A 57671-nucleotide genomic window follows, 5' to 3' on the forward strand; every position below is an offset into this window, starting at 1 on the left:
GGGGGTCGAGCGGGGGGTCGAGCGGGGGGTCGTGCGGGGGGTCGAGCGGGGGAACGCCGGCGCGGGCCAGCTCGCGGGGCCCGGAGCCGTCGCCGGGGTCGACCTCCACGACGACGGCCGCAGCGTCGAGCAGGTCGCGCAGCCGCGCCGCCAGCTCCCGGGTGAGCTCGACGGCGTCGAGCCGGCGCGCCAGGGACGCCGGCACGTGCAGCAGCCAGCGGGCCTGCTCGGCCGCGGACCAGGTGCGCTCGTGGTCGGGTGCCGGGGCCGGCGCGGGCTCGGCGCCGGGTCCGGCTCGCCGGGCGAGGGCGAACCACACCGTGTGCCGCCCGTCGGTGTCGTGCCGGGTGCCCCAGGTCGTGGCCAGCCGCGCGACCAGGGACAGGCCGCGACCGTGGGTGGCGGCTCGCCCGTAGCGCTGCCGCGGCTCGGCGAGGTGCAGCTCCAGTGCTCCCGGGCCGCGGTCGGTCACGGCCACGGTGACCTCGTCGTCGCCGACCTCCACCGCCAGGTCGAACGCGGTGCCGGCGTGCAGCACGGCGTTCTCGCACAGCTCGCTGGCCAGCAGGACGACGTCGTCGACGAGGTCCGGCACGTCGGAGCCGTCCCCGGCCGGGCCACCGTTCGCCACCTCGGTCAGCGCGTCGCGGATCATCCGACGGGCGCGTCTGATCGACCGGACGTCGGGTGGGAAGCGCATTCGCCGCTCGAGCTGAACGGGCACGCGTGCAGTCTGCTGCAGACGGTCCGGTTGTGGGAACCGGCCTCCCGGCCGGGCGCCTGGGCTACGCTGCGGCCCCGTCGGCAGGGGGAGGCGGTCATGACGGCGACACGGCACACGCATCCGGTGATCCCCGCAGAGCCCGAGACGACCGTGGTGGGTCCCGGGGCCACCTCCGGCGAGGCCTCCCCCGGCCAGGACGGCGCGTTCCTGGTCGAGCTGGCCGAGGGCCTGGCCGAGCTGCGCCGCGGTCGCTTCGACGTCCGCCTGGCCCGCCGCGAGGGGCCGGCGAGCGAGGTCGTCGAGCAGTTCAACGAGCTGGTGGCGCTGCAGGAGCGGCACAGCCGCGACCTGCTGAGGATCAGCAGGGTCGTCGGCCGCGAGGGGCGGATGTCCGAGCGGCTCGACGAGGAGTCCTACGACGGCGCGTGGGCGGCGGGCGTGCAGGCCGTGAACGCCCTCATCGACGATCTGGCCGCCCCGACCGCCGAGATCGCCCGTGTGCTGGACGCGGTCGCGGAGGGCGACCTCTCCCAGCACATGGCCCTGGAGATCGAGGGGCGCAGGCTCCGCGGCGAGTTCCGCCGCATCGGCCGCACGGTGAACAGGATGGTCGACCAGCTGTCCTCCTTCGCCGACGAGGTCACCCGGGTGGCCCGCGAGGTCGGTACGGACGGCCGGCTCGGTGGCCAGGCCGACGTGCGCGGCGTCGCAGGAACCTGGCGCGCGCTCACCGACTCGGTCAACACGATGGCCAGCAACCTCACCAACCAGGTGCGTTCGATCTCCTCGGCGGCCACCGCCATCGCGGAGGGCGACCTGTCCCGCAAGATCACCGTGTCCGCCCGGGGCGAGGTCGCGGAGCTGGCCGAGACGATCAACTCGCTGACGGACACGCTGCGGCTGTTCGCCGACGAGGTCACCCGGGTGGCCCGCGAGGTCGGCACCGAGGGACGGCTGGGCGGGCAGGCCGCGGTCCCGGACGTCGCCGGCACCTGGAAGAACCTCACCGACGCGGTGAACCTGATGGCGGCCAACCTCACCGGACAGGTGCGCGGCATCGCGCAGGTCGCCACCGCGGTGGCCCGTGGGGACCTGAGCCAGAAGATCACCGTCGACGCACGCGGAGAGATCCTCGAGCTGAAATCCACGGTCAACACCATGGTCGACCAGCTCTCGTCCTTCGCCGACGAGGTCACCCGCGTCGCCCGCGAGGTCGGCACCGAGGGCAAGCTCGGCGGCCAGGCCCAGGTACCCAACGTCTCGGGCACCTGGCGGGACCTGACCGAGAACGTCAACCAGCTAGCCGACAACCTCACCGCCCAGGTGCGCAACATCGCCCAGGTCACCACCGCGGTCGCCCGCGGGGACCTGAGCCAGAAGATCACCGTCGACGCACGCGGAGAGATCCTCGAGCTCAAATCCACCGTCAACACCATGGTCGACCAACTCTCCTCGTTCGCCGACGAGGTCACCCGCGTCGCCCGCGAAGTCGGCACCGAGGGCAAGCTCGGCGGCCAGGCCCAGGTACCCAACGTCTCGGGCACCTGGCGCAACCTCACCGACAACGTCAACTACATGGCGTTCAACCTGACCGGGCAGGTGCGCAACATCGCCCAGGTGACCACCGCGGTGGCCCGCGGGGACCTGAGCCAGAAGATCACCGTCGACGCACGCGGAGAGATCCTCGAGCTCAAATCCACGGTCAACACCATGGTCGACCAGCTCTCCTCCTTCGCCGACGAGGTCACCCGCGTCGCCCGCGAGGTCGGCACCGACGGCAAGCTCGGCGGCCAGGCCCAGGTCCGCGGGGTGTCGGGCACCTGGCGGGACCTGACCGAGAGCGTCAACCAGCTCGCGTTCAACCTGACCGGGCAGGTGCGCAACATCGCCCAGGTCACCACCGCGGTCGCCCGCGGCGACCTGAGCCAGAAGATCACCGTCGACGCACGCGGAGAGATCCTCGAGCTCAAATCCACGGTCAACACCATGGTCGACCAGCTCTCCTCGTTCGCCGACGAGGTCACCCGCGTCGCCCGCGAGGTCGGCACCGAGGGCAAGCTGGGCGGGCAGGCCCAGGTCCGCGGGGTGTCGGGCACCTGGCGGGACCTGACCGAGAGCGTCAACCAGCTGGCCGGGACGCTCACCACGCAGCTGCGCGCGATCTCGGCGGTGTCGACCGCGGTCGCCCGTGGCGACCTCACCCAGCAGATCCAGGTTGCGGCACTCGGCGAGGTCGCCGAGCTCAAGGACAACATCAACCAGATGATCGCGGCACTGCGCGAGACCACCGCGGAGAACGCCGAGCAGGGCTGGCTCGACTCCAACCTCGCCCGCGTCGGCGGTCTGCTGCAGGGTCAGCGCGACCTCGGCGACGTCTGTCAGATGATCATGGACGAGGTGGCGCCGCTGGTCCGGGCCCAGGTCGGCACGTTCTTCCTGGCCGCCGAACCCGGTGACCCCGCGGAGGCGAGCGCCCCCGCCCGCTGGGTGATGTGCGGCGGGTACACGGTTCCGACCGAGGACCCGCCGCTGGAGTTCCGCTCCGGGGAGGGTCTGGTCGGCCAGGCCGCGATGAGCAAACAGAGCATCGTCGTCACCGACCTCCCTCCGGGCTACCTGGACGTGCGCTCGGGGACCGGTACCGCCGCGCCGGGGGCGGTCGTCGTCCTTCCCGTGCTGTTCGAGGGCGAGTCGCTGGGCGTGATCGAGCTCGGCGCGACCACACCCTTCTCGGCGCTGCACCTGACCTTCCTGGAGCGGCTGGTCACCACGATCGGCGTGGCCATCGCGACCATCCAGGCGGGCCGGCGCACCGAGCAGCTGCTCACGCAGTCCCAGCGGCTGACCACGGAGCTGCAGAACCAGTCCGCCGAGCTGCAGCGCACCAACGCCGAGCTGGAGGAGAAGGCCCTCCAGCTCTCGGAGCAGAACCGCAACGTCGAGATCAAGAACCTGGAGATCGACGCGGCCCGGCGCGGCGTCGAGGAGAAGGCGCAGCAGCTCGCGCTGGCCAGCCAGTACAAGTCGGAGTTCCTGGCGAACATGAGCCACGAGCTGCGCACCCCGCTCAACTCGCTGCTCTTGCTGTCGCGGCTGCTCGCCGACAACCAGGACTCGAACCTGACCCCGAAGCAGATCGAGTTCGCCAGCACGATCCACGCCTCCGCGTCGGAGCTGCTGCACCTGATCGAGGACATCCTGGACCTGTCCAAGATCGAGGCGGGTCGCGTGGACGTCGAGGCCGCCCCGGTGCAGCTCGCCGAACTGTGGGCCGACGTGGAACAGGCGTTCGGCGTGCAGGCCGAGGACAAGGGCCTCGAGCTGCGTGTCGAAGCGGCGGCGGAGCTGCCCCCGTCCATCACGACCGACGCCCAACGGCTCCAGCAGATCCTGCGCAACCTCCTGGCCAACGCCGTCAAGTTCACCGACGCCGGCGGCGTCACGCTGCGGGTCGGCCTGGCCCCGCCCGGCACGCTCTACGGGCTGCCCTCGCTCGACGGCGCCCGTTCGGTGTTCACCTTCGCGGTCTGCGACACCGGTATCGGGATCCCGGGCGACAAGCTGGCCATGATCTTCGAAGCGTTCCAGCAGGCCGACGGCACCACCAGCCGGAAGTACGGGGGCACCGGCCTGGGCCTGTCGATCTCCAAGGAGCTGGCCCGGCTGCTGGGCGGCAAGATCGAGGTGTCCTCCGAGCCCGGCGCGGGGTCCGTGTTCACCCTGCTGCTGCCCGACGAGTGTCCGACGATCACCCCGGCGGCGTCCGGTGTGGCCGCCCGACGCCCGGGCGAGGCGCCACCGCCGGACGGCGCCGACCGGGGCGCGCCCATCCTGCGGGCCGCACGACCGGCCACGGTGCATCCGGCGCCGGAGCTGTCCGGGACCACCGTGCTCATCGTCGACGACGACGTCCGCAACGTCTTCGCCCTCACCAGCGCGCTGGAGCTGCACGGTCTCGAGGTCCTCTACGCGGACAACGGTCTCGACGGCATCGCCCTGCTCAGCGAGCACCCCGAGGTCCGGATCGTGCTGATGGACGCGATGATGCCCGACCTCGACGGCAACGCGACCACCCGCCGGATCCGGGAACTCCCGCAGGGTGAGGACCTGCCGATCGTCTTCCTGACGGCGAAGGCGATGCCCGGCGACCGGGAGTCCAGCCTGGCCGCGGGCGCCACCGACTACGTCACCAAGCCCGTCGACCTCGACGAGCTGCTCGCGATCATGGCGTCGTGGGTGGCCGGCAACGGGGACGCGACGACCCGTGCGGGCGGCGAGCCGGCATGAGCGCACCGGTCCGGGTCCTCGCGGTCGACGACCGGCGGGAGAACCTGCTCGCGCTCCAGGCGATCCTGGAAGGACTCCCGGTCGAGATCGTGGCGGTCACCTGCGGTGAGGATGCGCTCAAGCAGCTGCTCGTCAAGGACTTCGCGGTGATACTCCTCGACGCCCACATGCCCGGGATGGACGGCTTCGAGACCGCCAAGCACGTCAAGCAGCGGGAGCGGACCCGGCACATCCCGATCCTGTTCCTCACCGCTGCGGACTACGACGCCCACCTCGCCTTCCGCGGCTACCAGGCAGGCGCGGTGGACTACCTCACCAAACCCTTCGACCCGTGGGTCCTGCGGTCGAAGGTGGCCGTGTTCGTCGATCTGTACCTGCTGCACGCCGAGCTCGCCGAACGCGCCGCCGAGCGGGACGCGCTGCGCAAGGGCGTGGACGAGGCACTGGAGCTGCTCGACGGCGCCGGGCCTGCCGACCCCGCCGCGTCCGCGCTCGTGGAACGCCTGCGGGGTGCCCTCGGCGCGCTGCGCGACGAGCAGCCCTGGTAGCGCGGCCTGTCCGCAGCGGCTGACGAGGGACGCCGACATCCCCCCGCGCCGCGCTCCTGCTCTCCGACGGCACCTCGGCGGCCGGCCTGACCTCGGCGACCACCTCCGGGACCTCCATCCCCCACCACCGCAAGGAGGCACCATGCCCAAGAAGATCTTCGTGTCCGTCGGCATCGACGTCGACGCCGTCGGCGGCTGGCTCGGCTCCTACGGCGGTGAGGACTCCCCGGGGGACATCTCCCGCGGCCTCTTCGCGGGCGAGGTCGGCGTGCCCCGCCTGCTCCAGCTCGCCCGACGGCGCGACATGCCGGTGACCTGGTTCTGGCCCGGCCACTCCGTGGAGACGTTCCCCGAGCAGTTCGACGAGGTCGTCGCCGCCGGACACGAGATCGGGGTGCACGGCTACAGCCACGAGAACCCGATTGCGATGACCCGCGAGCAGGAGACCGAGATCCTCGACTACTGCACCGACCTCATCGAGCGACGCTCCGGCAGGCGGCCGGTCGGCTACGTCGCGCCGTGGTGGGAGTTCTCCGCGGTCACCAACGAGATCCTGCTCGAGCGCGGGTTCCTCTACGACCACTCGCTGATGCACGACGACCACACCCCGTACTACGTGCGCGTCGGCGACACGTGGACGAAGATCGACTACGAGGCGGACTCCGCCGCCGAGTGGATGAAGCCGCTGATCCGAGGCCGGGCGACCGACCTCATCGAGATCCCGGCGTCGTGGTACCTCGACGACCTGCCGCCGATGATGTTCGTCAAGTCCAGCCCCAACAGCCACGGCTTCGTCAGCCCTCGGGACATCGAGCAGCTGTGGAAGGACCAGTTCGACTGGGTCCATCGGGAGATGGACTACGCCGTCTTCCCCCTCACCATCCACCCCGACGTCTCCGGACGCCCGCAGAACCTGCTCATGCTCGAGCGGCTCTTCGACCACATCCAGGGTCACGACGGCGTCGAGTTCGCCTTCATGGAGGACCTCGCCCGCGACTTCGCGGAACGCCGTCCCCGCGAGTCCGCCTGATCCCGCTCCTGCGAAGGAAAGGACGGTCGAGGAGCAACCGGGTGCGCCGGAGGTGCCGGCGGCCGCGCGGTGTCACCGAGCACGGCCCACCTCAACCTGCACGGCACGAAGTCCGCCGTGCTCTTGGTGTGCGGGGACCGGTGGGTGATGGCATCGGCCGAGGTCGACAGCTCGGCCCTGCCCGGTCAGGACCGGTGCAGCACGCCTCCTTCGCTCTACGATCCCCGGCATGGCCGACAACGAAGACGACCTGGGCCGGACCCCTGGCCTGCCCCTCACCGACGAGCAGCGCGCGGAGCTGGTCGCCCGACAGGCGCGCCTCAACACGGCGCTGGCCGAGGTCGAGGCGGCGCAGCACGAGCGCGACGCCTGTTTCGCCGCGCTGAACGACGCGGGCGTCGACCCGAACGAGATGGCGAAGGCGCTCGGGGTGCACCGGCTGACCGTCACGCACGCGCTCACCGACCATCGCAAGGCCGAGGCGGCGCAGCGGCTCGCTGCGGACGCACCCCGCGCTGCGGCGCAGGCGGCCCTCGACCGGGCGCAGGAGCACGTCGACCAGGCCTGGCAGGGTCGGCCCGAGTAGACCGCCGCCCGGCTAGAGCACGGGTTGCGAGAGCTCGGCCGCGGCGCGACGGAGCGCGTGCACCCGGGGATCGTCGAGGTCCCGCGGCATGCGGTGCAGCGTGCCGATGAGGGACAGCGTGGCGGTGATCGCGTTGTTCACGCCGTACACGGGGACGGCGATGCAGCGCAGTCCGTCGGCGGAGGCGTCGCTGAACGCCAGTCCGGCTCTCCGGATCTCGGACCTGCGGGCCAGCAGCGCGGCGCGCTCCCTGTCCGTCACGGCCGCCAGCGCCCGGTCGAGGGCCCGCTGGTCCTCGAGGTGGGCGAGGAAGACCTGGCCCTGGGCGCTGGCGATCGGCAGCGTCGACCCCACGGGGACGGAGATCCGGATGAAGCGGCTCTGCTCGTCGTGGACGCGGGCGACCAGCGGCCCGCTGCCGCCCCAGACCGACAGGGTCGAGGTCTCGTGCGCCGTCTCGGACAACGCCTGCATCACCGGGCCTGCCCGGTCCAGCAGCGGAAGGCGATCGAGGGCGAGCAGGCCGACCCGCGAGAGCGTCGGCCCGAGCGAGTAGCCCTGCCCGGTGGTGTGCGAGAGCAACCCGTGTTTGACCATCGCCGTCAGGTAGCGGTAGGTGGTGGAGCGGTTGAGCCCCAGCTCGCTGGTCGCGGTGGCCAGGTCGATCCGCGAGCGCTCGTGGTCGAACAGCTGGAGCACGCGGGTGAAGCGGGAGATGACCTGCAGGTCACGGCTGTCGCGGGGACTGCTCTGCCCGGGCTGCTCCTCGGCGGCCGTCGCCTCCGGCGACTCGGCGTTCGCAACCGTCGCGACGCTTCCCGCTCCGTGTGCCATCTCGTCCACGTTGCCGTCCCCAAGGCTTCGTCCAGGTCGGCTGCGCCGGTCGCGATGCTGACGCGCCGGCGCGAGCCTCGGGCCGCCCTCTCCGGCCGCGCAGGACCGGGGAGAGGCCGTCCGCCCTACAGCCTAGGCGTCGCCGTCGCCGCCCTGCTCGAGCTGGTGGACGTGCGGCGTTTCGGGCCGGGGGGCGCATCCTGCGCGAGCCCGCCGGCGGCGCCCGCGCCCGGCGGCCCCGGGCCGCGCACCTCAGCTCAGGATCTCGACGTACCCGCTGGTCCCGTTCACCCGGATCCGCTGACCGTCCCGGATCAGCCGGGTGGCCCGCTCGACCCCCACCACGGCGGGGAGGCCGTACTCCCGGGCGACCACCGCGCCGTGGGTCATCTGGCCGCCCACCTCCGTCACCAGCGCCTTGATCGTGACGAACACGGGTGACCAGCTGGGGTCGGTGTAGGCGGTGACCAGGATGTCGTCGGTGTCGAGGTCGGCCTGCGCCATGTCCAGGACCACGCGGGCGCGCCCCTCGACGGTTCCGGCGGACACCGCGAGCCCGGCCAGCGCCCCGGGCGGGAGGTCGTCGCGCCGGTAGGCCCCGGAGAGCGCCTCGCCGTCCGACGTGATCACCCGCGGCGGCGTGAGCGCCTGGTACCCGCGGTACTCGGCCTTGCGCCGCATGATGAGCTCCCCGTCGGCACATCCGGTCCGGACGGCCTCCTCGAGCTCCTCGAACCGCAGGAAGAAGACGTCCTCCCGGTCGGCCACGACGCCGTCGCGCACCAGGCGGTCGGCCTCGCGCAACAGTGCCTGCTTGTAGCGCAGGTAGCGGCTGACCATGCCGAACTTGGGGTACTCGCGGTACCCGATGAAGGTCCGCAGGCGGTCGATCATCGTCTTCGTCTCGGTCGCCCGCCGCTCCCCGTCGGGCAGGGCCCGCAGCCGGGCGAGCAGGTCCTGCTCCTTGTCCCACGCCTCCTGCCGCCCCTGCTCGAAGCGCCGGCGGCTCGCTCCGGGCTCGGCGTGCTCGACGTGACCGAGCAGCACGGGGACCAGGACGCTGGGCTGCTCGCTCCACCGGGGCCTCGTGATGTCGATCTCGCCGGCGCACCGCATGCCGTAGGTGTCGAGGTAGCCGCGGATCGCGTCCCGCGCCTCGCGCCCGCCCGCGACCCGGGGCAGGTCGTCGAGGAAGTGGTCGTCGGAGACCCCCCGCAGGAACTCCACCACCTCCGGGTGCGAGCGGACGACGTCGGCGACGTCGAGCAGTGCCAGCCCCATCTCCGAGGTGATGCTGTTCGGGACGGACTGGGTGAGCGTGTCGGCCGCGCCCTCCTCCCCCAGCCACTCGCGCAGGTGCTCCTCGAGCCACCACGCCGCGTTCATCGCCGTCATGAACACCCGGTGGCTGACCGGGTCGAACAGCAGCCGCCGCAGCTCCTGGAGGTCCTCGCGGACGAAGTCGAGCAGGTCCGGACCCTGACGGGTCCGGATCTCGCGGTCGAGGACGGCCAACGACGCCCGGGTCCGTGCGATCAGCTCCTCGACGACGGCCGGGTCGGGGTCGACCGGTTCCGTCGGGGGGACGGCCCGCATCCCGGCGTCCGCGGTCGGCTCCCCGACGAGGTCGCCGCGGTCCACGACGGTCCGCAGCGCGTCCGCCATGAGCGGGTCGGACCGGCCCATGGCCTCCAGCAGGTTCTGCCGACCGGCCGCCGAGGCCAGCATCGGGGTGGCGTCGACGAACAGCCGCCCGCCGGCCTCGGCCATCGGCCGCGGGGTCGTCATCTGCCAGAACGAGAGCCCGAGCGGCTTCAGCGGGTCGGTCATCATCTGCTGGTGGCCCACGGAGAGGTAGACGTGGGCGCCGCCGTCGGCGGTCGGCGGGACGGGGAACAGGGTGGTGATCGGGCGGCTCTGCACGATCCGGACGTCGTCTCCGGCCAGGCACCACTCGATGTCCTGCGGGCAGCCGAAGTGCGCCTCGATGCGGCGCCCCAGCTCCGCGAGGCGCAGCACCTGCTCGTCGGTCAGCGCCGGCTCGTGTCGGGCCTGCGGTGCCACCTCCCGAGGCCGGGTCCCGCCACCCGCCGAGGCCCGCACCGCCCACTGCTTCGAGGCGATCGCCCGGTCGACGACGGCGCCGTCGCGCACCGTGAAGCGGTCGGCGTTCACCTGGCCGGAGACCAGCGCCTCGCCGAGCCCGAGGACTGCCTCGACGCTGGTCACCCGCCGGTTCGACGTCACGGGGTCGGCCGTGAACAGCACACCCGACGCGTCCGGGACGACCATCTCCTGCACGACGACCGCCATGCGGACCTGCCGGTGCTCGACGCCGCCGCGCAGGCGGTAGACCACGGCCCGCTCGGTGAACAGCGAGGCCCAGCACCGCCGGACGTGGTCGAGGACGGCCGCGGCGCCCACCACGTTCAGGTACGTGTCCTGCTGGCCCGCGAACGAGGCCGTGGGAAGGTCCTCGGCCGTCGCGCTGGACCGGACGGCGTAGGCGGTCCCGTCGCGGAGCGGGCCGGTGACGGCTGTCGCGAGGTCGTCGGGAACGGGAAGGGTCGCGACGACCTCGCGGATCTCGGCGCTCGACGCGGCGATCGCGTCCCGGTCGTCCGGGTCCAGGCGCGACAACCGATCGAGCCGCTCCTCGAACGCCGGCGCCCCCGCCGTCACCCGCCGGAAGGCCTCCGTCGTCACGCAGAAGCCGGGCGGCACGTCGACGCCCTCGATCCGCGAGAGCTCACCCAGGTGCGCGCCCTTCCCGCCGACCAGCCCGATCCGGCCACGGTCGATCTGCTCGAACTCCAGCACGGGACGACCGAGCGCGACCGATGTCGCCGCGCCACTGCCGCTACCCACCACAGCTTCCCCCCACCTTCGTCGACTGCAGCCACCGTCCGCGCAGGGCGGATCACGGTGACGGCCGCAGAGTCTGCGGCACCCACCGGGTCTTGTGGCAAGCCCCCCGGGGCGCTATACGTTGAAGTGGGACAGAGATCGATTCGCCCGCGCGACCCGACGGTCCTCCGCCACGACGCGCGCTCGACGTCTCCCGGCTGCCGTGTCTCCTCCGTCGTCCTGCCGACTCTCTCGGGACGCGCCGGTTGCCCTCCTTCCGAATGGGCAGCAAAGACGCAGGTAATGACAGAAAGAACCGCCTGGACCAACTCTGGGAAGCGTCTTCTCGACCGATCCCCGAATCTGCGACATCGGTTTTTTCCGCGAGATCACGAATGCGGCAGAAGCGTTCTGGCCCGGCGACGCGTCCAGGGGCCTCGACCCGCGGCGCGCGGGCCCGTGCGTCGGCCGGGCTATGCGGGCTTGCGCGGCTGCACCCGGACCCAGCTCCCACCGGCGTCGACGAAGTCCGCGGTGTCGTCGTCGAGCCAGATCCCGCCCGTGGCGAGGTAGCGGAAGCGGTGGGCGCCGGGCGGGAGCACGACCGACACACTGCGGGTGCCGTTGCGGCGGCGGACCAGCTCGTGCCGCCCCGGCTCCCAGGCGTTGAAATCGCCCACCACGCTCACCTGTCCGCCGGGTTCGTGCGCGGGCAGGCTGAACGTCACACGATTCTTGCCTCCGAACAGCGGAGAACGCCTCAGCATTCGACCTCCCGAGCAGGAAAACTCCGAGGGAGAACCCTAAAGTGGGACCGCCTCCGGCGGGGCGAGCGACACACGCCCCGCTGGTGAACATCACGCGTCCGGCGGCATCGGCCGCTCGGCAACGGGCGTGGCACCCGCGCGTTCCACAACCTCGTCCGCGAGCAACCCGGTCGGAGGGTCGAGGGCCGAGGCAGCACCCGCACCACACCACCACACCCTCCCGGTGGGCGGCGCGCAGGGCGCCGTCGATCCCCAGCCGGTAGCCGGCGCCGACGTGCACCGCCGGGCGAGGAACACCCTGGACGACCACCGCTCGTCCTGAGCGGAGGCGGTCGGTCGCGAGCGACGTCCCTGCCGCTCACCCCAGCACCACGGGCAGCGCGGACAGGCCGCGGAGCACCAGACCGTCCCCGTGCCCCCAACGGAGCTCGGTCGGGTCCACGGCCAGCCGCATCGACGGGAAGCGGGTGTGCAGCGCGCCGAGCGCGATGCGCCCCTCCATCCGGGCGAGCGGCGCGCCGAGGCAATGGTGGATGCCGTGGCCGAGCGCGAGGTGACCGCCGTCGTCACGGAAGACGTCGAAGGTGTCCGGGTCGCGGTAGCGGGCCGGATCCCGGTTCGCCGCCGCCAGCGACACGATGACCTGCGCGTACGCGGGGACCGCGACGTCGCCGATCCGGATCTCCTCCGTGGTGTAGCGGAACGTCGAGTGCGGCACCGGGGCGTCCCACCGCATGGTCTCCTCGACCACCCGGGACGCCAGTTCCGGGTCGGCGACCAACGCGTCGCGCTGGCCCGGGTGGCGCAGCAGCGCCACGGTGGCGTTGCCGATGAGGCCGGTGGTCGTGTCGTGCCCGGCGACGACCAGCTGGAAGATCGTCGACAGCATCTCCTGGCGGGTGAGCGCGCCGTCCCCCGCGGCGACGACGAGATCGGTGACGAGGTCCTCGGCCGGCTCGGCGCGCTTGCGGTCGAGCAGCCCGGACAGGTAGCCGACGATCGACTCGGACGCGGCGACGGCGTCCGGCCCCTGGTCCGGGGCGAGCAGGGTCCGGAACCACCGCCCGAGGGCGGCGCGATCGGGCTGCGGGATCCCGAGCAGCTCGCAGATGACCGTGAACGGCAACGGGAACGCGAACCCGGCGACGAGGTCGACGACCCCGTCGCAGCCCGCCAGGCCGTCGAGCAGGCCTCGCACGATCGCGCGGACCCGCTCCTCCAGCCGTTCCACCCGACGTCGGGTGAACGCCGGGGTCGCCATCCGGCGCAGCCGGGTGTGATCGGGCGGGTCGACGGCGAGCATGTGCCGGGCCAGCGCCGGACCGGGCAGACCCTCCGCGACGACCTCGCCGCTGCGGGCCAGCGCCGCGTGCATGTCCTTGGACAGGCGCGGGTCGGTGAGTGCCGCCCGTGCCTCGGCGTGCCCGACGACCAGCCACGCGGTGTGGCCGTCGGCCAGGCGTACCTCGTGCACCGGACCGGACGCCCGGACGCGGGCGAACAACGGGAACGGGTCGTCCCGGTCGTAGTGCGCGGGGTCGCCCCACGCGTCGAGCGCGGGATCACGCAGCGACGTGCTCATCGAGAACCTCCCGGAAGCCGGAGCACAACAGGTCGATGACGGCCAGCAGCCCGTCGACCGTCTTGCCGATCGCGGTCTGCGTGCAGACCCAGCGGGTGGTGCCCCGGGCCACGTGCAGGCGGTAGTGGACGAGCAGGCGATCGGCGACGCCCTCGCCCGTCGCCTCCACGAGCTGCACGGTGTCGAAGCCGGCGAAGAAGGCCTGGAAGCGGGCGGCGACCTCCTCGCGTCCGTGGACCTCGATCGGGCCACCGGGCAGGAGGGCGCGCAGCCGCACGGTCTCGGTCAACACCGTGGCCAGCCGCTCCGGGTCGCGCGCGGCGACCAGTGCACCGACCTCGGCGGCAACGGGGTGAGGGCGCATACCGGGTCCTCTCAGCTCGCCCGTCGGGCGAGCGTGTCCAGGTGGTCGACGAGGTGGGCGGTGAGCGCGCGGGCGTCGCCGTCGGCGCCGTCGATCAGCGTCGACTTCCGGCGCCGCAGGAACGGCAGCCCCATGACGTAGAGGCCGGGTGCGGCGGTCACACCGCCGTCGTGCACGATCCGGCCCCGGCGGTCGAACACCGGCACCTCCAGGAACGACAGGTCCGGGCGGAAGCCGGTGGCCCACACGACGCTCTCGATCCCCCCACGGCCCAGCTGCGCGGACAGCACCGGCGCGGGCACCGCGGTCGGTGCGAAGCGCTGCGGCGCCTCCGCCTCGACGCCCGCCCGGTCCGCCCACGCGTCGAACATGTCCAGAAGCCGGCCCAGCTTGAGGTCGGCCAACGCGCACACGTTGGCCAGCGACCCGGAGAACTGCACCGTGTCGTCCCGGGCACCGGCGAGCCGGCCGACGAGCGCCACCCCCTGCCGGCGCAGCACGTCGAGGTCGAGGGTGCGCGGTGCGCCGACGAGCTGCATCGACGGCAGGTTCCGCGCCCGGACCAGGTCCGGGACCGCGTCCCAGCGCTCGTCGAGCAGGCCCGACGCGTCCATCCACCACAGGACGTCGCGGCCCCGGTAGGTGCGCGGGAGCCGCACGTGCTCGCCCACGGCCAGGGTCACCGGCCGCCCGGAGCGGGACAGCTCCTCGGCGATCTGGATCCCGCTCGCCGAGGCCCCCACGACCAGCACACCCCCGTCGGGGAGTTGGCCGGGATTGCGGTAGCCCGCTGCGGTCACCGTGGGGATCCCCGGTGGCAGGGGCACGGACGGCCGGGCCGCCGCGGCGGACCCCCCGGTCGCCACGACGACGGTCCGCGCCCTCCACGCGCCCCGGTCCGTGCGCACCAGGTATCCCTGGTCGAGGGGCTGCACCGAGGTCACGGCCACCCCGGTGAGCACCGGTGCCCCGGTCGCGTACTCCCCCAGGAAGCGGATCACCTCGGGCACGGAGAGGTAGCCGTCCGGGTCGTCGCCGCGGTAGGTGTTCCCGGGCAGCCGGGTCATCCAGCTCGGCGTGAGCAGGCGCAGCGAGTCCCACCGCTGGGTGCGCCACGAGTGCGCCACCTCGCCACGCTCGAGGACGACGTGGTCCACCGAGTGCGCGGCGAGGCAGCGGCTCACGGCCAGGCCGCAGTGGCCGGCCCCGATCACCACCGTCGTCGCGTGCCGCACGGTCAGCTCACCGACACCGTGACGGCGGTGGGGTTGGTCATGATGTCGTAGACCGCCGAACGCTTCTGCGACTGCGCCACCAGCGCCTCGATGTCCGCGCGGTCGGCGTCGGCGTCGACGTGGTAGTCGACCCGCACCCCGCTGAAGCCGTTGCGGACCTCCGGGTCGGCGCCGAGGATGCCGTGCAGGTCCATCTCCGCGCTGACCTCGGCGCGTACCGAGCGCAGCTGGATGCCGCGCTGCTGCGCGACGGCCGCGACGCCCGCGGTCAGGCAGCCCCCGAGGGCGACCAGCACGTACTCCACCGGTGTGATGCCGTGGTCCTCGGCGGCGAACTGCAGCGGGTGGTCGACGTCGAAGGTGAACGTCCGGGAGTGCCGCTGTGCGTCGCCGAAGCCGGCGAACGTGTCCACCTCGGCCGTGCTGTGCGTGCCGTGCACCCAGGAGACGCTCGACCGCCACTGGAACCGGGCGATCTCCGGTGCGTCGGCGAACGCCTCCCGGGCCCCGAGCAGGGCGGCGACGTTGACGCCGTTGTCGACGACGGACGTGGTCATGGTGTGCTCCTTCGGATCGGTCCTGCGAACAGCCGGAACGCTAGGAGCGGGCCGGGGTGCGACGCGTCGGGAACGCCACCCATCTCGGCCCCGGGCCACTACCCATACCGGCCGGGTGCCGATGCCCAGATCGGGCACTTCGGCCGTGTCCACCCAGGACGCGCCGGGCGTACGTTCCCGCGTCATGCCACTGCTGGAACGGGAGGAGGCGCTCGCCGACCTGGACGGCGCGCTCGCGGCGGCGCAGCGCGGTCGGGGGCGCGTCGCGGTCGTCAGCGGGGGCGCCGGGCTCGGCAAGACGTCGGTGGTGCGGGCGTTCCTGGCCGGGCTGGACTCCGATGTCGTGGTGCGCGAGGGCGCCTGCGACGACCTGCTGACCCCGCGCCCGCTGGGCCCGGTCCACGACCTGGGCCGCCAGGCCGGTCCGGCGCTGGCCCGCGCCCTGGCGGAGGGCGACGTGCAGGCGGTGTTCACCGCGCTGCTCGACGAGCTCGCGAGCCGCGCGGTCACCGTGGTCGTGGTGGAGGACGTGCACTGGGCGGACGACGCGAGCCTCGACGCGCTGGCCTTCCTGACCCGCCGCATCGAGCGGTTGCCGGCGCTGCTCGTGCTCACCTACCGCGACGACGACGTCCCGGTCGAGGCGCCGCTGCACCGCGTGCTGGGCGGACTGCGCACCCCGGCCGCGGTGCGGATCCAGCTCGCCCCGCTGTCGGCGGACGCGGTGATGCGGCTCGCGGGGCACCCGGAGGCGGGGCGGCGGGTGCACGCCTCGACCGGGGGCAACCCGTTCTTCGTCAGCGAGCTGCTCGCCGCCGAGCACGAGGGCACGCCCGCCTCGGTGAGCCACGCGGTGCTGGCACGGGTGGCGCGGCTCCCCTCCCCCACCCGCGCGCTGCTCGACCTGCTCGCCGTCGTCCCGGCCCGGACGGAGGCCACGCTGCTCGACGTCCTGTGCCCGGGCTGGCCGGAGCGGGCGGCGGCCGCCGAGGAACGCGGGGTGGTCGAGTGGCAGGGCGACGGCCTGGCGTTCCGGCACGAGCTCGCCCGGCGCGCGGTCGAGGAGGCGTTGCCCGCCTCCCGGGCGCGCGGGCTGCACGCCCAGGTGCTGGCGGCCCTGCGGGCGAGCGGCGCCGACCCCGCCCGGCTGGTGCACCACGCCGAGCGTGCCGCGGACCTCGACACACTCGCCGAGGTCGCTCCGCTCGCGGCGCGCGCGGCCGCCGCGGCCGGTGCGCACCGCGAGGCCACCGCGCACTACCGGCGGGCACTGGAGCTGGGCGACCGCTACCCCGACGCCGAGCGGGCCGACCTGCTGGAGGCGTTCACGCTCGAGGCGTCGACCACGTGCCACATCGGCGAGGCGCTGCAGGCCGCCGAACGGGCGCTGGCCCTGCGCGAGGCGCGGGGCGAGCCGTCGGGGATCGGACGCAACCTGCGCCGGCTCAGCCAGCTGTCCTGGTTGCGGGGGCGCCGCGACGACATGGAACGCCGGCTCGCCGCGGCGCTGGAGGTGCTGGAGGACCAGCCGCCCGGTCCGGAGCGCGCCATGGCCTACAGCGACCTGGCCCTGCGGATCGGGCTCTACGGCGGCCGGCGTGAGGAGGCCGCGCGCACGGCCGACCGCGCCGTCGCCCTCGCGAAGGACTGCGCCGACCCGGCCGCGCTCGGTCACGTCCAGGGCCGCATCGGCCTGCTGAACGCGCTGCTCGACGCCGACGACGCCCTGCTGCGGGACTGCCTGGAGCGCGCCCGGACGGCGGGGCTGCACCTCGACGCCGGCATGGCCTACCAAGGCCTGGCCACCGGCGCCGCCCTGCGCCGCGACCGGGCGGCCCGCCGATGGATCGATGAGGGCATCGACTACCTGCAGTCCCGCGACGTCCTGGGGCCCCTGCAGTACCTGCGCGGCCTGCAGGCGGCCCACGACCTCGCCGACGGGGACTGGCGCGGCGCGCACCGGAGGGCCGGGTGGGTGCTGGCCCAGCCGGAGGGCAGGGGCATCACCGGCGTCCACGCCCTGCAGACCGAGGCCCTCCTGCACCTGCGGCGGGGCCGCCTCCCGCAGGCCGTGCCGGTGCTGGGCGAGCTGTGGACCGTCGCGGAGACGTGCGGCATGGTGCAGCACGTCGCCCCGGCCGCGTGCGCGCTGGCCGAGCACGCCGAGCTGACCGGCGAGTGGGCCGATGTCGTGGTGCCGCTGCAGGAGGCCCGGGCGCTCGCGCAGCGGCTGGGCCTGGCACAGGTGGCGAGCGAACTCGGGTTCTGGCTGGTCCGCGCGGGCGCTCTCGACCCGGCCGGGACCGGTGCCCCCGAGCCGGAGGACCCCTACGCCCTGGCCGCGGCGGGCGAGTGGCGGGCCGCGGCGGCGATGTGGGAGCGGTCGGGGTGCCCGTTCGAACGCGCGCACGCCCTCGCCGACTCCGACGAGGAGCAGGCACTGCTCACCGCGCTCGACCTCGCCGTCGGGCTGGGCGCCGATCCCCTGGCGGCCCGGATCCGGGCGAAGCTGCGTGCCTCCGGCGTGCAGCGGGTGCCGCGGGGCCCTCGGGCCGAGACCCGGTCGAACCCGGCCGGCCTCACCGCTCGCCAGCTCGAGGTCCTCTCGCTGCTGCGCGAGGGGCTGACGGACGCCGAGATCGCCACCCGGCTGGTCCTGTCGGTGAAGACCGTGAACCACCACGTCAGCGCGGTGCTCGACAAGCTGGGGGTGGACAACCGCCGCGCCGCGGTGCGCGTCACGGCGCGCAACGGCTGAGCCGCGGCGGCCTAGACACGTGACCTAACGGTCACCTATTGTTCCGTGCATGGGCCCGGATGACGACCGCGTGTTCAAGGCGTTGGCCGATCCGTCCCGGCGGCTGCTGCTCGACCGGCTGCTGGCCCGCGACGGCCAGACCCTGGGCGAGCTGGAGACGCACCTGGAGATGACCCGCTTCGGCGTCATGAAGCACCTGCGCGTGCTCGAGGAGGCCGATCTCGTGGTCACACGTCGCTCCGGACGGGAGAAGCTGCACTTCCTCAACCCCGTCCCGGTACGGCTGGTCCACGACCGGTGGATCGACAAGTACACCGAGCGGCGGGTGTCGCTGCTCACCGAGCTCAAGACCCGACTGGAAGGCGGCGACGTGTCCTCCTCTGCCCCCACCGCGGTCACGCAGGTGTTCCGCGTGCACATCAAGGCCACCCCCGAAGACGTCTGGCAGGCGATCACCTCCCCGGAGTGGTCGGCCCGCTACGGCTACGGACCGATGGAGTTCGACCTGCGCCCCGGCGGCGCGTTCCGGGGCAGGACGAACGAGCGCCTGCGCGCCATGGGCGTGGCCGAGGTCGTCGTCGACGGCGAGGTGCTCCAAGCCGACCCGCCACGCCGCCTGGTGCAGACCTACCGGCTGCTCTTCGACCCCGCCGCCGCGACCGAGCCGCCCACCCGCGTCACCTGGGAGCTCGAGCCCATCGGCGCCGACGTGACCCGGCTGACCGTCGTCCACCAGCTCGACGACGCCCCCGTGCACGCCCACCTCGTCGCCGGCGACGACGTGCGGTCCGGCGGCGGCTGGCCGTTCGTGCTCTCCGACCTCAAGTCCGTCCTGGAGACCGGCAGCCCGCTGCCGTCCGCCTTCTGACCCTGGAGGACCCGTGTCCGACATCCACTCGCTCCTCGACCGCGAGACCGCACAACTGGTCGCGGCGCTCGACGCGCTCGACGACGCGCAATGGGCCGCCCCGAGCCTGTGCGCGGGCTGGCGGATCCGGGACGTGGCGATCCACCTGCTCATGCCCTACGAGCTCTCCGTACCGCGGTTCCTGCTCGGGATGGCCACGGCGCGCTTCGACTTCGACCGGCTCGCCGACCGGTGGGCCACCGGCGACACCCGCCCCCGCGCCGCGGTGACCGCGGCCCTGAGTGCCACCCTGCGGCAGCCCTTCCGCGTCCCCGGCGCCCCGCCCGAGGCCCCGCTGTCGCACGTCGTGATCCACGCCGAGGACATCTACCGGCCACTGGGGCTGCCGCACGGCCCGAGCGCGGCGGCGGCCTCGGTCGTCCTGGACCAGCTGACCGGACCGCGCGCCCGCGGCCTGGTGCCCGCCGGCCTGCTCGACGGCCTGACCTTCACCGCGACGGACGCCGACTGGTCCATCGGTGCCGGACCCGAGGTGCGCGCGACCGCCTCGGCCCTCGTCACGACGTTCGCCGGGCGCACAGCCGCACTCAGCGAGATCCACGGCGACGGCGCACCCGAGGTCCAGGACCGGCTGGGAGCGGCGACCCGGTAGCGACCCGGGAGCCGGGCGTGCGCGGGCGGGCGTTCTCGACCGGGTCGTCGGTGTGGAGCAGCAGGTGCCGCCACCGAGCGTCGCCTCGTGGGTGGCGCCGGTCCGGCGCCCGTCCGGTCCCCGTGCGGACGAGTGCCTGGCCCAGGGGCCGCTCTCCCCGGCCAACTCAGAGGGACAGCGGGCCCGGCATCTGTCCGGTGACGACGTAGATGATCCGGCGGGCGATGGCGACGGCGTGGTCGGCGTAGCGCTCGTAGAAGCGCGCGAGCAGGACCGCGTCCACGGCCGCCTCGACCCCGTGGGGCCAGTTGCGGTCCATCAGCTGGCGGGACATGTGCTCGTGCAGGTCGTCCATCGCGTCGTCGTCGGCCTCGAGCTGGGCGGCCTTGACCGGGTCGCGGCTCTCCATGACCTCGACGGCCTTGCGGGCGAGCTCCACGCCGACCCGGCCCATCTCGCCGAAGAACCCGGCGACCTCCGCGGGCAGCACCGGCTCGGGACGGCGACGCAGCACCGCCTCGGCGATGTGCTCGGCCAGCGCGCCCATCCGCTGGATGTCGGCGGCGGTGTGGATGGCCGCGACGACGATCCGCAGGTCGGTCGCGAGCGGCGCCTGCAGCACCAGCAGCTCGAAGGCCTTCTCCTCGGCCTCGTGCCACGTGAGGTCGATGCCGGCGTCCTCGTCGACGACCTCCTGGGCGAGCACCGCGTCGGACTGCACCAGCGCGCGAGTGGCCTTGTCGAGAGCGATCGCGACGTCGGTGCACATGCTCGTCAGCAGGGCGACCAGATCGTCGATCTGCTCGGTGTAGGCGTCACGCACGCAGGACAGGCTAGGCCCTCGTGACTCCTCGCCCGGCGCGTAACCGGGGGCCGGCGCAAACCGGAAGGTGCCGATCCCCCGGCACCCGGACGCGATGCCGGGCTGTCCAAGACCAGTTCCAGCTCTCCCTGATCCCGGCGGTCCGGCGGTGGGGGGCGGGCGCCGCGAGCCCGTGGCCGTCTCGCCCGCCCGCACATGATCCGGCCGCACGGCCCGGCCGGTGCCGAGCCGTGTCCTACATGTCCAGCACGACGTCGGTGTCGGGCCGGGCGCAGCAGATGAGGACCTCGCCGCCGGCCGGGGGATCGAGCGGATCCGGGGCGTAGGCGACCTCGCCGGACAGCAGCGGCGTGATGCAGGTGTGGCAGACGCCGGACCGGCAGCTGAAGCGGGTCGGGACGTCGCAGGCCTCGGCGAGCTCGAGCACGCTGCGCAGGCCGGTGACGAACGGCGTGGAGAGGCCGCTGCGGCTGAAGGTCACCAGCGGCCCGGTCCCCGGTGGGCCGGACGGCTGGTGGGGCGGCCGCCCGGGCCGCCCCGTCACACCGGGGTTGATCGAGGGCTTCGCCCCGAACAGCTCGGTGTGGATGCGGTCCGGGGCCACGCCGAGCGCGGTGAGTGCACGCTGCACGTCCGTCATGAACCCGGCCGGACCGCAGACGTGGGCGGTCGCGTCGGTGGGCAGGTCCAACGCGGCCAGCGCGTCCTTGGTGAGCCGCCCGAGATGGGCGGCAGGCCCACGGTCCTCCCCCACGACGGGGGCGCTGTAGAAGACGTGTTCGTGCGCGTGGGGCAGCGACGCGAGCAGGGCGTGGGCCTCGCCGGCCAGGGGATGTTCGTGCGCGCTGCGGGCGCTGTTGAGCCACCAGACCTCGCGTGGGCTGTGCCGGTCGGCGAGCTCGTGCAGCATCGCCAGCACCGGAGTGACCCCGATGCCCGCCGAGACGAGCAGCACCGGCCCGGTGCCGTCGTCGAGCACGAAGTCCCCGCGAGGCGCGGCCGCCTCGAGCAGCGTCCCCGGCCGCAGTCCCGTGGTCAGGTAGCCGCTGGCGAGGCCGTGCGGCTCGTGCTTGACGCTGATCCGGTAGGTGCCGGCTCCGGGCGCCGAGGACAGCGAGTAGCTGCGCACCGGGGCAGGTCGGGCGGCGCCCGGGATGCGCACCGTCAGGTACTGGCCCGGGCGCGGGCGGGGAACCCGGTTCCCGTCCGTGGTCACCAGGTAGAGGGACGAGACCGTGGCGGTCTCCCGGACGACGTCGGCGACGCGCACCGTCCGGAACCCGGCCCACGCCGGTTCGGCACCGGCAGCGGGCTCCGCAGCCGGTCCGGCCGCGTCGGTCCCGTCGAGCAGCTCGCGGAAGGAGTCCCGCCAGCCCGGGCTCAGCGCGGGCAGCTGCGTGGCGAGGCGCAGGGTCGCCCGGTCCCGGCCGGGGAGGTAGAGCAAGGCGTCGGTGTCGGCCACGGTCAACGCGCCGGGACCGGTGCGCGTCCTGACGATCGGGTCGCCGGCCCGGACGTGTCCCTCGGTGAGGACGCGCATGTAGAAGCCGGGACGACGGTGGGCGACCAGCAGCGCGGGGAGCTCGGGCTCGGCCAGGCGGATGCCGAGGCGGTAGCAGGTCACCCGCGGTTGGGTGACCTCGAACTCGGCCTCGCCGATGCGGTACCGGTCGCCGATGCAGACCTCGTCGTCACCCAGGCCGTCGACGGTGAGGTTCTCCCCGAACCGGCCGTGGCCCGTCTCGTCCCATCCGAAGTGCCGCTGCCAGTGCGCGTAGGACTCGAGCTGGTACACGAGCACCGCCCGCTGCTCACCGCCGTGCCCGGCGAGGTCGCCCTGCCCGTCGCCGTCGAGGTCGAGCCGACGGGCCATCACCGGGCCGCTGACCGGTCGTTTCCAGATGCCCGTGTGCACCGTCCGGCCCTTCCAGGACACGTCCTGCGGCATGCCCACGTTCACGGACACGACGGACGGAAGGGCGGTGGTCTCCGCTGCGGCGGCGGCGGTCCTCCCGCTGTCGAGGCGCGCCTGCAGGTCGCTCATGCTCGTCCCTCCTGAGGAACCGACGGGGTGGGGGCACGCCCTGCAGTAAGCCGCCCGGGCGGCGAGGCAAGGTCCGCGGCGCCCGCGCCCGTCACGAGACCGGTCCGACCGATCGGACCCCGTCGGTCGGCAGGGCGTGCACCTGACCACCGATGGGGTCGATCAAGCGGACCGGCGGCTGGCCGGTGCCCGGGACGCTGCGCCGGTCGCGACGCCGGGGTGGTGCGCGCGAAGCGGCGCTACACGAGGTCCCGGTAGGCCGCGGCGAGGTCCCGTGCCTCCGCGCGCAGCTCGTCGCGGTCCAGGCCCGCGTACTCCGCCACCGCCTCGGCGTACGCGGGCCCGGCCACCGCGGTGACCACGGCCCGCGTGGCCGCGCCGGACATCGTCGGCTGGTACTCCCGCTGGTAGTGGAAGCGCTCGGCGATCGCGACCAGCCAGGCCCCGCGCACCGCTCGTCCCCGTTCCACCTCGACCAGCCCGAGCGCGAGCAGCACGGTCCCGCACACCGGGTCCGGCGCACCCGCCGCGAGCAGCGCGCCGAGGCCGGCGGGCAGGCCGTCCGCCGTCCCCGCCACCTCGTCGAGCCGGTGGTGCCGCACATGGGCCACGACCGCCATGGCCCGCAACGACCACGCGTACGGCCACAGCCAGGCGGCGCAGGAGTCGACGTCGAGCACGGTCGTGGCCCGGCGCCAGCTCGCCAGCCCGGCGTCGACCTCACCCTTCGCCAGCGCGAGCTCCGCCCGGGCGACCAGGTCGAACGTCACCGCGTCCGGGGTGTCGGCGGACGGCCCGGCCCCCGCAAGGGCACGTTCGGCCGCACCGGTCGCGCCGAGACCGAGATGGGCGACGACCGTCCCGAGCCGCACGTTGATCGGGTCGCCGAAGACGCCGAGCTCGGCCACCGCCCTGCCCGCCGCCCCGAACTGGACGAGCGCCTCGTCGTGCCGTTCGAGCTGCAGGCTCAGCTCGGCCAGGCGCCCGTACACGAACATGTGGAGCCACGGCATGCGCGCGGGTATCCGGGCCGGCATCTCCCGGGCCGCCGCGCGGGCGCCCGCGAGATCGCCCTGCACCTCCCGGACGTAGCCGACCACCCCGAGCGCGACCGCCGCGACCAACGGGCGGGGGTCGCGGCACAGCTCGTCGAGCGCCTCCACGTCCGGCAGCACGGTGACGACCCGGGCGATCGCCCCGATCGCCTCGTCGGTACGGCCCGGCGGGATCCGGCGCAGGACGGCGAGGGGACGGACCGCGGTCGCGGGATCCACGACCAGGCACAGCGTCGCGTACTGGACGACGGCCTGCCGCAGCGCCGCGAGACCGGCGTCGTCGGCGGGCCGGTACCGCGCCAGCGCGGGGAGGCAGTCCACCCCGGTCGCGAGCAGGCGTTGCGTCCCGGACTCGACGGTCCACAACGCCCCCAGCGCCGCGAGCACGGCCGCCAGGGTGCCCCGGTCGCCGAGCGCCCGGGCGAGCCGGAGCACGTGCAGCAGGTTCTCCTGCTCTGCCCGGATCAGGTGGAGGGCGGGCGCCGGCTCCGCACCGAACGGCTGCGCGTGCACGGCCAGCGAGGTGCGCCTCCCCCACTCCAGCACCCGTCCGGTGACGAGGGCGTCCTCACCCGCCTCGGCCCGCCGGGCCGCGCAGAACTCGCGGACGGTCTCCAGCATGCGGAACCGGCCGGTGGCGTCGGGCGGGCGCAGCAACGACTGGTCGACCAGCGTCTCCAGCAGGTCGATCCGATCGCCGCCGAGAAGACCCGTCGCGGTGTCGCCCGTGAAGCCGCCGGGCAGCGCGGCGAGCGTGCGCAGGGCGGTGCGCGCCTCGTCGTCGAGCAGGTTCCAGCTCCACGCGACGACCGCCTCCAGGGTCCGGTGCCGCTCCGGGCGGTCCCGCCCCGCGCCGCGCAGCAGCGCGAACCGGTCGTCGAGCCTGCGCAGGATCTCCCCGACCGGCAGGACCCGCACCCGCGCGGCCGCCAGCTCGACGGCCAGGGGCAGCCCGTCCAGCCGGGCGCAGAGCGCCGCGACCTCCGTCGGCGGCAGGGCGACATCGGGACGGGCCGCCCGCGCCCGTTCGAGGAACAGCGCCACGGTGACCGCGGGGTCGAGCTGCGGGAGCGGGTAGACCGACTCGGACGCGAGGTTCAGCGGCGCCCTGCTGGTCACCAGCACCCGCAGGTCCCGGGCGCGGGCGACCAGGGCGTGCACCAGGTCCGCCGCGGCGTCGAGCACGTGCTCGCAGTTGTCCAGCACCAGCAGGGCCGGCCCGGACCCCAGCGCCTCGGCCACCGCGCTCGTGGGGTCCGGCGCGGCAACCGCCAGCGGGCCGCCCGCCCGGACGGCGTCGGCCACCTCCGCGGCGACGTCGGCTCCCGACCGAACCCCCGCGAGCGACACCACCTGCACGGTCCGCGTGTCGGTCCGCGCCGCCACGGCGTGCGCGAGGCGGGTCTTGCCGAGCCCGCCCGGGCCGAGCACCGTCACCACCCGGGAGGTGTGCAGCAGGGCGAGCACCGCCGCGACGTCGCCGTCGCGCCCGAGCAACGCGTTCGGCTCGGCGGCGATCCCCCGGCGGCGGGCCGGCGCGGACTCCGCCAGCAACGCCGCCTGCTGCGCCCGCAGCGCGGCCCCGGGATCCGTGCCCAGCTCGTCCGCGAGCACCCGGCGATAGGACTCGTAGCGCGCCAGCGCCGCACCCGGACCGCGCACCGTGCCCTCGCTGCGCAGCAGTTCGAGGAGGACCTCCTCGTCCTCGGGGGCGGCGCCCACGAGCTCCTCGAGCGGCTCGAGGGCCTCGCCGGCCCGGCCGAGCCGGGACAACGCCAGCGCCCGCCGCCGTCGCAGCCCGGCCACCGTCCGCCGGCGTTCCTCGCGCAGCGCCCCGAGCGGGCCGCTGTCCGAAGGGTCGCCACTGCCCGACCACAGCGCCAGGCCCGCGTCCACGGCGGCCAGCATCGCCGCCGGATCCGGCGCCCGGTCGGCCTCGGCGGCGTGCAGCCGCAACGCCTCCGCGTCCACGTCCACGGGGTTCAACGCCAGGCGATAGCCCGTCGGGGTCGTCGCGACGAGCCCCGGCCCGACCCGGGCACGGACCCGGGACACGACGACCTGCAGCGCCTTGGCCGGGTCGGCGGGCGGCACCTCGGGCCACAGCTCGGCGACCAGCCGCCCGGTCGAGCACCCCGCCGCCAGGTCCGCGGCCAGGGCCGCGAGGAGGGCCCCGGCCCGCACCCCCGGCACCGCGACACCGTCCACGGCGACCCGCGGGAGCAAGGTCAGCCGAGGCACCTGCCCACCGTAGCGAGCTCTTCCCGTCCCCGATCTGCGACCGGCCCGCGCGGATCAGGGCGAGGAACGACGCGGGCGACGTCCTCCACCGCAACGTCGACATCACGCCCGCCTGACCCGGACGGGCCGTCTCCTCGACGGCCCGCCGCTCCGACGACGGGGGCCGAGCGGCGCCGGTCGACCAGGGTCGCCCGGGCGACACTCGTGCTCGCCCCGTTCACCCTCCGCGGGTGGCGCCCGGGTCTCGGACGACCGGCTTGTATCGGCCCCGGCGTCCACAGGCCACGGGGCGGGGAGGCGGCAGGGTGCACACGAACCGAGGGGTGCGCGCGGTCGCGGCAGGGCTCTTCGCGGCCGCGGTCGCGGCCGGCTGCGCCTCGACGCCGCCTGCGCCGCCGTCGCCGTCCCCGGCGCCCCCGGCGCCTCCGTCCACCACGGCGCCGCCGTCGACCGCCTACTCACCGCAGTTGTGTGCGGCGGCGACGCAGTTCCAGACCGCTGCGAACGCGCTCGTGCAGCTCGACGCCACCAAGGTCGGGACCGACGGCGTCAAGACAGCCCTGCAGAACCTCGCCGACGCCGGCCGGAACCTGGCGGCGGCGGCGAAGACGCAGTTCGCCCCGCAGGTCGCGGCGCTGGAGCAGGCACTCGGTTCCCTGCAGACCACGATCTCGCAGCTGAGCGACCAGGCCGATCTCTCGGCCAGACTCGGCGCCCTCGCCTCGTCGGTGGCACAGGTCGAGGCCGCGGCGACACCCATCGTCGACAGTGTCCGGACCGGGTGCACCGGTGTGCCGCCGGTCTCGATCCCGCCGACCTCCTGACGTGCGCATCGCTCACCTGCCCGAGGTGAGGTGACGGAACATCCGGATCGCGACGATTCCGGTGCCGGGCACACGGGGGTCCGGCGTCGGATCGGAGGATTGGCCATGCGGACCGACCTTCCGGAGAGCAGGGAGACCGACCGGGGCGACGACTGGTACGCCCGGACGCCGGCCGCGGTCGCGGAGGCGCTGGGCGTCGACCCCGGCCGGGGGCTGACGGCGGAGGCGGCCGCGGACCGGCTGCGGATCCACGGGCCGAACGCGTTGCCCGAGGAGAAGCCGAAGCCGGGCTGGCTGCGGTTCCTCGAGGAGTACCGCAGCTACATGCAGATCATCCTGCTCGCCGCCGCCGTGGTGTCGTTGGTCGTGGCCGAGTGGGGCACCGCGGTGCTCCTGGTCGTGCTGACCGTGCTCAACGCCGTGATCGGGCTGCGGCAGAAGGGCAAGGCCGAGAGCGCGATGAACGCGCTGCGGTCGATGATGAAGGCCACGGCCCGGGTCCGCCGCGACGGCACCACCAGGGAGATCCCCGCCCAGGACGTGGTGACCGGCGACGTCGTGCTGATCTCCGCCGGCGACCAGGTACCTGCCGACGGGCGCATCGTCGCCGCGAGCGCCCTGCAGATCGACGAGTCGGCGCTGACCGGCGAGAGCACCCCGGCGTCGAAGGAGCCCACCACCCTGGCCGGCCGGGCCCTGGGGCCCGGTGACCAGGTGAACATGGCGTTCATGAACACCCCGGTCACGCACGGCAGCGGGACGATGATCGTCACCGGCACCGGGGCGCGGACCGAGCTGGGCCGGATCTCGGCGATGCTCGCCGCGACGGCCGAGGAGAAGTCACCGCTGACCCGCGAGCTCGACCGACTCACGTTGTGGATCGCCGGTGCGGCGGGCCTGACGATGATCGTGATGTTCGTCCTCGGCCGCGCCCGCGGCGACGCCTGGGACGCGCTGTTCATCAGCGCGGTCGCGCTGGCGATCGCGGCGATCCCCGAGGCCCTGCCGACGGTCACCCAGTGGATCCTCTCGGTCGGCGGGGTCGACCTGGCCAAGCGCAACGCCATCGTCAAGGAGCTGCCCGCGGTCGAGACCCTCGCCTTCACCTCGGCGATCAACTCGGACAAGACCGGGACGCTGACGAGGAACCAGATGACCGCCGTCGAGGTCGTCGACGCCGGCGACCGGTACACCGTCTCCGGCAGCGGCTACGAGCTGGAGGGGAAGGTCCACCACGCGGCCGGGCGATCGGCGTCGATCGAGCCGGCGATCCTGCCCTACGTCCTCGCGAGCGACGCCCACCTCGTCGACGGCCGGGTCGTCGGCGACCCCACCGAGGGGGCGCTGCTCGTCCTGGGGCACAAGGCCGGCCTCGACATCGACGCGACCCGCGCGGCGCTGCCCCGGCTGGCCACGCTGCCGTTCGACCCCACCTACAAGATGATGGCCACCTTCCACACGGCCACGGACGCGGCCGGAAGACCGGTGGTGCGCTGCTTCGTCAAGGGCGCGGCCCCCGCGGTGATGGACCACGCCGCCTCCGCGCTTTCGGCCGGCGGGCCCGTCCGGTGGGACGCCGAGCTGAAGGCGCGGGCGACCGAGCACATGGTGCGCATGGAGCGCGCGGGCATGCGGGTGATGGCGGCCGCGGTGCGCGACCTCGACCCGGCCGTGTTCGACCCGGGGGGCGACCTGCTCGGCTACGTCACCGACCTCGAGGTGACGAGCCTGGTCGGGATGGTCGACCCGCCCCGGGCGGAGTCGAAGCAGGCCGTGGCCGAGGCGCAGGCGGCCAACATCCGCGTCCGGATGGTGACCGGCGACGACGTCACCACCGGCGCCGCGATCGCCGCGCAGCTCGGCATCACCGGCACCGCCATCCTCGGCGCCGACTTTGCCGCACTACCGGAGGACGTGCGGCTGGCCAGGATCGACGAGATCGGCGTGGTCGGCCGGGTCGCCCCGGAGCACAAGGTGCTGCTGGTCGACACGCTGAAGAAGAAGGGCGACGTCGTCGCGATGACCGGCGACGGCGTCAACGATGCCCCGGCCATCAAGGCCGCCGACATCGGCATCGCCATGGGCTCGGGCACCGACGTCGCGCAGAACGCCGGCCGCATGATCCTCTCCGACGACAACTTCGCGACCATCGTCTTCGCCGTCGAGCAGGGCCGGAAGATCTACGACAACCTGACGAAGTACATCCGCTTCGTCCTGCTCCTGCTCGTGGTGTTCGTCCTCACCTTCCTCGGTGCCAGCCTGTTCGACATCGCCGCGGGCGAGCCGTTCACCCCCGCCCAGGTGCTGTGGATCCACTTCTTCGTCAACGCGGCCTTCGGTTTCGCCCTCGGGTTCGACCGCGAGACGCCGGGCCTGATGCGGCTGCGGCCACGCCCGCGCGGGGAGTCCGTGCTGACGACCGGGCTGATGGTCACCGTCGGTCTCGCCGGACTGTTCATGAGCATCGCGCTGCTGAGCCTGATCGTCCTCGGCGAGCAGGCGTTCGGCGATCTGCGGATCGGGCAGTCCATCGCGTTCACCTCGTTCGCCCTCTGCCTGGTCGTCGCCGCCTTCGAGTGCCGCAGCGCCACCGCGACCGTGTTCACGCTCGACACCTTCGACAGCAAGCAGATGAACCGTGCGGCGGTCGTGGAGATCGTGCTCGCCGTCCTGGTCACGCAGACCGACGTCTTCAACCGGCTGCTGAACACCGTCGACATCACCGCCGTGCAGTTCCTCTGGGCGGCCGTGCCCCCGATCGGGCTGCTGCTCCTGTGGGAGGCGGGCAAGCTGGTCGGGCGGCGGGTGAGCCACGTACCCGGCCCGGCCGCCGGCGTGGCGTGATCACGCGGGCCGGCGAGGAGCAGCCATGGGCAAGCACAAGAAGCACGACAAGCACGCGCCGCAGGGTTCGCGCGACGGCGCCGTGGCGGTGCTGCCGGACCAGGCACCCACCACCATCGGTCCGCCGCCGCGGATGAAGCAGAAGCAGTACCAGCGGGAGCTGCGCCGCCTGCACGGCGAGCTCGTCGCCCTGCAGGAGTGGGTCAAGGCCACCGACGCGAAGGTCTGCGTGGTCTTCGAAGGCCGCGACACCGCCGGCAAGGGCGGCACGATCAAGGCCATCACCGAACGGGTCAGCCCGCGGGTGTTCCGCGTCGTCGCGCTCCCGGCTCCGACCGAGCGTGAGAAGTCGCAGATGTACATCCAGCGCTACATCCCCCACTTCCCCGCCGCCCGCGAGGTCGTGATCTTCGACCGAAGCTGGTACAACCGCGCCGGCGTGGAGCGCGTGATGGGCTTCTGCACCGAGGAGGAGACGACCCGCTTCCTGGAACAGGCACCCGCCGTCGAGCACGCGATGGTCGACTCCGGGATCGTCCTCGTCAAGTACTGGCTCGAGGTCAGTAGCGACGAGCAGACCCGCCGCCTCGAGAGCCGCATCGACGACCCGCGCAAGATCTGGAAGCTGTCCGAGCTCGACCTCGAGTCCTACACCCGGTGGGCCGACTACTCCCGCGCCCGCGACGCCATGATCACCGCCACCGACACCGCCTGGGCCCCGTGGTGGGTCGCCCACTCCGACGACAAGAAGCGTGCCCGGCTCAACATCATCACCCACCTGCTCGGCCAGGTGCCCTACGAGCACCTCCACCGGAAGAAGGTCACCCTGCCCCGCCGGGACGTCCCGGAGGAGTCCGCTGCACCGGCCCTGCCGTACCGGTACATCCCGACCCCCTTCTGACCCGCGGTCCGCGGACGACCCCCCGGCCGTTTCGTTCCTGCCCGGTCACGGGCGGGCGACCAGCACCGGGCAGTCGGCGTGGTGCAGGAGCGCATGGCTCACCGAGCCGAGCAGCAGCCCCGTGGCGTTCCCGCGACCGCGCGAGCCGACGACCAGCAGCTGCGCCCGCGCCGCTGCCCCGAGCAGCGCGGGGGCCGGCCGGTCCCGCTCCACGAGCCGGCGGACCTCGACGTCGGGGTACTTCTCCGCCCAGCCCGCCAGCCGCTGCGCGAGCAGGGCGTGCTCCTCCGTCTCCAGGGACGCCCAGTCGATCACGGGGGCGAGGGCCGGCTCGAGCATCTCGTCCGACCAGGTGTGCAGCGCGACGAGCGGCGCCACCCGCAGCGCGGCCTCCTCGAACGCCAGGCCGAGCGCGGCCTCGCTCGTCGGCGAGCCGTCGACCCCGACGACGACGGGTCGCGGATCCGCCCGCCCCGCCGCGGCGCGGTCGTCCCGTCGCCCCCGGACCACGAGCACCGGGGACCCGCCGCGGGAGGCCAGGGACACCGCGACCGAGCCGACCAGCAGGCCGGTGAAGCCGCCCAGCCCACGGCTGCCGACGACGGTCAGCCGGGCGCGGTCCGACTCGTCGAGGAGCACCGGGGCCGGGAAGCCCTCCCACAACGCCGGCTCGACGGCCACGTCCGGCGCCGCCTCCCGGGCCAGCTCGGCCGCGGACTCCAGCACCGCCCGCGCGGCCTCGGCCATCGTGCTCCGGTACGCGGTGCCGAGGCCCGGATTGCCGACGTGACCGGCCGGGAGCGGCGCGAAGGCGAGCACCGGCCGCAGCCGGGCGCGCCGCAGGGCGGCCTCGCCGGCCGCCCACCGCACGGCGTCGCGTGCCGACTCCGACTCGTCCACGCCGACGACCGGGCCGCCGGGCTGTCCTCGCGTCATCCTCGGGTCCTCTCGGCGGCGGGGCGGCCGACGGGGACCGGGCGGCGCGGGTGTGCTCGACGGGCATCAGGATCCCTTCGGGTCGTCCTCGACGGTTCCGGTGTGCGGCGCCGCGGCCGCCTCCGCGTCGGCCCGCGGCCCGGGGGCGTCGACGACCTGGTCCGGATCGGCCTCGTCGCCGTAGAGGGCGGCCAGGACGTGCCGTTCCTCGTCCGCATCGGGCACCGTCGACGACGAAGGCATGGCGCCAAGGGTCCGGTCGGCGCGCCGCGGCGGGCAGGGCCGAAGGTCCGTCACGGTCTCGCGTCCGGCCGCTGCGCGTACGCCGTCTAGCACGGCGCACCGGGTCCACCGACCCTGCCGTCCCGGCCGCTCCTGCGGCACCCTGCACCCGAGCCGACCCGATCCGCTGCGGAGCACACGATTGCGGAGCACACGATGACCCTGGTCGACCACGGGCCGCTGACCGGTTGGGACTCGCTGGTGGTGCTGCTCGTCGAGGGAACGGACCCGCCCGGCCGTGAGCCCCCGGACTGGGTCCGGAACTGGGTCCACGGCTCCGGCGCGGCCCTCGAGGTCGCACGGGGTGCCGGTCCGGGCGCCGCCCTCCCCGGCGCGGCCCTCCACCGGCACCGCGCCGTCCTGGTGCACCGCCCCGACGTCGCCTCCCCGCCGCACCGGCTCGTCGCCGCGGTGCAGGAGTACGACGCGGACCGGCCCGTCGTCGACGCGGCGGTCTCCGCCGCCAAGGTGTGCCACGGCCGGTTGCGGATCCTGCACGCCGTACCCCGGTCGTTCGGCGAGCGCAGCGTCGGCCTCGCCGAGGCGGTGGACCGGGGACGGCGGCTGGTGTCCACCATCGGGGCGGCCGAGGAGCCGGGCGTGCCGGTCGGCCGTGACCTCGTCCGGGCGTGGCCGCACGAGATCCTCGACGAGACCCTGGAGGCCGACCTGCTGGTCGTCGGCGGTCCACGCCCGAACGGGCCGGCCGAGCTCGGGCTGACCGCCCTCACCGCCGTGGTGCACGCGCCGTGTTCGGTGCTGGTCGTACCGCGCGCGGCCTGATCGACCGCTCCGGCCAGCACGGCGATCCCGCATGACGGACTTGGCGGCGCGGCTCACCGCGCTGCACCGGTCTGCGCAGCGCCCCCGTGAGGCCCGGAGACAGCCCCGCTGCAGGCGCGTGGGCTTCTCCGGCTCCTCCCCGGAATCCGCCCCGGCTCCCGGACCGATTCGCGGAGTCCCGGTACCCCTTCTGTACCGTGGTCGTTCATGACGTCGTCACCGTGGAGAGGACCACAGGTCCGGGTGACCGTGCGGCGTCACGGCTTCGGCGGGCACGAGGCAGTGGTCGTCCGGGTCCTCGGCGAGATCGACGACGACACCGGCGGTCAGGTTCGGGCCGCCTACGCCGAGGCGTTCGCGGCAGGCCTGCCGACCGTCGTGGTCGACCTCACCGGCGTCACCCTGCTCGCCTCCCAGGGCATCGCCGACCTGCTGCTGGCCCAGCGCAGTGCCGCGTCCACCGGGACCGCGCTGCACCTCGTCGCCGGCGAGAACCCGCGCGTCCTGCGCCCGCTCCACCTCACCGGCGTCGCCGACGTCCTCGGCGCCTGCCGCGACCTCGACGAGGTCGTCCGGCGCGGCCCGGAGTCGCGGGCGGGCTGAGCGGCGAAGGGCGCCGGGCGGGTTGGAGCGGCGCTGAGCGGGAACCTGTCGCTCTCGACGACAGGGAGGTACGCGCATGAAGATCGGGATCTTCGTCCTGCGGGCCGTGGTCGGGCTGCTGTTCCTGGGGCACGGGCTGCAGAAGCTGACCGAGCGGTTCGGCGGGCACGGCCTCACGCAGACCGCGGCCGGGTTCGAGGCCATGGGTCTGCGCCCGGGGCGGCAGAACGCCATCGCCGCGGGCGTCTCGGAGGCGGCCGGGGGCGCCCTGCTCGCCGCCGGGCTGGCCACCCCGCTCGCCACCGGCCTGATCACGGGGACGATGGGCTCCGCCGTCTACCACGTACACGGGCCGAAGGGGCCCTGGGCGACGCAGGGCGGCTGGGAGTACAACGCCGTGATCCTGGCCGCGGCGTTCGCGATCGCCGACACCGGGCCGGGCGGACTCTCGCTCGACCACGCGCTGGGCATCGAGCGCTCGGGGTGGCGGGTCGCCCTCGCCCAGCTCGTGGCCGGCCTCGTCGGCTCGGCGGCCGTGGCGGCGCGGGCGACGGCACCCGCCCCCACGGTGGTGCCGGTCGCCGAGAGCGGCGGCACCTGACCCCTCCGGCCTCCCAGCGGCATCCTCAGGGCAGGATCGCGTCGGCGACGTCGGCGGCGACGGTAGCCAGGTCACGGCCGTTCAGCCCGCCGAGGGGTCCGGCGCCGTGACCGTGAGCAGGCGGGTCCCGGACAGGTCGAGCCGCAGCAGGCCGCCGCCGGTCCCGAACCGCAGCACGACGGCCGTGCAGGCGGGGCACCGCACCACGAGCGCCGGGGCGTCGGGATAGAGGTCGTGGGCGCCCAGCTCCGTGCGCGCCCCGCACCCGCCACAGGTGAGGACGGCGCCGGTGAGGTCGAGCGCGAAGAGGCCGCGCAGGTCGTCGAGCGTGGTGGGCATGCCTCAGTCCCCCGCGTAGCGCTGCTCGCGCCACGGATCGCCGTAGTCGTGGTAGCCGAAGGTCTCCCAGAAGCCGGGCTCGTCGAACGCGGTGAGCGCCAGCCCCCGCACCCACTTCGCCGACTTCCAGAAGTAGAGGTGCGGCACGAGCAGCCGCGCGGGCCCGCCGTGCTCGGGCGCGAGCGGCTCGTCCTCGTAGGTGTCGACCACCCACCCCTGCCCCTCGGTCAGGTCCGCCAGCGGCAGGTTGGTGGTGTACCCGCCGTCGGAGAAGGCGACGACGTACTCCGCCGCCGTCTCCACGCCGTCGAGCAGGGTGTCGATCGCGACGCCGGACCAGCGGGTGTCGAACTTCGACCAGCTGGTCACGCAGTGGATGTCGACCGTGACCGGTTCGTGGGGCAGGGCCCGGAACTCCTCCCACGTCCAGCGGTGCAGCCCGTCGACCTGTCCCTGCACCACGAAGTCCCACTCGTCGAGCGGGGTGTGCGGCGTCGGGCCGGCGGTGAGCACCGGGAACCCGTCGCCGATGTCCCGTTGCCCGGGAGGCAGCCGCCGGTCGCGCCGCCCCCGCCCGTGGAACCCCCGCGACACCACAGCCATCGCGCGCCCCCTTCCCTCGGAGGCACCCGAGCATGCCGGGTGGGCGGGGCCGCCACATCGCGCGTTCGTACGAAGCGGCCCCGGTTCGGCGCGCCGCCGGGCGGTCCCCCGTGGCGGGCGCGATGAGCTGCTCGAGCGGGAGATCCGCGCGCCCTACCGGCGAAGGACCGTCCGGACAGCGCCACGCGCGCCGCGCTGATCCCCGGATCGGGCCCGTTCGGGGCGTTTCGACTCCTCCACCGCGCGCATCCGGGGCGGCGACGGCGGCCGCGTGCCGCGACCCAGCTCCGAGAGGACCGACATGCCGCGCCTCCCGCGCCTCCCGCGCGTCACGCGCGCGCTGCTCCTGCTCGTCCCCCTCCTCGTGGCCGTGGCGTGTGCGGCGCCGGGCACCGCCCCGTCCGGCGGGTCCGGGAACGGGGGCGGGCAGACGGTCTCGATCGGCGTCGCCGACGCGAGCGAGAACTACTGGAACGTCTACAAGGCCAAGGCCGCCGCCCAGGGCATCACGGTGAACCTGGTGAACTTCACCGACTACAACCAGCCCAACCCTGCGCTGTCGCAGGGCCAGCTGCAGCTCAACGAGTTCCAGCACCTGCTGTACCTGGCGAACTACGACGTCAAGAACAACGACACGCTCGTGCCGATCGGCGCGACCGCCGTCTACCCGCTGCCGCTGTACTCGACCACCCACACGTCCCTGGACCAGATCCCGCAGGGCGGGAAGGTCGCGATCCCGAACGACCCCACCAACCAGGCGCGGGCGCTGCTCGTGCTGCAGGCGGCGAAGCTGATCTCGCTGAAGGGCGGTGGCAACTCGCTGTCCACCCCGAACGACGTCGACACCGCCGCCTCGAAGGTCACCGTGCTCCCGGTCGACGCGGCGCAGACCGCGGCGAACCTCGGCGGGGTCGACGCGGCCGTCGTGAACAACAACTACGCGACCGCCGCGAACCTGCGCGACGACCAGATCCTCTACGCCGAGGACCCGAACAGCGACGCGGCCAAGCCGTACATCAACGCCTTCGTGGCGCGCGCGGCCGACAAGGACAACGCGACCTACCTCACGCTCGCCCAGCTCTACCACGACCCCGAGGTCGTCGACGCGGTGCGCAAGGACCTCGGTACGAGCGGCGTCCTCAAGACCAACGACGCCGCGGACCTGCAGGCCACCACGGCGCAGATCGAGGACACCATCCGGAAGGCGGGCGGCTGACCCGTGCCGCCGGTGATCTCCTTCCGGGGAGCCACCAAGACCTTCGCCGGTCCCCGCGGCGCGGAGGTCCGGGCCGTCGACGGCGTCGACCTCGACATCGCCCCGGGCGAGGTCGCCGGCGTGATCGGCTACTCGGGGGCGGGCAAGAGCACGCTCGTCCGGATGGTCAACGCGCTGGAGCTGCCGACCTCCGGGACGGTGACGGTGGCCGGGCGGGTGACCGGGACGCTCGGCGAGCGCGGGCTCCGGGAGCTGCGCGCCGACGTCGGGATGATCTTCCAGCAGTTCAACCTGTTCTCCTCCCGCACCGTCGCCGGCAACGTCGGCTACCCGCTGCGGATCGCCGGCTGGTCGCGCGAGCAACGCCGCGACCGGGTCCGGGAGCTGCTGGAGTTCGTGGGGATCCTGGACAAGGCCCGGCAGTACCCCGCCCAGCTCTCCGGCGGCCAGAAGCAACGCGTCGGGATCGCCCGCGCGCTGGCCACGTCGCCGGGGATCCTGCTGGCCGACGAGGCCACCAGCGCCCTCGACCCGGAGACCACCCAGGACGTCCTCGCCCTGCTCAGGCGCGTGAACGCCGAGCTCGGGACCACCATCGTGGTGATCACGCACGAGATGGAGGTGGTCAGCTCGATCTGCCACACCGTGGCGGTGATGGAGCGGGGCCGGGTGATCGAACAGGGCCCGGTCTACGACGTCTTCGCCGACCCGCGCGCACCCGCGACCCGCCGGTTCGTGCACAGCGTGCTGCGCGACACGCCGTCCGGCGCGACGCTGGCCCGGCTGCGCGAGCACTTCCCGGGCCGCCTCGTCACGGTGTGGGTGCGGGCGGGGTCCGGCGCGCGGTCGGCGCTCTCCGACGTCCTCGCCACCCATTCCGCCGGCCACGGCGTCCGCAGCACGATCGTCTACGGCGGCATCCGCGAGCTCGCCGAGAAGCCCCTGGGCAGCATCACCTTCGCGCTCACCGGCGACGACGCCGCGGTCGACGCCCTGATCGCCGACCTGCGCAGGCACACCCGCGTCGAGGAGGCTGCATGACCGACTGGGGCACGCTCGCGCCGATCCTGTGGCTGTCCTTCCAGCAGACCGTCTACATGGTCTTCTGGACGATGCTGGTGGCCGGGCTGCTGGGGCTGGGCCTCGGCGTGGCGCTGTACACCACCCGCCGGGGCGGGCTGCTGCAGAACGCGCCGGTCTTCCACCTGCTCAACGTGCTGGTCAACATCGTGCGGCCGATCCCGTTCATCATCTTCATCACCGCGATCGGCCCGCTGACGCTGCTGGCCATGGGCACGACGATCGGCACGCGGTCCGTGCTGTTCCCGATGGCCGCCATGGCGACCTTCGTGATCGGCCGGATCGTGGAGCAGAACCTCGTCGCCGTGGACCCCGGCGTGGTCGAGGCCGCCCGCGCGATGGGCGCCGGCCGCTTCCGGATCATCTGGAGCGTCCTCGTCCCGGAGGCGCTCGGCCCGCTGATCCTGGGCTACACGTTCATCTTCGTCGTGGTGGTCGACATGTCGGCGATGGCCGGCTACGTCGGCGGCGGCGGGCTGGGCAACTTCGCGATCAGCTACGGCTACCAGCAGTTCGACTGGGCGGTCACCCTCGTGACCGTGCTCGTCATCATCGTCGTGGTGCAGGCGGCACAGCTGCTCGGCAACCGGCTGGCGCGCAGGGCGCTGCGGCGGTGAGAGCACGCCCGGTGCGGGATCCGCTGCGCGACCGCCCTGGTCGCTCCCACGGGCCCGCGGGCGATGAGTTCGGACGAGGGCGGCGGTCTTCTCGTCCATGGGCACCCTCAGCTACACGATGACCATGTCCCTCGACGGCTACGTCGAGGACCCGACCGGCAGCATCGCCTTCACCGACCCGGACGAGGAGGTGCACCGCTTCGCCAACCAGCAGGCCCGCGAGACGGCGGCGTTCCTGTTCGGCCGCGGCCTCTACGACGTCATGGAGGAGTTCTGGACGGCGCCGGAGCGGGCCGACGGGCCCGACGTGGAGGCGGAGTTCGCCCAGCTCTACGCCGCGACGCCGCGGATCGTGTTCTCCGACTCGCTGGAGTCGGTCCCGCCCGGGTGCCGGCTGGTGCGCGGCGCCTCTGCGGTCGAGGAGGTGCTCCGGCTCAAGAAGGAGACCGACGGCGACCTGGCCGTCGGCGGCGCCGGTCTGGCGGCGTCGCTGCTGGACCTGATCGACGAGTTCCGCCCGAGGGTGGCGCCGGCCGTCCTCGGCGGCGGCACGCCGTACTTCCCGCGCGGCGCCGACCTGCGGCTGCGGCTCGTCGAGGAGCGCGCCTTCCGCAACGGCGTGGTGCACCTGCGGTACGAGAGGACCGGCTGACCGTGCACGTGTGAGCGGAGGACCGTCGGAGCGCAGGTCGGAGCGCACTGTCGGATCACACAAAGGACGGTGCGGAGGTGCCCGGCGCGTTCGTGCTCGCGGTGCCTGCCGGGGCGGGGACGGGCGACGGAAGGTATGACCCGTCCCACACCACCCCCTGCGAGGTGCCCGTGCGCGCTACCGCCCGATCCCGTCCAGGCAAGACCGGCCGCAGGCCGCACCCGGTCGACGAGGTGCTGCCCGCCGGCAAGCTCGCCGTCTACGGTGTGCAGCACGTGCTCGCCTTCTACGCCGGTGCCGTCATCGTGCCGATCCTGCTGGCCGGCGCGATCGGCCTGTCGGAGCGCGAGCTGATCCACCTCATCAACGCCGACCTGTTCACCTGCGGCATCGCGTCCATCATCCAGTCCGTCGGGTTCTGGAAGGTCGGTGTGCGGCTGCCGCTGCTGCAGGGCGTCACGTTCACGGCGGTGTCGCCGATGATCGCGATCGGGCTCGCGGCGGGCGGCGGCACCGACGGCCTGCTGGTGATCTACGGCGCGGTGATCGTCGCCGGCCTGTTCACGTTCCTCATCGCGCCCTGGTTCAGCAAGCTGATCCGGTTCTTCCCGCCGGTCGTCACGGGCACGGTCATCACGATCATCGGCCTCGCGCTGCTGCCGGTCGCCGCGCAGGACGCCGTCGGCGGCGGCTCCGCGCCCGACCCCACCAGCGCCCGCAACCTCGCCTACGCCCTGGGTACGCTGGCCGTCATCGTCGTCATCCAGCGGGTGTTCCGCGGCTTCACCGCCACCGTTGCCGTGCTGATCGGGCTGGTCCTGGGCACGGGCGTGGCCTGGCTGCTGAGCGACGTGTCGTTCACCGCCGTCGGGGAGTCCTCCTGGTTCGGCGTCACCACCCCCTTCTTCTTCGGCTGGCCGAAGTTCGCCGGCGCCGCGATCGTCTCGATGATCGTCGTCATGCTGATCACCGCGGTCGAGACCACCGGCGACGTCTTCGCCACCGGCGAGATCGTGGACAGACGGGTCGGCCGGGAGGACATCGCCCGCGCGCTGCGGGCCGACGGCCTGGCCACCACCATCGGCGGCGTCCTCAACTCCTTCCCCTACACCTGCTTCGCCGAGAACGTCGGGCTGGTCCGGCTGACCCGCGTGAAGAGCCGCTACGTCGTCGCCGCGGCGGGCGTGTTCATGATCCTGATCGGGCTGGTGCCCAAGGCGGGCGCGGTCGTCGCGGGCATCCCGCACCCGGTGCTCGGCGGCGCGGCCCTGGCGATGTTCGCGACGGTGGCCGTCGTCGGCATCCAGACGCTGTCGCGCGTGGACTTCCACGACCACCGCAACGTCGTGATCGTCGGGACGAGCCTCGGGCTGGCGATGTTCGTGACCGCGCAGCCCGACGTCGCGAAGGCCCTGCCCGCCTGGGCGCAGATCGTGTTCGGCTCCGGCATCACCCTCGGCAGCATCACCGCGATCGTGCTGAACCTGGTGTTCCACCACGTCGGCAAGGACTTCGGCCCCGCCGTCGCCGGCGCGCCGGGGACCCCGACGATCCGGCTCGACCAGGTCAACCGCATGACCCGCGACGAGTTCGCCGCCGCCTTCGGCCGGCTGTTCCAGGGCCCGACGGACGTCGTCGCCCGGGCGTACGACCGCAAGCCGTTCGCCGACACGGCGGCCCTGCGCACCGCCTTCCAGGAGGCCCTGTTCGCGGCCCCGCGCGAGGAGCAGCGCGCGCTCATGGCCGTCTACCCCGACCTCGGTGGCGACCGCGTCGCCGACGGCGAGGAGGGCGACGACTCCCGCGAGGACCAGGCGTCGGCCGGCCTGACCCGGCTCTCCGACGACGACCGCACCGAGTTCGCCGAGCTGGCCGCGGCCTACCGCGAGCGCTTCGGCATCCCGCTGATCGTCTGCGTGCGCGAGCACCCGGACCGCGCCGCGATCCTGCGCGAGGGCCGGCGCCGGCTGGGGAACTCCCCCGCCCAGGAGCACGCGGCCGCGCTGATCGAGATCGCCAAGGTCGCGAACCGTCGTTTCGAGGACCTCGTCGCCGAGGCCAACCCGATCACGACGGCGCGGGCCGGGGCCTTCGGGTCGAGCGCCCGATGACCACCCTCGAACCCCTGACCGTCGGCGGCTTCGACGACCTGCCCGCCGCCCGCGCCGAGGAGCTGCTCCGCGAGATCTGCTCCGCCCCACGGTGGGCACGGCAGGTCGTCGCGGGGCGACCCTACGGCGGCCTCGCCGCACTGCAGCACGCGGCCGCGGCGGCACTCACCGAGGATGATCTGGACGCCGCCCTGGCCGGGCACCCGCGCATCGGCGACCGGTCCGCCCGGGGCACGGCGCGGCGCGAGCAGGGCGCGGTCGCCGCGGCGCCGGCGCGGGTCCTGGACGCGCTGGCCGAGGGCAACCGGGCCTACGAGGAGCGCTTCGGGCACGTCTACCTGGTCTGTGCCAGCGGCCGGAGCGCCGAGGACCTGCTCGCCACGTTGCGGACCCGGCTCGGCAACGACCCCGCGACCGAGCGCCGGGTCGCCCTGGCGGAGCTGGCCGCGATCAACCGGTTGCGGCTGGGGCGGGTGTTCGGCCCGTGACGCTGTCCACCCACGTCCTCGACGCGGCGACGGGCGCGCCCGCCGCCGGGATGACCGTCGTGCTGCGCACGGCGGGGCGCGAGCGGGACCGGCTGACCACCGACGCCGACGGCCGGGGGCACTTCATCGAGCCCGGCGCCGGCGTCCACACCCTGACCTTCGCCACCGGCGACCGGTCCGACTTCTATCCCGAGGTCACGGTGACCTTCGCCGTGACCGACCCGGGGCGGCACCACCACGTACCGCTGCTGCTGTCCCCGTTCGCCTACTCGACCTACCGCGGGAGCTGAGACATGGGAATCAGGCTGGGTGCCAACGACTACGGCAAGGCGGAGAACCGCGTCGTGCGGATCTACCGCGACGCGCCGCGGCACGAGATCCGCGACGTGACCGTGTCGACCTCGCTGCGCGGCGACTTCTCCGCGGCGCACCTGGAGGGCGACCAGTCGCAGGTGCTGCCGACGGACACGCAGAAGAACACCTGCTACGCGTACGCCAAGGAGAAGGGCCTGCGCGAGATCGAGGACTACGCGCTCACACTGGCCCGGCACTTCGTCGCCGACGTCGAGCCGGTCACCGGCGCGCGGGTCGCCGTCGACGAGCACACCTGGGAGCGGGTGCCGGTCGACGGGCGCGGGCACGACCACACCTGGGTGCGCCGCGAGTCGGAGATCCGGACGACCGCCGTGGAGGTCTCCGCCGAGGGCGAGCGGGTCGTGTCGGGGCTGCGGGACCTGGTGCTGCTCAAGTCCACCGGCTCGGAGTTCGCGGGCTTCCTGCGCGACGGGTACACGACCCTCCAGGAGACCCACGACCGGATCATGTCCACCTCGCTGGTCGCGGAGTGGGTCTACGCCGGCACGGACGTCGACTGGGACAAGTCGTGGGCCGACGCGCGGCGGATCCTCCTCGAGCGCTTCGCCACCGTGCACTCCCTCGCCCTGCAGCAGACGTTGTGGGAGATGGGGAAGGCCGTCCTGGAGGCGCACCCGGAGATCACCGAGATCTCGCTCTCCGCGCCCAACAAGCACCATTTCGTGGTGGACCTCGCCCCGTTCGGCCTGTCCAACGACAACGAGGTCTTCTACGCCGCCGACCGCCCCTACGGCCTCATCCGGGCGACCGTCTCCCGCGACTAGGTGGGACAACAGGGCGTGTCCTGTCAGGGATCTGAGCCGGCCTGATTGATCATGTCCCGGTGGTCGGTCGCGGCGAACCGTGGCATCGACCGTCTCTCGCGGCGGCACGGTGGCGGGAGGGTTCACAAGTGTCGCGCGGCCGCAGCGAGCCCGTGTGCGCCCCCCGGCTAGCGTGGAGCGCGGGCGGACGGGGTCGCCCGCGGCCGAGGAGAGAGGACAGGGTCGCCGTGGCAGGAACCGGCTCGCGACGTCGCCTGATGGAGAACGAGCTGCTCGACAGGGCGGCCGGCCTCTTCGCTGAGCGCGGCTACGAGGGCACGACGCTGCAGGAGATCGCCGAGGCTGTCGGCATCACCCGACCGTCGTTGTACAACTACATCAAGAGCAAGGACGAGCTGCTGGGCATGCTCGTGGCCGGTCTCACCGAGACCGCCGCCGCCGAGCTCGCCGAGCTGGAGGCCGACGAGGGCAGCGCCGCGGACCGGCTGGCCCGGTCGGTGCGCTCGGTCGCGCTGCGGGTGTGCGAGCACCCGGCCCGGTTCCGCCTGCTCGACCGCTCCGAGCACCTGCTGCCCGGGACCTTCCGGGACCGGCACGAGTCCGCGAAGCGCACGATCCTCGCCCACATGCGGGCGATCATCGCCGACGGTGTGACCCGCGGCGAGTTCTGGCCGGTCGACGAGCGCACCGCGGCCCTGTCCATCGTCGGCTCCTGCAACTGGGTCGCCTGGTGGTACCGGCCCGACGCGCCGGACGCCGATCCGCAGGCCCTCGCCGACCAGCTCGCCGAGATGGCCGTCCGCTCCGTCGCCCGTCCGGAGGGTCGGTCGAGCCCGGCGGCCGCCCTCGCCACGATCCGCGCGGACCTCATCTACCTGGAGAAACACCTCCGGTCCTGAGCCCGCTCGCCCCGACGGCCGTCACCTCGAGCAGGTGGCGGCCGTTCTCGTGCCTTGACAGGAGTGACCCGGCTCTCTACGTTTCCGACTCGACAGTTGTATTTGCAACTCCAGAGTCGGAGGTGCGATGAAGAAGGTCTCCTCGCTCGACGCGATGGTCGCCGCGGTCCCGCCGCACGGTCTCGTCTCCTTCGGGGGCGGCGGGATGGTCCGCAAGCCGATGGCCGCGGCGGCCGCACTCGCCGCCCGCGAGACGCCCGTCCGGCTGTCGGTCTTCCTCGCCGGCCCGGAGGTCGACCTCCTGCTCGGCGCGGGCGCCGTGGAACAGCTCGACTACGCCTACGTCGGCCTCGACGCGCTCGGCCTGTCCCCCAACTTCCGGCACGCCCGGGAGAAGGCCGGCCTCCCCGCCGTCGAGTGGACCGAGGCGATGTACATCGCCGGGGTCGAGGCCGCGACGCGCCGGGTGCCGTTCGCCCCGACCCGCAGCGGGCTGGGCGTGGACCTGATGGAGCTGCCCGGGATCCCGTTCCGCCGCTTCCCCTGCCCGCTCACCGGCGAGGAGCTGACGGCGGTGCCCGCGATCCGCCCGGACGTGCTGTTCCTGCACGCCAACGAGGTGGACACGCTCGGCAACGTGCGGATCACCGGCGACGGCTTCCTCGACGCCCAGCTCGCCCGCGCGGCCCGGACGGTGTACGTCACGGCGGAGCGGGTGGTCGACCGGCTCGAAGGCATGTCCGAGCGCGAGACCACGATCTCCCGCCTCTGGGTGTCCGCGGTCGCCGAGGTGCCCGGCGGGGCCGGGTTCACGGCGCTCTACCCCGACCACCCGCTGGACTACGCGCAGGCCGGGGACTACGTGGCGCACTGCGCCGACCGGGAGTGGGTCCGCGCCTACGCCGCGAAGGGAGCCCCCGCATGAGCAGTGCGGTCGACCCGGAGTTCACCGTCGAGGAGCAGGTGATCACGGTCCTCGCCGACATCTACCGCGGCGAGGTGATCGCCGTGAGCGCCACCGTCTGCGGGGACATCGCCGCCCGCCTGGCGAAGGCCCTCTACGCCCCCGAGATCGTTCTCATGGCCGGCGGGAGCATGGCGGGCTTCGACTGCGCCCCCACTCCGAAGGTGCTCAACGACGAGTGGGTCACCTCGCCGACGGCGGCCCGCGGTTCGGACTGGACCGAGGCGTTCGACTTCATCTCCGCGGGGAAGTACGCGATCACGATGGGCCCGGTCCAGGTGGACCGCACCGGCTCCTGCAACATCTCGGTGCTCGGCGACTGGCGCAGGCCCAAGGTCGCGATGATCGGCTCCCGCGGCATCCCGGACGACATGGTGCGGCTCGCCGAGATGACCTTCCACGTGCGCCGGCACTCGCCGCGCGCGCTCGTCGAGAAGGTCGACTTCCGGTGCGGGCTGGGGTTCGGCCCCGATCGCGACCGGCTCGGGCTCACCCTCGGTGTACCGCGGATGCTGGTGACCGATCTCGGGGTCTTCGACTTCGACCGCACCGGCGCCGGCATGTCCGTCCGGTCGCTGCACCCCGGCGTCACCTTCGACGACGTGCAGCAGGCCACGGGCTTCGCGCTGCTGCCCCCGGACGGGGCGGTCCCGACCACGAGACCGCCGTCGGAGGAGGAGCTGTACTGGATCCGCGAACGCCTCGACCCGCTCGGGGTGCGCCGTCTCGACAGCCCGAAGCCCCCGCCCGGCCTGCTGGCCGAGCTGGCCGAGCGTGAGCGGGAGCTGCTGCCGTGAGCTGGGACTTCAGCACCGACCCGGAGACCGAGCGGGAGCTCGCGTGGATCCGGGAGTTCATCGACACCCAGGCCGTGCCGCTGGAGGCGCTCGACCTGCCGCGGGAGGAGTTCGACCGGGTCGCCGCGCCGCTGATCGCGCAGGTCAAGGAGCGCGGGCTGTGGGCGGCGCACCTCGACGAGGCACACGGCGGCACCGGGCGGGGCCAGCTGCGGCTGGCGCTGATGAACGAGATCGTCGGCCGGTCGCGCGTCGGACCACTGCTGTTCGGGACGGCCCCGCCCGACTCCGGCAACCTGGAGCTGCTCGCCGCCCACAGCACCCCGCAGCAGCGCTCGCGGTACTTCGAGCCGTTGCTCGCGGGCACGGTCCGCTCGGCCGTCGCGATGACCGAGCCGGGCGCCGGGGCGGACCCGACCCTGCTCACCACCCGGCTGGTCCCCGACGGGGACAGCTGGATTCTGAACGGGCACAAGTGGTTCGCCACCAACGCCTCGCTCGCCGACTTCCTCCTGGTGATGGCGGTGTCGGATCCCGAGGCTGCTCCGCGGGACCGGGCGACCGTGGTGATCGTCGACCGGGACACCCCGGGCGTCGAGATCCGCCGGGACATCGCGACGATGGAGAACCCGCACCCGCGGCCCGCGCAGATCGAGAACCACTGCGAGGTGGTGTTCACCGACGTCCGGCTCCCGGCCGGCGCCGTGCTCGGCGAGCCGGGCCGCGGGTTCGCGATGATGCAGGAGCGGCTCGGGCCGGCGCGGCTGCACCACTGCATGCGCTGGATCGGCCAGGCCCAGCGCGCGCTGGACATGCTCTGCGAGCGCGCGACCTACCGGTTCACCCACGGCTCGGTGCTCGCGGACAAGCAGACGATCCAGAACTGGATCGCCGACTCGGCGGCGGACATCGCCGCCGCACGACTGCTCACCCTGCACGCCGCCTGGAAGATCGACACCCTGGGAGCGAAGGCGGCCAGGGCCGACATCGCCCTGATCAAGTTCCACGGGGCGAAAGTGCTGCACGACGTCGTGGACCGGGCGGTGCAGGCCCACGGCTCGCTCGGGTTCTCCGCCGACCTGCCGCTGGAGTCGATGTACCGGCGCGCCCGCGCCGCCCGGATCTACGACGGCCCTGACGAGGTCCACCGGCAGAGCGCCGCGCGGCTGCTGCTCCGTGACCGCAAACCTCCCGCCGACGGAGTTCCCACCGAGCACCTGCCCACGATGCGGCACACGGCCCGGGTCCTGTTCGGGCTCGGCGCGAACCTGAAAGGAACTCGATGAGCAGCACCGTGCGCTACGAGACCCCGGAACCGGGGATCGCCGTGATCACCCTCGCCCGGCCGGAGAAGCGCAATGCGCAGGACGTCCGGATGACCTACGAGCTCAACTCGGCCTTCGAGCAGGCCGCCCGGGACGACGCCGTCAAGGTGATCGTGCTGGCCGCCGACGGCCCGCACTTCTCCGCCGGCCACGACCTGCGCGACGTCGTCTGGCACCCGGAGTTCGACCAGGTCGGCACCTGGGGCGGCTACGGCGAGCCCGGCGCCGAGGGCTGGGTCGCCCGGGAGGAGGAGATCTATCTGGAGATGTGCGCCCGCTGGCGCAACATCCCCAAACCCACGATCGCCGCGGTGCACGGCCGCGCGATCGGCGGTGGGCTGATGCTCGCCTGGGTCTGCGACCTGATCGTGGCTGCGGACGACGCGATCTTCGCCGATCCCGTCGTCGCGATGGGGGTGTGCGGGGTCGAATGGTTCGCGCACCCCTGGGAGCTCGGGCCGCGCAAGGCCAAGGAGCTGCTGTTCACGGCGGACTCGTGGAGCGCCGAGGAGGCGCACCGGCTCGGGATGGTCAACCAGGTCGTCCCGCGCGCGGAGCTGACCGGGTACACGCTGGACCTGGCCCGGCGGATCGCCGCCAAGCCGATGTTCGCCCTGCGGCTCACCAAGGAGGCGGTCAACCAGGCCGTCGACGTCCAGGGCCAGCCGTCCGCGATCCGAGCGGCGTTCTCCCTGCACCAGCTCGCCCACACGCACAATCTGGAGCGGTACGGGATCTGCCTGGACCCGGCCGGCATCCCCCCGGCCCTCCAGGAGACCTTCCCCGCCGCCGAGCCCGGCGACGAGGTGCGCGCGAAGCGGCGCGCCGACCGCGGGGCAGCCGGATCATGACCCCCCTGAGTGCGCAGCGTCGCGGAGAGGTGCCAGCCATGTCCTATGTGATCGGAATCGACGTCGGGGGCACGTTCACCGACGCCGTCGCGGCCCGCGACGACGGCACCATGATCTCGACGAAGACCCCGTCGACCCCGCCGGACTACGCCGAGGGCGTCGTCACCGTCCTGGAGGACCTGGCCGGGCGCATCGGCACGGACCTCCACGGCCTGCTCTCGGAGACGTCCTACATCGCCCACGGCACCACCTCGACGCTGAACGCGCTGGTGATCGGCGACGTCGGCCGCGTCGGCTGGCTGACGACCGTCGGGCACCGGGACTCGATCTCCATCATGAACGTGGTCGGCCGCTACGCCGGCCAGGGCCCGGAGCAGGTGCAGGACATCCTCGCCACCCGCAAGCCCGCCCCGCTCGTCCCCAAGCGGCGGGCGAAGGAGGTGATCGAGCGGATCGACTACAAGGGCTCCGTCATCGTGCCGCTCGACGAGGACCACGCCCGCCAGGCGATCCGCGAGCTGCTGGCCGAAGACGTCGAGGCCATCGCGGTGTCCACGCTCTGGTCCTTCCGCAACCCCGCGCACGAGCGGCGGCTGCGCGAGCTCGTGCACGAGCAGGCGCCGGGCATGTACGTCACCCTGTCCAGCGAGCTCTCCCCCCGCATCCGCGAGTTCTCCCGCAACGCCACCACGATCATGAGCACCCAGGTCGGGCCGACGCTGTCGCGCTACCTGGAGCCGCTCACGGACCGGCTGCGGGGCCACGGCCTGCGCGGTCCGCTGCTCGTCATGCAGGGCACCGGCGGCACCCTCGCCGCGCAGGAGGCGCCGAAGACCGCGATCACCACGGTCGGCTCGGTCCTCTCCGGCGGCGTGACCGGCGCGACGCGGCTCGCCGAACAGCTGGGGCACCGCAACGTGATCTGCACGGACGTCGGCGGGACGACGTTCCTCGTCGGCCTCGTCGTGGACGGTGCGCCGCTGCAGACCACCACCACGGTGATCAACCAGCACATCATCGACGTCCCGATGCTGAAGGTGCAGGCCATCGGCTCCGGCGGCGGCGCGATCGCGCACCTCGATGCGGGCGGCAACCTGCGGGTCGGCCCGCGCAGCGCCCAGGCCGTCCCCGGCCCCGCCTGCTACGACCAGGGCGGCACCGAGCCGACGGTCACCGACGCCGACCTCGTGCTCGGCATCCTCAACCCGGACAACTTCCTGGGCGGGCGCAAGAAACTGTCCCTGGAGCGGGCCCGGGCGGCGATCAAGGAGCACGTCGCGGACCCGCTGGGGCTCGACGTGGAGGCGGCCGCCGCCGCGGTCTTCGCGGTGCAGAACGCACAGACCTCCGACCTGGTCCGCAAGGTCGTCGTGGAGTCCGGGGAGGACCCCCGCGACTTCGTGATGTACGCCTTCGGCGGGGCCGGGCCGGTGCACTGCTTCGCCTACGGCGCGGAGCTGGGCGTGCAGTCCACCGTCGTCCCGCTCGGCCCCTCGGCCGCCGCGTTCTCCGCCTACGGCCTCGCGGCCAGCAACGTCGGCGTGGTCAAGGAGGTCTCCGAGCCCGGGACGTTCCCGGTGCCCGCGCTGGCCGTGACCAAGACCTTCGAGGACCTCGAGGCCGAGGCACGGACCGCCCTGGAGCGTCAGGGCGTGGACCTGGTGGACATCGGGCTCCGCCGCGAGGTCGACGTCCGGTACACGATGCAGCTCGCCGAGCTGCCGACCCCGGTCCCGTCGGGCACCCTGACCGACGCCGACCTCGCCGACGTGATCGCGAACTTCGAGACCCGGTACGCGCGGACCTTCGGCGAGGGCACCGGCTTCTCCGCCGCCGGGTTCCAGTTCATCACCTACCGCGTCCACGCCACCGGCGTGCTGCCCTCGACGGTCACCCTGCCCGACGCCGACCCGGCCGACGGCGCGCCGGTCGAGGCGGCCCTCACCGGCACCCGCCGCGCCCTGCTCGATCCCCGGCGCGGCTTCGAGGACACCCCCGTCTACGACTACCGCAGGCTGCGCCCGGGCCACCGGTTCACCGGCCCCGCGATCGTCGAGGTGCCCACGACCACGGTCGCCGTGTCGCACCAGGACACAGCCGAGATCGACCGCTTCGGCAACCTCGTCCTGACCCACACCACCGAGGAGGCCTGATGACCCACCCGGTTCCCGGCTCCGAGATCTTCAACAGCCGCCCCGTCGATCCCGACGTCCTGCGCGCCGGCGTGCCCTCGAGCCTGCGCCTGCACACCGTGGGCCAAGACGCGGTCGACAACCTGGACCCGCTCACCTACGAGGTCATCCGGCACCGCCTCTGGTCCGTCACCGACGAGATGGGCGAGACGCTCAAGCGGATGTCGGGCTCGGTCGTGGTCACCGAGGCCAACGACTTCGACTTCGCCCTGTGCGACGAGGTGGGCCAGGAGGTGCAGATCGGCCTCTACAACACCTTCCTCGCCGCCTCCCTCGACCTCGCCGTGTACTGGACGCTGCAGAACCGCGCCGAGAACCCGGGCATCGAAGAGGGCGACATGTTCCTCTGCAACGACCCGTGGGTCGGCGGGGGTCTGCACCAGAACGACGCCACCGTGTACGCGCCGTTCTTCTTCGAGGGGCAGCTCTTCGGCTGGTCCTCGGCCGTGGCCCACCAGCTCGACGTGGGCGGGGTCGCGCCCGGCTCGTGGACCCCGCGCGCCCAGGACGTGTTCTGGGAGTCGCTGCCCACGCCGCCGATCAAGGTCGTGCGGAACAACGTGCTGCAGCGCGACGTCGCGGAGATGTGGACGCGCCGCTCCCGGACCCCGATGCTGCTCTCACTGGACCTGCGGGCCAAGGTGGGCGCGAACATCACCGCCCAGACCCGGCTTCGCCGGCTGCTGGAGACCTACGGCGCGGACACCGTCAAGGCCGTGATGAAGCGGATCATGGACGACGCCGAGCAGCGGCTGCGCGCCAAGCTGCGCGAGCTGCCCGACGGCACCTGGCACGCCCAGGGCTACCAGGAGCACTCGGGGCAGGGCGACCGCGGCCTGTACAAGATCGTGCTGGCCATGACGAAGACCGGCGACACGCTGACCTTCGACTTCCGCGGCACCGCCGACCAGACCGGCATGATCAACTGCCCGTACTCCGGCGTCCGGGCCGGGATCATGTCCGCGCTGCTCCCCGTGCTCGCCGGAGACATCCCGTGGGCCGGCGGCGGGCTGATGCGCTGCTTCGACATCATCGCGGACGAAGGGACGATGATCAACGCGTCCTTCCCGGCCGCCGTCGGCAAGGGCCCGGTCGGCCCGGCGTGGGCCGCCGGCAACCTCGTCAACGAGTGCCTGGCCAAGATGCTCGACGCGCGCCCGGCCTCCCGCAAGTCCGTGCAGTCGGTGTGCGGCGGGACCTTCGACATGGTCGCGCTCGCCGGCGTCGACCAGCGGCAGTACCCGTTCGTCTCGCTGGTGATGGACACGATGGCCGACGGCTACGGCGCCGGCGTCGACCGGGACGGTGTGGACACCGGCGGCATGTTCGTCATCCCGATGGGGCGCGCGCCCGACGCCGAGATGACCGAGTTCACCTCCCCGGTCCTGCTGCTGTGGCGGCGCGAGGAGACGGACTCGGGCGGCCCCGGCACGCAGCGCGGCGGCGTGTCCGGCTCGGTGTGCATCGTCCCGCACGACACGCCGGCCCCGCTCGGCGGCGTGTTCTCCGGTTCCGGCAAGGCCACCACCATGAACGCCGGCCTGGCCGGCGGCTACCCCGGCAACACGCAGCTCGACATGGTGCTGCGCGGCGCGGACGCGTGGAACCTGCTCGCCGCGGGCCGCGTCCCGCGCAGCCTCGAGGAGGTCGGCGGCACCCGCGACATCATGGGCGGCGAGGTCGAGACCGGGATCGGGCTCGGGGACGCGATCTTCGTGCACTGGCAGAGCGGCGGCGGCTACGGCGACCCGCTGCGCCGGGACCCGGCGGCCGTGGCCGAGGACGTGATCGAGGCCAAGGTGTCCGCGCAGGCGGCGGCCGACGTCTACGGGGTGGTCCTGACCGCGGACGGCGAGGTCGACGCCGCGGCGACCGAGGCCCGTCGCGAGGCGGCGCGTGCCGAGCGGCGCAGCGCGGCGGGGATCACCGGGGCCGCCGCGAGCGCGGCGTCCACCGTGGAGGGTGCAGAGCTCGACGCGAACCAGGTGCTCGACGGCGCGACCGTCCGCTGCCGGCACTGCGGCACCGGCCTGGGCACGTTCGGCGAGGCCTATCTGGCCGCGCTGCCGCGCGTCGAGACGGCACCCTCGGGCGCCGGCCCGCACGTGTGGGCGGACCCGTCGACCTATGTCGACGAACCGGTGGTGTTCCGCCAGGTGCTGTGCCCGGGCTGCGCGACCGCCCTGCTCAGCCAGGTCGTGCCCGCCGACCACCCCCTGCCGGCCGACACGTTCGCGGGGCAGCACTCCCATGCCCACTGAGGTTCCCGCGGTCCCGCGGGCCGAACGACCCTTCCCGGCGTGGCCGGCCGACCGGGCGGCTCGCTACCGGTCGGCCGGTGCCTGGACGGACACCTCGATCGGTGCCGAGCTGGCCTCCACCGCGGTCCGGTTCCCGGACCGGACCGCGGTGGTGGACGCCGAGCGGCGGCTGACCTACGCCGAGCTCGACCGCTCGGCCACCGCGGTGGCGCTGGGCCTGCTCGACCACGGCTTCGTCCCGGGCGACGTCGTGGTCGTGCAGTCGGCCAACGTCGTCGAGACCATCGTCGCGTTCTACGGTCTGGTGCGGGCGGGCCTGGTGCCCGTCTGCGCACTGCCCCAGCACGGGGAGCGCGACATCGCCGATCTCTGCACGATCTCCGGCGCCCGCGCCCACCTCGTGCAGGCGGACTGGGCGCGGTCGGACCTGCCCGCGGCGGCCGCCCGGCTCCGCGACACCCACGGCACCCGCGTCCTGACCGTCCGCGGGCGGGTGCCCGGGGGCCTCGCGCTGGAGGACCTGCTCGACGGACCGGTCGAGCGGGCCCTCCCCCGGCCCGATCCCGAGGGCCTCGCCGTGCTGCAGCTCTCCGGCGGCACGACGGGCACCCCGAAGCTGATCCCCCGGGTGCACTGCGACTACCTCTGCAACGCCCGGGCCTGGGTGGAGCGCTGGGGCTGGGACGAGCACGTCGTCTCGATCCACGCCCTGCCCGTCGTGCACAACGCGGGGGTCGCGCTCAGCGTGCTGCCGGCCATGCTCGCCGGCGGCACGCTCGTCCTCGCCCCGGGCGCGGACGCGGCCACGATCGCCCGGACGATCGAGCGGGAGGGCGCCACCGACATGGTGGCGAACGCGACCGTCGCCTACCGGCTGCTCGAGTCGCCGGAGGCCGACGCCGGTGCGCTGCGGACGTTGCGGCGCTTCAGTGTCGGGCCGCAGACGCCCGAGTACGCGGCGCGCCTGGAGTCGGAGCTGGGCATCCGGGCGATCGGGGTGTTCGGCATGGGCGAGGGACTGATCATGTGCACCCCGTGGGACGCCCCGTACGAGGCCCGGCTGACCACCGTCGGCACCCCGATCCACCCCCTGGACGAGGTCCGGATCGTGGACGACGAGCTCCAGGACGTCGCCCCCGGCGAGGTCGGCGAGCTGATCTGCCGCGGCCCGTACACGATCCCCGGCTTCTACGCCGCGCCGGAGCACGACGCCCGCGCCTTCACCGAGGACGGCTACTACCGCACCGGCGACCTCGCCCGCGCCCACGACGTCGACGGCACGACGTTCTACTCGATCGAGGGGCGGATCAAGGACAACGTCAACCGCGGCGGCGAGAAGATCCACGCCGACGAGATCGAGCGGCTGCTGGTCACCCACCCCGCCGTCGCCGAGGTGGCCGTGGTCGGCATGCCGGACCCGGAGCTGGGCGAACGGCTCTGCGCCTACGTCGTGCCCCGGGCCGGGGCGGCGGCCCCGACGGTGCCCGACCTGGCGGAGTTCCTGCTCGGGCTGGGGCTGGCGAAGTTCAAGCTGCCCGAGCGCGTAGAGGTCCGGGACGCGCTGCCGGTGACGAACGTCCGGAAGGTCGCCAAGAAGGCCCTGCGGGAGGACATCGCGGCGATCCTGGCGAGGGAGCGCGGATGACCACCCTGCCCGTCGATCGGCTCGGACCCTGGCTGCACGGTCGCCTGGGCTTCGAGCCGCCGTTCACCGCGGAGCTGGTCGCCGGCGGCCGGTCCAACCTCACCTACCGCGTCACGGACGGCGCGGGCCGGCGCGTCGCGGTGCGCAGGCCCCCGGCGAAGGTGGAGGTCGCCGGCGCGCACGACATGGCCCGCGAGCACCGCATCCTGTCCGCGCTGCACGGCTCCGCGGTCGGTGTCCCGGCCCCGCTCGCGCTGTGCGAGGACCCCGATCCGATCGGCGCCCCCTTCCTCGTCACCGAGTTCGTGGACGGCGACGTCCTGCGGGACACCGCCGCGGCCGCGACCCTCGACCCGCGGGCCCGGCGCAGCCTCGGGTTCGCGCTGGTGGACCAGCTCGTCGCGCTGCACCGGACCGATCCCGCCGCGGTCGGGCTCGACGACCTGGGCCGGCCCGACGGGTACCTCGCCCGGCAGCTGCGCCGCTGGTCCGGGGCGATCACCGGCGCGGAGAAGACCGCGGAGCTCCTGCGCGAGGGTCACCGGGCGCTGCGGGCCGGCCTTCCCGCGTCCTCGACGGCCCTGCTGCACGGGGACTTCCGGCTGGACAACGTGATCGTCACGGGGACCGGGGAGATCCGCGCCGTCCTGGACTGGGAGCTCTCCACCCGGGGCGACCCGCTGACCGATCTCGGCTGGCTGCTCCTGTACTGGCAGCCCGGACCCGAGCTGGGCTTCCTCCCCGGCGGCAGCGAGCTCGAGGGCTTCCCGACCGCCGCCGAGCTGGCCCAGCGCTACGCCGCCGGCACCGGCGCCGACCTCGGCAGGCTCGGCTACTACCGGGGCTTCGCGGCCTGGCGGCTCGCGGCGATCACGCTGGGCGTGCGCGACCGGTACCGCAGCGGGGCCGGCGCAGGGTCCCCCGTGGACGTCGACCGGCTGGACACCGAGGCCGAGCTCCTCGCCGTCGCCGCCCTGAACCATCTGTGAGCCCCCTCCGACCATCCTCCGCGACCACGAGGAGACACCCATGCCCGACGCCGTGATCGTCGCGGCCGCCCGGTCCCCCATCGGCCGCGCCGGCAAGGGATCGCTCGCCGGGATGCGGCCCGACGACCTCGCCGCGGCGATGGTCCGCGCCGCTCTCGACAAGGTGCCCGCCCTCGAACCGGACCGGCTCGACGACCTGATGCTCGGGTGCGGCTGCCCCGGCGGCGAGCAGGGCTACAACATGGCGCGGGTCGTCGCCGTCCTGCTCGGGCTCGACTCCGTGCCGGGCACCACCGTGACCCGCTACTGCGCCTCCAGCCTGCAGACGCTGCGCATGGCGTTCCACGCGATCCGGGCCGGCGAGGGTTCGGCGTTCGTGGCGGCCGGCGTGGAGACGGTGAGCCGCTTCGACAAGGGCTCCAGCGACTTCCTGCCGGACACCACCAACCCGCTGTTCGACGCCGCCCGGGCCCGCGCCGAGCAGGCGGGCCCCTGGACCGACCCGCGCGGCGCCGGCGAGCTCCCGGACATCTACATCGCCATGGGCCAGACCGCGGAGAACGTGGCGCAGCGCTACGGGGTGAGCCGCGCGGACCAGGACGAGTTCGCCTGCCGCAGCCAGAACCTGGCCGAGAAGGCGATCGCCGACGGCTTCTGGGCGGCCGAGATCAGCCCCGTCACGACGCCCGAGGGGACCGTCGTGAGCGCGGACGACGGGCCGCGCGCGGGCGTGACGACCGAGAAGCTCGCCGGGCTCCAACCGGTCTTCCGGCCCGACGGGACGGTGACCGCCGGCAACTGCTGCCCGCTCAACGACGGCGCCGCCGCCCTCGTCGTCACCAGCGACGCCGAGGCGCAGCGGCGCGGCCTGACCCCGCTCGCCCGGATCGTCGCCACCGGTGTGTCCGGACTGAGCCCGGAGATCATGGGCGTCGGGCCGGTGCAGGCCACCCGCAACGCGCTGGCCACCGCGGGCATGAGCCTGGACGACGTGGACCTGGTGGAGATCAACGAGGCCTTCGCGGCGCAGGTCCTGGCCTCGCAGCGGGAGCTGGGCATCGACCCGGAGAAGCTGAACGTGAACGGCGGGGCGATCGCCGTCGGGCATCCGTTCGGCATGACGGGCGCCCGGCTGACCGCCACCATGCTGAACTCGCTGCGCCACCACGACAAGGAGACCGGGCTGGTCACCCTGTGCGTCGGCGGCGGGCAGGGCATGGCCGTGCTGCTGGAGCGGCTGACATGACGACGGCCACCGAACCACCGCTGCTGTTCACGCCGCTGCGGCTGCGCGAGCTGACGGTGCGCAACCGGATGTGGGTCTCCCCCATGTGCCAGTACAGCGTCGCGGAGCGGGACGGCGTGCCCACCGACTGGCACCTCGTCCACCTCGGCGGGCGGGCGGCGGGCGGGTTCGGGCTGGTCATGACCGAGGGGACGGCGGTCACCCCGGACGGCCGGATCAGCCCGCAGGACGCCGGACTGTGGAACGACGCCCAGGCCGAGGCATGGGCCCGGGTCGTCGCGTTCGTGCACGGGCAGGGCGCGGCGGCCGGGATCCAGCTCGCCCATGCCGGCCGTAAGGCGTCGACCTACGCGATGGCGCTCGAGCGGGACGGGACCATCCCGGCGGCCGCGGGCGGCTGGACCCCGGTGGGCCCCTCCCCCGTCGCGTATCCCGGGCTCGACGTCCCGCACGAGCTGACCCACGACGGGATCGCCGCGGTCGTCGCGGCCTTCGGCGCCGCGGCCGCCCGGGCGGACCGGGCCGGCTTCGACCTGCTGGAGCTGCACGGGGCCCACGGCTACCTGATCCACCAGTTCCTCTCCCCGCTGTCCAACTTCCGCACCGACGGCTTCGGCGGCTCCTTCGAGAACCGCACGCGGTTCCTCCGGGAGGTCGTGGCCGCCGTGCGCGCGTCCTGGCCGGAGGGCAAACCGCTGTCCGTCCGGTTCTCCGGCAGCGAGTGGGCCGGCGGCGGCTGGACGCTGGAGGAGACCGGGGAGCTCGCCCGCCGGCTCGGGCCGCTCGGCGTCGACCTCGTCGACGTCTCCTCCGGAGGGGTCGTCGCGCCGCAGGAACGGGTCACCGTCGGCCCCGGCTACCAGGTCGGGTTCGCCCGGGAGGTCCGCAAGCTCTCCGGGCTGCCGACGGCGGCGGTCGGCATGATCACCGAACCCGCGCAGGCCGAGGAGATCCTCGTCGAGGGCTCCGCCGACGTGGTCCTGTTCGGACGGGTCGCGCTGCGCGAGCCCGCCTGGCCGCTGCGCGCCGCCGCCGAGCTCGGCGTACCGCGGGACGCGGCGCCGTACCCCACGCAGTACCTCAAGGGCGCGTGGCCCCGCAGCGGGCCGGTCCGAGAACGAAGGAACGCCGACCGATGACATCCGTAGGAATCGTCTACCACAGCGGGTTCGGGCACACCGCCACGCTCGCGCGGGCGGTCGGTGAGGGCGCGCTCACGGTGCCGGGGACCACGGCGCGGCTGGTCTTCGCCGAGGACGCGGCCCGGGACCCGAACGTGCTCGACCCCTACGACGCCCTGGTCCTGGGCTGCCCGACCTACATGGCCGGTCCCTCGGCCCCCTTCAAGGCGTTCCTCGACGCCACGTCGGAGATCTGGCTGAGGCAGGGGTGGAAGGACAAGCTGGCCGCCGGCTTCACCAACTCCGGCGGCTACAGCGGCGACAAGCTGAGCACGCTCGTGCAGCTGATGCTGTTCGCGATGCAGCACGGGATGGTGTGGGTGGGCCTGGGCCTCCCCGACGGCGGTGGCTCCGGCTCGGCGCCGCCCGACAGCCTCAACCGGCTCGGCGGGTACGCGGGCGCGATGGCGAAGTCCGACACCGACCTGGGCCTGGAGGGCACCCCCGACAGCGACGTGGCGACGGCGGCGGCGCTGGGCCGGCGGGTCGCGGTGTGCGCGCAGCGCTGGGAGCGCCGGCCCGCGGTCTCGCCGACGGCCCCGCAGGTGGAGAGGACGGCACGATGAAGGTCCTGGTGGTCGGCGGGGGGCCGGGCGGGCTGTTCCTCGGCATCCTGCTCAAGCGCGCCCGGACGGACGTGGCGGTGCACGTCGTCGAGCAGAACCCCGAGGGCGCGAGCTACGGGTGGGGCATCGGGCTGACCGACTCCGCGCTCGACGCCCTGCGTCCCTCCGCGCCCGACGTGGTGGACGACCTCGCCGCCGACATCGACGTCACCGACCAGATGGAGGTCGGCCTCGACGGCGAGACGCTGCGGGTCACGGCGTCCACCTTCTCCCGCACCGGCCGGATCCAGCTGCTGGCGACCCTGCAGCGCCGCGCCCGCGCCGAGGGCGTGACATTCGCTTTCGAGCAGCGGCTCGAGGACGCCGCGGAGCTGGCCGGCTGGGACCTCGTCGTGGGGGCGGACGGCGTGAACAGCCGGGTCCGGGACATCTACGCCGATGTGTTCAAGCCGGAGATCAGCTACGGGAACAACTGGTTCGCCTGGTACGGCACCTCGCGGCTCTTCACCGCCCCGTCGATCATCGTGCTGCGCCGCCCGGAGGGCGTGGCGGTCAGCCACGCCTCCCAGTACTCCGCGGACCGCAGCAACTTCGTGGTCGAGCTGACCCCGCGCGTCTTCCGCTCCGGCGGGTTCGAGAACCTCGACGAGGACGAGTCCCGCCGGCGCTGCGAGGCGATGTTCGCCGGCTCGCTGGACGGGCACCCCCTCTACACGAACAAGTCGCTGTGGTTCCAGCCGAAGTTCGTGCGCTGCACGGGATCCTGGAGCCACGAGAACGTCACCCTGCTCGGCGACGCGCTGCACACGGTCCATCCCTCACTCGGCTCCGGCACCCGCTTCGCAATGCGCGACGCCGTCTACCTCGTGGACGCGCTGAAGGCTGCCGAGTGGGACGTGTCCCGCGGGCTGCGCGGCTACGAGGAGAGCCGGCG

The 57671-nt window shown here is 73.6% G+C and carries 49 protein-coding genes (1 of these 49 running past the window's edge); 34 read left to right on the forward strand and 15 right to left on the reverse strand.

From position 1 onward, the window contains the following. The coding region (locus LWC35_RS21225; RefSeq protein ID WP_232871925.1) for an ATP-binding protein at positions 1–724 on the reverse strand (724 nt) is incomplete at its 3' end. Positions 725–820: 96 nt separating this feature from the next. Here LWC35_RS21225 and LWC35_RS21230 point away from each other — a divergent pair. From LWC35_RS21230 to LWC35_RS21245, 4 genes are all read left to right on the forward strand, one after another. Then, the gene (locus tag LWC35_RS21230; protein ID WP_232871926.1) at positions 821–5011 is read left to right on the forward strand and encodes a HAMP domain-containing protein; all 4191 of its coding nucleotides are present in this window, start codon (positions 821–823) and stop codon (positions 5009–5011) included. Beyond that, positions 5008–5559 (forward strand): response regulator, encoded by a 552-nt coding sequence (locus LWC35_RS21235; RefSeq protein WP_232871927.1) that lies wholly within the window; start codon positions 5008–5010, stop codon positions 5557–5559. Before LWC35_RS21230 ends, LWC35_RS21235 begins: the two co-directional genes overlap by 4 nt. Before the next feature lie 142 nt (positions 5560–5701). Beyond that, positions 5702–6589 (forward strand): polysaccharide deacetylase family protein, encoded by an 888-nt coding sequence (locus LWC35_RS21240; protein ID WP_232871928.1) that lies wholly within the window; start codon positions 5702–5704, stop codon positions 6587–6589. A 229-nt stretch (positions 6590–6818) separates the two neighbouring features. After that, positions 6819–7175 (forward strand): hypothetical protein, encoded by a 357-nt coding sequence (locus LWC35_RS21245; protein WP_232871929.1) that lies wholly within the window; start codon positions 6819–6821, stop codon positions 7173–7175. 12 nt (positions 7176–7187) lie between these two features. Here the strand turns inward: LWC35_RS21245 and LWC35_RS21250 are convergent, their stop codons facing one another. The 7 genes from LWC35_RS21250 to LWC35_RS21280 form a co-directional block, all read right to left on the reverse strand. After that, positions 7188–8009 (reverse strand): IclR family transcriptional regulator, encoded by an 822-nt coding sequence (locus LWC35_RS21250; RefSeq protein WP_232871986.1) that lies wholly within the window; start codon positions 8007–8009, stop codon positions 7188–7190. Positions 8010–8261: 252 nt separating this feature from the next. Continuing rightward, entirely contained in the window at positions 8262–10877 is a 2616-nt protein-coding gene (gene rph, locus LWC35_RS21255; RefSeq protein ID WP_232871930.1) for a rifamycin-inactivating phosphotransferase, read from the reverse strand. Positions 10878–11329: 452 nt separating this feature from the next. Beyond that, positions 11330–11623 carry an isoamylase early set domain-containing protein gene (locus LWC35_RS21260; protein ID WP_269804543.1) on the reverse strand — a complete coding sequence of 98 codons (294 nt, stop codon included), beginning with the start codon at positions 11621–11623 and terminating at the stop codon, positions 11330–11332. 358 nt (positions 11624–11981) lie between these two features. Further along, positions 11982–13205 carry a cytochrome P450 family protein gene (locus LWC35_RS21265; RefSeq protein ID WP_232871932.1) on the reverse strand — a complete coding sequence of 408 codons (1224 nt, stop codon included), beginning with the start codon at positions 13203–13205 and terminating at the stop codon, positions 11982–11984. After that, positions 13186–13569, reverse strand: a complete 384-nt coding sequence (locus tag LWC35_RS21270) for a nuclear transport factor 2 family protein (RefSeq protein ID WP_232871933.1) — start codon at positions 13567–13569, stop codon at positions 13186–13188. The genes LWC35_RS21265 and LWC35_RS21270 overlap by 20 nt, the downstream gene beginning before the upstream one ends. An 11-nt stretch (positions 13570–13580) precedes the next feature. Further along, on the reverse strand, positions 13581–14804 hold the full coding sequence (locus LWC35_RS21275) for an NAD(P)-binding domain-containing protein (RefSeq protein WP_232871934.1): 1224 nt from the start codon (positions 14802–14804) through the stop codon (positions 13581–13583). A gap of 2 nt (positions 14805–14806) precedes the next feature. After that, positions 14807–15361 carry an OsmC family protein gene (locus LWC35_RS21280; RefSeq protein WP_232871935.1) on the reverse strand — a complete coding sequence of 185 codons (555 nt, stop codon included), beginning with the start codon at positions 15359–15361 and terminating at the stop codon, positions 14807–14809. A gap of 184 nt (positions 15362–15545) precedes the next feature. On the opposite strand from LWC35_RS21280, the gene LWC35_RS21285 reads away from it, so the two are divergent. From LWC35_RS21285 to LWC35_RS21295, 3 genes are read left to right on the forward strand one after another with little or no spacing between them, the layout of a single operon-like run. After that, positions 15546–18119 carry an ATP-binding protein gene (locus tag LWC35_RS21285; protein WP_232871936.1) on the forward strand — a complete coding sequence of 858 codons (2574 nt, stop codon included), beginning with the start codon at positions 15546–15548 and terminating at the stop codon, positions 18117–18119. 49 nt (positions 18120–18168) lie between these two features. Continuing rightward, a complete protein-coding gene (locus LWC35_RS21290) occupies positions 18169–18987 on the forward strand; it encodes an ArsR/SmtB family transcription factor (RefSeq protein ID WP_232871937.1) in 819 nt (272 codons plus the stop codon). Between the two features lie 13 nt (positions 18988–19000). After that, positions 19001–19639 carry a maleylpyruvate isomerase family mycothiol-dependent enzyme gene (locus tag LWC35_RS21295; RefSeq protein ID WP_232871938.1) on the forward strand — a complete coding sequence of 213 codons (639 nt, stop codon included), beginning with the start codon at positions 19001–19003 and terminating at the stop codon, positions 19637–19639. Positions 19640–19805: 166 nt separating this feature from the next. Here LWC35_RS21295 and phoU read toward each other — a convergent pair whose 3' ends face one another. The 3 genes from phoU to LWC35_RS21320 form a co-directional block, all read right to left on the reverse strand. Then, the gene (gene phoU, locus LWC35_RS21300; protein ID WP_232871939.1) at positions 19806–20462 is read right to left on the reverse strand and encodes a phosphate signaling complex protein PhoU; all 657 of its coding nucleotides are present in this window, start codon (positions 20460–20462) and stop codon (positions 19806–19808) included. Positions 20463–20697: 235 nt separating this feature from the next. Beyond that, entirely contained in the window at positions 20698–22506 is a 1809-nt protein-coding gene (locus LWC35_RS21305; protein ID WP_269804544.1) for an MOSC and FAD-binding oxidoreductase domain-containing protein, read from the reverse strand. 239 nt (positions 22507–22745) lie between these two features. Next, on the reverse strand, positions 22746–25802 hold the full coding sequence (locus LWC35_RS21320) for an ATP-binding protein (protein ID WP_232871940.1): 3057 nt from the start codon (positions 25800–25802) through the stop codon (positions 22746–22748). Between the two features lie 305 nt (positions 25803–26107). Between LWC35_RS21320 and LWC35_RS21325 the strand changes: the two genes are divergently transcribed. The 3 genes from LWC35_RS21325 to ppk2 all read left to right on the forward strand — a co-directional run bounded on the left by LWC35_RS21325 (position 26108) and on the right by ppk2 (position 30371). Beyond that, the gene (locus tag LWC35_RS21325) at positions 26108–26626 is read left to right on the forward strand and encodes a hypothetical protein (RefSeq protein ID WP_232871941.1); all 519 of its coding nucleotides are present in this window, start codon (positions 26108–26110) and stop codon (positions 26624–26626) included. 105 nt (positions 26627–26731) lie between these two features. Beyond that, positions 26732–29470, forward strand: coding sequence for a cation-translocating P-type ATPase (locus tag LWC35_RS21330; protein ID WP_232871942.1), 2739 nt, complete (start codon positions 26732–26734; stop codon positions 29468–29470). A 25-nt stretch (positions 29471–29495) separates the two neighbouring features. Beyond that, positions 29496–30371, forward strand: coding sequence for a polyphosphate kinase 2 (ppk2, locus tag LWC35_RS21335; RefSeq protein WP_232871943.1), 876 nt, complete (start codon positions 29496–29498; stop codon positions 30369–30371). A 45-nt stretch (positions 30372–30416) separates the two neighbouring features. Here the strand turns inward: ppk2 and LWC35_RS21340 are convergent, their stop codons facing one another. Both LWC35_RS21340 and LWC35_RS21345 read right to left on the reverse strand, forming a co-directional pair. Continuing rightward, positions 30417–31307: a universal stress protein gene (locus tag LWC35_RS21340; protein WP_232871944.1), complete on the reverse strand. Its 891-nt coding sequence runs from the start codon at positions 31305–31307 to the stop codon at positions 30417–30419. A gap of 66 nt (positions 31308–31373) precedes the next feature. Then, entirely contained in the window at positions 31374–31550 is a 177-nt protein-coding gene (locus LWC35_RS21345; protein ID WP_232871945.1) for a hypothetical protein, read from the reverse strand. A gap of 195 nt (positions 31551–31745) precedes the next feature. Here LWC35_RS21345 and LWC35_RS21350 point away from each other — a divergent pair, with 195 nt between their 5' ends. From LWC35_RS21350 to LWC35_RS21360, 3 genes are all read left to right on the forward strand, one after another. After that, positions 31746–32372 carry a universal stress protein gene (locus LWC35_RS21350; protein ID WP_232871946.1) on the forward strand — a complete coding sequence of 209 codons (627 nt, stop codon included), beginning with the start codon at positions 31746–31748 and terminating at the stop codon, positions 32370–32372. A gap of 243 nt (positions 32373–32615) precedes the next feature. After that, positions 32616–32975 (forward strand): STAS domain-containing protein, encoded by a 360-nt coding sequence (locus LWC35_RS21355; protein WP_232871947.1) that lies wholly within the window; start codon positions 32616–32618, stop codon positions 32973–32975. Positions 32976–33051: 76 nt separating this feature from the next. Then, positions 33052–33576: a DoxX family protein gene (locus LWC35_RS21360; RefSeq protein WP_232871948.1), complete on the forward strand. Its 525-nt coding sequence runs from the start codon at positions 33052–33054 to the stop codon at positions 33574–33576. 81 nt (positions 33577–33657) lie between these two features. Here the strand turns inward: LWC35_RS21360 and LWC35_RS21365 are convergent, their stop codons facing one another. Both LWC35_RS21365 and LWC35_RS21370 read right to left on the reverse strand, forming a co-directional pair. After that, positions 33658–33915 carry a DUF6510 family protein gene (locus LWC35_RS21365; RefSeq protein WP_232871949.1) on the reverse strand — a complete coding sequence of 86 codons (258 nt, stop codon included), beginning with the start codon at positions 33913–33915 and terminating at the stop codon, positions 33658–33660. Between the two features lie 3 nt (positions 33916–33918). Continuing rightward, on the reverse strand, positions 33919–34518 hold the full coding sequence (locus tag LWC35_RS21370; protein WP_232871950.1) for a molybdopterin-dependent oxidoreductase: 600 nt from the start codon (positions 34516–34518) through the stop codon (positions 33919–33921). Positions 34519–34819: 301 nt separating this feature from the next. Here LWC35_RS21370 and LWC35_RS21375 point away from each other — a divergent pair, with 301 nt between their 5' ends. The 21 genes from LWC35_RS21375 to LWC35_RS21475 all read left to right on the forward strand — a co-directional run. Next, on the forward strand, positions 34820–35734 hold the full coding sequence (locus LWC35_RS21375) for a MetQ/NlpA family ABC transporter substrate-binding protein (protein ID WP_232871951.1): 915 nt from the start codon (positions 34820–34822) through the stop codon (positions 35732–35734). Positions 35735–35737: 3 nt separating this feature from the next. Continuing rightward, positions 35738–36775: a methionine ABC transporter ATP-binding protein gene (locus LWC35_RS21380; RefSeq protein ID WP_372463077.1), complete on the forward strand. Its 1038-nt coding sequence runs from the start codon at positions 35738–35740 to the stop codon at positions 36773–36775. Beyond that, positions 36772–37431, forward strand: a complete 660-nt coding sequence (locus tag LWC35_RS21385; RefSeq protein WP_232871952.1) for a methionine ABC transporter permease — start codon at positions 36772–36774, stop codon at positions 37429–37431. Before LWC35_RS21380 ends, LWC35_RS21385 begins: the two co-directional genes overlap by 4 nt. Before the next feature lie 97 nt (positions 37432–37528). Further along, a complete protein-coding gene (locus LWC35_RS21390; protein ID WP_232871953.1) occupies positions 37529–38083 on the forward strand; it encodes a dihydrofolate reductase family protein in 555 nt (184 codons plus the stop codon). A gap of 170 nt (positions 38084–38253) precedes the next feature. Next, complete coding sequence (gene uraD / locus LWC35_RS21395; protein WP_232871954.1) at positions 38254–40194, forward strand: 2-oxo-4-hydroxy-4-carboxy-5-ureidoimidazoline decarboxylase; 1941 nt, start codon at positions 38254–38256, stop codon at positions 40192–40194. Next, positions 40191–40682, forward strand: a complete 492-nt coding sequence (gene uraD, locus LWC35_RS21400; protein WP_232871955.1) for a 2-oxo-4-hydroxy-4-carboxy-5-ureidoimidazoline decarboxylase — start codon at positions 40191–40193, stop codon at positions 40680–40682. Before uraD (LWC35_RS21395) ends, uraD (LWC35_RS21400) begins: the two co-directional genes overlap by 4 nt. Continuing rightward, on the forward strand, positions 40679–40972 hold the full coding sequence (locus LWC35_RS21405; protein WP_232871956.1) for a hydroxyisourate hydrolase: 294 nt from the start codon (positions 40679–40681) through the stop codon (positions 40970–40972). The genes uraD (LWC35_RS21400) and LWC35_RS21405 overlap by 4 nt, the downstream gene beginning before the upstream one ends. A 3-nt stretch (positions 40973–40975) precedes the next feature. Then, positions 40976–41821 (forward strand): factor-independent urate hydroxylase, encoded by an 846-nt coding sequence (gene pucL, locus LWC35_RS21410; RefSeq protein ID WP_232871957.1) that lies wholly within the window; start codon positions 40976–40978, stop codon positions 41819–41821. 227 nt (positions 41822–42048) lie between these two features. After that, on the forward strand, positions 42049–42720 hold the full coding sequence (locus LWC35_RS21415) for a TetR/AcrR family transcriptional regulator (protein ID WP_232871958.1): 672 nt from the start codon (positions 42049–42051) through the stop codon (positions 42718–42720). A 127-nt stretch (positions 42721–42847) separates the two neighbouring features. Next, positions 42848–43645 (forward strand): CoA transferase subunit A, encoded by a 798-nt coding sequence (locus tag LWC35_RS21420; protein WP_232871959.1) that lies wholly within the window; start codon positions 42848–42850, stop codon positions 43643–43645. Further along, positions 43642–44481 carry a CoA-transferase gene (locus LWC35_RS21425; RefSeq protein WP_232871960.1) on the forward strand — a complete coding sequence of 280 codons (840 nt, stop codon included), beginning with the start codon at positions 43642–43644 and terminating at the stop codon, positions 44479–44481. Before LWC35_RS21420 ends, LWC35_RS21425 begins: the two co-directional genes overlap by 4 nt. Further along, positions 44478–45767: an acyl-CoA dehydrogenase family protein gene (locus LWC35_RS40415; protein ID WP_232871961.1), complete on the forward strand. Its 1290-nt coding sequence runs from the start codon at positions 44478–44480 to the stop codon at positions 45765–45767. The genes LWC35_RS21425 and LWC35_RS40415 overlap by 4 nt, the downstream gene beginning before the upstream one ends. Next, complete coding sequence (locus LWC35_RS21435) at positions 45764–46657, forward strand: enoyl-CoA hydratase (protein ID WP_232871962.1); 894 nt, start codon at positions 45764–45766, stop codon at positions 46655–46657. Before LWC35_RS40415 ends, LWC35_RS21435 begins: the two co-directional genes overlap by 4 nt. Positions 46658–46695: 38 nt before the next feature. Further along, a complete protein-coding gene (locus LWC35_RS21440; RefSeq protein ID WP_232871963.1) occupies positions 46696–48810 on the forward strand; it encodes a hydantoinase/oxoprolinase family protein in 2115 nt (704 codons plus the stop codon). Further along, the gene (locus LWC35_RS21445; RefSeq protein ID WP_232871964.1) at positions 48810–51110 is read left to right on the forward strand and encodes a hydantoinase B/oxoprolinase family protein; all 2301 of its coding nucleotides are present in this window, start codon (positions 48810–48812) and stop codon (positions 51108–51110) included. Before LWC35_RS21440 ends, LWC35_RS21445 begins: the two co-directional genes overlap by 1 nt. Continuing rightward, positions 51100–52755: a (2,3-dihydroxybenzoyl)adenylate synthase gene (locus LWC35_RS21450; RefSeq protein ID WP_232871965.1), complete on the forward strand. Its 1656-nt coding sequence runs from the start codon at positions 51100–51102 to the stop codon at positions 52753–52755. Before LWC35_RS21445 ends, LWC35_RS21450 begins: the two co-directional genes overlap by 11 nt. Next, positions 52752–53744, forward strand: a complete 993-nt coding sequence (locus LWC35_RS21455) for a phosphotransferase family protein (protein ID WP_232871966.1) — start codon at positions 52752–52754, stop codon at positions 53742–53744. Before LWC35_RS21450 ends, LWC35_RS21455 begins: the two co-directional genes overlap by 4 nt. A gap of 40 nt (positions 53745–53784) precedes the next feature. Further along, entirely contained in the window at positions 53785–54990 is a 1206-nt protein-coding gene (locus LWC35_RS21460; protein WP_232871967.1) for an acetyl-CoA C-acetyltransferase, read from the forward strand. Further along, complete coding sequence (locus LWC35_RS21465; RefSeq protein ID WP_232871968.1) at positions 54987–56129, forward strand: NADH:flavin oxidoreductase/NADH oxidase; 1143 nt, start codon at positions 54987–54989, stop codon at positions 56127–56129. Before LWC35_RS21460 ends, LWC35_RS21465 begins: the two co-directional genes overlap by 4 nt. Further along, positions 56126–56737, forward strand: coding sequence for a flavodoxin family protein (locus LWC35_RS21470; protein WP_232871969.1), 612 nt, complete (start codon positions 56126–56128; stop codon positions 56735–56737). Before LWC35_RS21465 ends, LWC35_RS21470 begins: the two co-directional genes overlap by 4 nt. Further along, positions 56734–57671: the 5' portion of an FAD-dependent monooxygenase gene (locus LWC35_RS21475; RefSeq protein WP_232871970.1), read on the forward strand. The gene runs 190 nt beyond the window's last position; only the first 938 of its 1128 coding nucleotides appear in the window; it begins with the start codon at positions 56734–56736; the stop codon falls past the right edge of the window. The genes LWC35_RS21470 and LWC35_RS21475 overlap by 4 nt, the downstream gene beginning before the upstream one ends.

This window comes from Pseudonocardia kujensis (assembly GCF_021283305.1).
In the GTDB taxonomy this organism is placed as follows: Bacteria; Actinomycetota; Actinomycetes; order Mycobacteriales; family Pseudonocardiaceae; genus Pseudonocardia; species Pseudonocardia kujensis.

Bases quoted from the DNA above. Each gene is read 5' to 3' on its own strand.
- LWC35_RS21250 (WP_232871986.1), bottom strand. From the start codon at position 8,009: ATGGCACACGGAGCGGGAAGCGTCGCGACGGTTGCGAACGCCGAGTCG.
- LWC35_RS21245 (WP_232871929.1), top strand. From the start codon at position 6,819: ATGGCCGACAACGAAGACGACCTGGGCCGGACCCCTGGCCTGCCCCTC.
- LWC35_RS21370 (WP_232871950.1), bottom strand. From the start codon at position 34,518: ATGGCTGTGGTGTCGCGGGGGTTCCACGGGCGGGGGCGGCGCGACCGG.
- LWC35_RS21435 (WP_232871962.1), top strand. From the start codon at position 45,764: ATGAGCAGCACCGTGCGCTACGAGACCCCGGAACCGGGGATCGCCGTG.
- LWC35_RS21455 (WP_232871966.1), top strand. From the start codon at position 52,752: ATGACCACCCTGCCCGTCGATCGGCTCGGACCCTGGCTGCACGGTCGC.
- LWC35_RS21305 (WP_269804544.1), bottom strand. From the start codon at position 22,506: ATGAGCGACCTGCAGGCGCGCCTCGACAGCGGGAGGACCGCCGCCGCC.
- LWC35_RS21385 (WP_232871952.1), top strand. From the start codon at position 36,772: ATGACCGACTGGGGCACGCTCGCGCCGATCCTGTGGCTGTCCTTCCAG.
- LWC35_RS21340 (WP_232871944.1), bottom strand. From the start codon at position 31,307: ATGACGCGAGGACAGCCCGGCGGCCCGGTCGTCGGCGTGGACGAGTCG.
- LWC35_RS21360 (WP_232871948.1), top strand. From the start codon at position 33,052: ATGAAGATCGGGATCTTCGTCCTGCGGGCCGTGGTCGGGCTGCTGTTC.
- LWC35_RS21440 (WP_232871963.1), top strand. From the start codon at position 46,696: ATGTCCTATGTGATCGGAATCGACGTCGGGGGCACGTTCACCGACGCC.
- ppk2 (WP_232871943.1), top strand. From the start codon at position 29,496: ATGGGCAAGCACAAGAAGCACGACAAGCACGCGCCGCAGGGTTCGCGC.
- pucL (WP_232871957.1), top strand. From the start codon at position 40,976: ATGGGAATCAGGCTGGGTGCCAACGACTACGGCAAGGCGGAGAACCGC.
- LWC35_RS21375 (WP_232871951.1), top strand. From the start codon at position 34,820: ATGCCGCGCCTCCCGCGCCTCCCGCGCGTCACGCGCGCGCTGCTCCTG.
- LWC35_RS21345 (WP_232871945.1), bottom strand. From the start codon at position 31,550: ATGCCTTCGTCGTCGACGGTGCCCGATGCGGACGAGGAACGGCACGTC.
- LWC35_RS21365 (WP_232871949.1), bottom strand. From the start codon at position 33,915: ATGCCCACCACGCTCGACGACCTGCGCGGCCTCTTCGCGCTCGACCTC.
- LWC35_RS21260 (WP_269804543.1), bottom strand. From the start codon at position 11,623: ATGCTGAGGCGTTCTCCGCTGTTCGGAGGCAAGAATCGTGTGACGTTC.
- LWC35_RS21350 (WP_232871946.1), top strand. From the start codon at position 31,746: ATGACCCTGGTCGACCACGGGCCGCTGACCGGTTGGGACTCGCTGGTG.
- LWC35_RS21390 (WP_232871953.1), top strand. From the start codon at position 37,529: ATGGGCACCCTCAGCTACACGATGACCATGTCCCTCGACGGCTACGTC.
- LWC35_RS21465 (WP_232871968.1), top strand. From the start codon at position 54,987: ATGACGACGGCCACCGAACCACCGCTGCTGTTCACGCCGCTGCGGCTG.
- LWC35_RS21235 (WP_232871927.1), top strand. From the start codon at position 5,008: ATGAGCGCACCGGTCCGGGTCCTCGCGGTCGACGACCGGCGGGAGAAC.
- LWC35_RS21280 (WP_232871935.1), bottom strand. From the start codon at position 15,361: ATGACCACGTCCGTCGTCGACAACGGCGTCAACGTCGCCGCCCTGCTC.
- LWC35_RS21330 (WP_232871942.1), top strand. From the start codon at position 26,732: ATGCGGACCGACCTTCCGGAGAGCAGGGAGACCGACCGGGGCGACGAC.
- LWC35_RS21470 (WP_232871969.1), top strand. From the start codon at position 56,126: ATGACATCCGTAGGAATCGTCTACCACAGCGGGTTCGGGCACACCGCC.
- LWC35_RS21240 (WP_232871928.1), top strand. From the start codon at position 5,702: ATGCCCAAGAAGATCTTCGTGTCCGTCGGCATCGACGTCGACGCCGTC.
- LWC35_RS21420 (WP_232871959.1), top strand. From the start codon at position 42,848: ATGAAGAAGGTCTCCTCGCTCGACGCGATGGTCGCCGCGGTCCCGCCG.
- uraD (WP_232871955.1), top strand. From the start codon at position 40,191: ATGACCACCCTCGAACCCCTGACCGTCGGCGGCTTCGACGACCTGCCC.
- LWC35_RS21460 (WP_232871967.1), top strand. From the start codon at position 53,785: ATGCCCGACGCCGTGATCGTCGCGGCCGCCCGGTCCCCCATCGGCCGC.
- LWC35_RS21230 (WP_232871926.1), top strand. From the start codon at position 821: ATGACGGCGACACGGCACACGCATCCGGTGATCCCCGCAGAGCCCGAG.
- LWC35_RS21290 (WP_232871937.1), top strand. From the start codon at position 18,169: ATGGGCCCGGATGACGACCGCGTGTTCAAGGCGTTGGCCGATCCGTCC.
- LWC35_RS21270 (WP_232871933.1), bottom strand. From the start codon at position 13,569: ATGCGCCCTCACCCCGTTGCCGCCGAGGTCGGTGCACTGGTCGCCGCG.
- LWC35_RS21445 (WP_232871964.1), top strand. From the start codon at position 48,810: ATGACCCACCCGGTTCCCGGCTCCGAGATCTTCAACAGCCGCCCCGTC.
- LWC35_RS21450 (WP_232871965.1), top strand. From the start codon at position 51,100: ATGCCCACTGAGGTTCCCGCGGTCCCGCGGGCCGAACGACCCTTCCCG.
- LWC35_RS21425 (WP_232871960.1), top strand. From the start codon at position 43,642: ATGAGCAGTGCGGTCGACCCGGAGTTCACCGTCGAGGAGCAGGTGATC.
- LWC35_RS21265 (WP_232871932.1), bottom strand. From the start codon at position 13,205: ATGAGCACGTCGCTGCGTGATCCCGCGCTCGACGCGTGGGGCGACCCC.
- LWC35_RS21285 (WP_232871936.1), top strand. From the start codon at position 15,546: ATGCCACTGCTGGAACGGGAGGAGGCGCTCGCCGACCTGGACGGCGCG.